We start from the raw sequence: 57671 nt of genomic DNA on the forward strand, positions 1-57671 counted from the left end.
GTTAATCGCTTATGAATTGGCCTATACAGATATTTCTCCAGAAGATATGCCCGCTGTACTTGTGATGTTTGATCACTCTCAAGCTGAGGATCAATATAATGCTATTTTGATTTCTTCCGGAATAAGCAATTTAATAAATGAAATTGCAGCGATTAAAAAAATAGATTCTGATCAAAATCCGATAGATGTTCTTAAGGAGAAACATGAACAATTTCTAAAATCAGAAAATCCTGTCGAAGAATTGATTGAAAAAGGTCTTACTTTTAAAGATATAGAAGACCTTGGTGATCACTCTCATCCTGATAAAGTCAAACATTTTTCAAGACTAAATAGAAGTCCAGTTACGACAAACTCGATTTTATTGAATACACCCACTGCTTCACTCGATGAAATGGATACACTCATTAATTTCAAAGACCAAATTTTTGAATACATCGATTATCTTGAAGCTAATCCCCCAGAAAATCCCCAGGATGAGTCCTATAATAATCGTTTAAAGGCAGCCTATGAAATGCTTAAGACCCTGCAAAAAGGGGGAACATTCTATGACAACATCATTCCCAATTTAATAACTCAAAGCAAAATCATTGCCGCAAATAATCCCACGCCTTGGGAGGTGGACTGGTTACGAAAAAGTAGAGAATCGTTTACAACTCAATTAATTCAATTAAACACCTGGGATGCCCACTCGGAACATATTGGCGTTTTAGTAGCGCTTCAAAAACAGTTAATTCGATACATGCATCATTTGGAAACAGAGATTTCAAACGCTCCAAAGCCTCACCTGAGCCAACATCTTGAGTTAGCTTATGACATGCTTGCGGTACTCCAACTAGGGGGATCAATAAAAGAAGTGATGATACCCAAAATTAATTCAATTGTTCGTTCGATTGCTCAAAGTAACCCACAGATTTGGGAGATTGACTGGTTACGAGCAACTCGTGATTCATTAACTGCAAATTTTATGGGATTGAATACCATTCATGCTGATTTTGTAGTAGACCATGAAAAATTATTAGAATTAAAAAATAAAATAATTTCCTATCTTGATTATCTGGAAAATAATCCACCAGAAAATTTTCAGCAAACCTATGTAAATCGAGTAAAAGCAGCATCTGCGATGCTTGAGATTCTCCAGCAAGGAGGAAAAGTAAAAGAGGAGATAATTCCCAAAATTAAAGCTCAAGCAGATATCATATCCAAAAATAAACCAGGTATATTGGAGCTAGGATTTTTAGGATGGTTACAAAGTTTCTTTGATCAATTCAAAAAACCAATGAGTTTGGAAACTTCAAAGGCTCTTGAAGAAATTAATAAAATTGTACAATCTAATGAAGTTAAAGAACCAGCGAATCATGTCCTTGAGCAAGAAAATATATCAATGGAAGGAGGAGAAGGGACTAAATCTCAAAAGGGTCCTTTCAGTATCTAAAAGACAGAAACCTTTCTCAACATGTTGAGAAAGGGTTTCTAATTTAATGTACCGGTCCATTCCCACCGCCATTATCTGTCCCAATGGCTCCAGTATTTCCCCCATTTCCCAAACTGGTATCCGGAGTCGGTGCATTGTTGGGTTTGTTGTTTGGATTAGTACTCATATTAGGATTTGTGGTGTTGTTAAAATTCGTATCCCCTATATGATTGTCCGGATTGGCATTATTATAGGGAGCATTTCCGACTGTATTTTCATCCGCTGCAAAAACAGAAGAAAAAATACCAAGGCTCATTAATATTAAAAAAATTTTTTTCATGGTTTTCTCCTAAATCCTAACTTTTTGTCTCGCTATATTTAAAAAATAGGCAATATAAAAAGTAAATGCAACCTGTGTGAAGTAGGTAATAAAAAGAGGGAATTCTTTGGAAGATTTTCGTCTATTATATAATTAATACCCATTTATTTTTTATAAATGAAAGTTGAAGAAGAGATTCAACATGAAATTATCTAAAAAAATATGTTTTCTACTTGCCTATATTTTGGTATTACTCCCTTTTATCGGCTTTTATTTAGGAAACATTTATACTTTTCTACCCTTTTTTGTTTTATTCACTCTTATTCCCTTAATGGATTTTTGGTTAGTTGATTCAAGTAATCCCGACTCAGTCCAAGATAAGCTACTCATGAAAGATTCATATTTTAAGGTGATTTCCTGGATGTATGTTCCGCTACAATGTTTCATTTTAATTTTTGCAATATATTTGATAATTCATTATCCATTAACCATCATCGAATTAATTGGGTTTAGTCTTTCCATAGGGCTTTTGACAGGTGGAATCGGTATTACCCTTGCTCATGAGCTGATGCACAAAAACTTCTTTATTGATCAAATTTTGGGTAAAATTTTATTGGTTAGTGTTTGTTATGGACATTTCTTTATTGAACATGTACGCGGACATCATGTTTATGTCGGGACACCTCATGATCCTGCGACATCTCGATTAGGAGAAAGCGTCTATCATTTTTTGCCAAGGACAATTAGTGGCTCTTTTACTTCCGCTTTAAAAATCGAGCGAAAACGATTAGAACGTAAAGGACACCCCTGGTTTCATTATAAAAATGAATTTTGGTGGATTATTAATATACCTATCCTTATTTCATTTTTTCTTTGTTTTTATGGGGGGTGGAAAGCGCTTGTTTTCTTCTTACTTCAATCCCTGACTGCCATTTTATTGTTGGAAATCATTAATTATATTGAACACTATGGCTTAGAACGCAAGAAACTTGCAAATGGGACTTATGAAAAAGTTTCTGATCAACATTCCTGGAATGCCAATCATTGGTTGAGTAATATGCTGCTCTTTCAACTGCAGCGACATTCCGATCATCATCTCCATGGTGCACGCCCTTATCAAGTATTGCGCCATATTGATACCAGTCCTCAGCTTCCCTCAGGGTATTTGGGTATGATAATTCTGGCGCTTTTTCCACCTTTATGGCGTAAAACAATGGATAAACGCGTTTTTGAAATTCAGCCAAAAACTACTGATTTATGAAGACACCCAAGAGATAATAAAATCTTTATTTCATTCCAAAATTTCTAATGTTTTCCTTAGATTGCAAATCATTTTCAACAGTCTATGCTTAATTTAATTACGACTTCAGGATGAAAAATGATGAATTCACTAGATGGAGTTAAGATAGCTATTTTATTGGCTGATGGTTTTGAACAGGTGGAAATGGTCAAACCAAGAGAAGCACTGCAAAAACAGGGCGCTCAAACGTACCTTATTTCAAACAAAACAACTGTTCAAGGATGGAATCATGCAGATAAAGCGGATTCCTTTCATGTTGATGTTCTTCTCGAAAATGCCATTCCAGATGATTATGATGCTTTAATTTTACCCGGCGGTGTCATGAATCCAGACACACTACGTACTTTGCCAGAAGCAGTAGAATTTACTCAGAAAATGGACGAGCAAAAAAAAATAATCGCTGCTATTTGTCATGGACCCTGGTTGCTTATCAATGCACAATTGGTAAAAGAAAAGCATTTAACCTCTTGGCCTTCAGTAAAAACGGACTTAATGAATGCTGGAGCAGTATGGGTTGATAAACCAGTAGTTCAGGATGGGAATTTAATTACCAGTAGAAAACCTGACGATATTCCAGAGTTCAACAAGGTAATAGTAGAGCAATTAAAGCAATATAAACAAAGAAGCTAACGTCTATGAGTACAATGGCCAACAGGAATTATTTTATCCTGTGGAGAACCTACTATTGACAATGCGAGGTATGTGGTAATCATTATAAAAACATTTTTGAAGTTCGATTGGCAGGTAAATCCTATTTTTTTTGATTCCTTTGAATGTGCTATTACGAAACTTGCACCAACTTGCAAACATTGCTCCTGTAAAATTGTTGGGTACGGAGTTGAGAGCAATGGCGAGTATTATTGCTGTGATCACTGTGCTAGAAAAAGCGTCTAAGAAAAGAAAGAAGATTTTTATGGGTAGATATGCTTTTTCAAGACAAGCGGTTTTTGAGCAATCCAGGCATTTGCGTCGCTGAATACGATTTGCCTGGATTCTATTTTAATTTTAAGTTAAATTCACGCGTTGACTCAGTAAATTTAATAAATCTACTACCTGATTGTGATTTTTTAAATGATATTTGGCATGGGAAGCTCCTATACCAACTTTGATTGAATAGGCAGTTTCAGGCAATACTTTGAACATGTCTTCATCGGTAACGTCATCACCAATAGCCATAATGAAATCATAATGAGATTTTAAAATAAAATACAAGGTAGCATTTCCTTTATTTAAATTAGCATGGCGAAGTTCGATTACTTTATTGCCCCATAAGACTTGTAAATCACCATGAGCAACAAAATGGACCAGGTCATCTGTTAACTCCTTTACTATATAGAGACTTTGTTCTGGTAAGGTATTCCTATAGTGCCATGCAAGGGAAAATTCTTTTTCTTCAATAAAAGCGCCAGGCAACCGATCGGCATACTTATTCAACAAGGATAATATAGATTCTTTCCAATCACATTTTTTCTGGGTTAAGATGTCCCATTGCTTGCCGATTTCTTTAATACAGGCCCCATGTTCTCCTATCATATGAATAGGAAGGGAATAGAACCATTGATTTAAAGTGTCTTTATCTCGCCCACTGATGATCACTACATTGTTTCTGGGATCAGCTGTCAGTGAAAAAAGTGTATCCAATAACCCGGTATCAGGTTTTGCTTCTTGAGGATGTATTGTATAGGGGACAAGAGTACCATCATAGTCTAATAAAATAAGTCTTTTACTGGCGCGATGGTAATGTTCGATAAATTTTTGTTTGTCATGTAGTTGCAGGGTTTTGGCAGAAAATATTTCATTCTGTTCCTTTGTTTGAACCAACTCATCAATAAATTCATTTCCCCAGCAAATCACGTCGTAATTTTTAAGACGTCTTTGCATTAAATGATTTCTTAATATTTGTTCTTGTTCATTTAAACTAAGAGACATCTTAATTGCGCTTGCTATTTCTTCGATACTGTTGGGATTTACAATAAAACTTTCGGAAAGCTCTTTTGCTGCCCCTGCCGTTTCACTGAGGATAAGGACCCCTTTTTTATCAATTCTTGAAGCGATATATTCTTTAGCAATTAAGTTCATTCCGTCTCTTATCGGGGTCACCAAAATAGCATCGCTGATTCCATAAAGTGCAATGAGATCTTCAAATTCTATATTTTTGTATTGATATAAAATGGGCATCCAATCGATATCTCCATATTTTCCATTAATATGGCTGACACATTCCTCTATTTTCTTTTTCATGGACTGATAGTGCGACACGCTATCCCGAGAAGGCGCAACGATTAGAACTAAAGTGGCTTTCTTGTGCCAATTTTCATTTTTTTCAAGAAATAATTCGTAAGCTTGCAAGCGATTGATAATTCCTTTTGTATAATCGAGCCGATCTACAGATAAAATAATTTTTGTTTTTTGTAATGATTTTTGTAATTCTTCTTTTTTATTTTGTGTTTTGCTTGAACCTGCAATGTGTTGAATTTTATTGAAGGCAATTCCCATCGGAAATACTTTAGTCTTGATTAATTTGTCTTTTGTGGTAATCACGCCCATATTATGTTCATACCCCAGATTAAGTGACACACTGTGTAAAAAATTCTGAGCATATTCAGAAGTATGGAAGCCAATTAAATCGGCACCCAAAAGGCCTTTTAGTAATTCAGATCGCCAATTTTTAGGAATTAATTGAAATACTTCATAAGCCGGAAATGGAGTATGAAAAAAAAATCCTATAGGTATATTCGGAAAACCAGCATTCAATAAAGAAGGAAGTAATAATAAATGGTAATCATTGATCCACAGTATATCATCGGGTCTTATAAGCGTCGTTAATTTATTTGCAAATGCCTCATTCACTGCCTTATAGGTGTGCCAGTTTTCTTCATCATAGGTTGCAAACTCCGTAAAATAATGGAAGAGCGGCCATAAAGTTTTGTTACAAAAACCTTGGTAAAACTTATCCATTGTTTTTTCAGGAAAAATTATGGGAAAAAGATTTTGCTTTTGAAGTTCATGAATATGAATATCTTTAATGATATTATCAGAATGACTTCCTGGCCACCCAACCCATAACCATTCGACTGTTTCGACAGCACTAAATTCTTCTAAAAAAGTATTAAGACCTGTTGCGAGCCCACCTATACTTTGCTGAAAGTAAATTTGAGATTTATCTTTTATAATGGTAATCGGCAATCTATTGGAAATTATTATTAGTCTCATAATTACTCTCCATATGTCTTTTTTTCCTTTGAAACATTAACTCTATAAAGACAAGAGCTCATGGAGAATAAATCTGCTTCGAGAAAATGACTGAAAAGTAGATAGTGAATATAAATAGGTTTAGTCATAAGTCTTAAATCCTGAATACTCTCATCTTTAAGTCTAAAATAACTTTTTAAATTTATCCTGTTTCTGTCATCCCTATTTCCCACAGTTTTTATAAGCATAATCCATTATATTAGATGCATGTCTCAAAATAAGGACCTTTTCTACTTGTTTATACCAATTCAATTAATTTCCGAACGGAGTCATTTCCAAATAAATATTTTTTAGCGGACACGCTGGCCTCAAATTGCATTTAAACTTTAAAAAATAAAGAATTGACGAAAAATATTTTTTTGTAATAACGCCAAGGAGGCATTATGAAGAATTTGTATTTCATGAGCCAGGTATATTAACTCCTATGGATCCCTAGTGAAAATTACCACCTCTGCCATTTGTATTATTGACTTACATTTTATACGGGGGGGCAATGGGTCCTAGCAAAAAGGAACAGTTCTAGGACATAAAGCTGTTGGCGTGGTTGCTGAAACTGGATTATTGCAGGTGGAGTCATAGATAAAAGGTTTAGGACTCATTTTGAAAAAATAAATCTGCCAATGCTTCATTAGTCCAGTTTTTTAGCATCAATTTTTTTTAAGGTTTGGCTAAAAACCAATATGCGAAAGAACCCAATATCATACCCAAAACAAAATAAAGCGGATCTAAATTAAAAGTGGCAAGGGCGGTTATGGATGGACCTGGGCAATAACCGGCCAATCCCCAGCCAATGCCAAAAATAGCACTGCCCATAAGGAGAGGCTTGGTTATTTTTGTTGATTCTGGAAGAAAAAAGCACTCTGTAATTAATGGCTTGGCTTTTTTTAGAACAAATCGATAACCAATAAAAGTAGTTAAAACGGCAGACACCATCACCACGAGTAGGGTAGGATCCCAATAACCAAAGAAATCAAGAAAATTGAGTATCTTATATGGATTAATCATATTGGATACAGTTAGTCCCAGACCAAACAATAACCCGATAAAAAAAGCCGACAAACGTTCCATCATGAATATATTCCCAGGATATGTCGCATGATAAATGTAGTGATAGCCGCTGACAAAAGAAATGAAGCAGTTGCGACTAAAGAACGCAAGGATAAACGGGCGATACCACATACGCCATGTCCTGAAGTACAGCCTTGTCCCATCCGCGTTCCAAATCCTACGCAAAAACCGGCAAAAATCAGAATCAATACAGAATAATGTGTACGTAAAGGAAATTGTATGTCAGGAAATAAATAAAAAAATAGTCCACCAACGAACAGCCCTAAAAGAAAAAAAATTCTCCAAAATTCTATTTTATCTTTGGGTGGGCATAGCTGGTGAATCATGCCACTTATTCCCGCCATGCGGCCGTTAAACCAAAGCAGCAAAACAGCACTTAGACCAATCAAAAAACCGCCTAATAAACCCTTATATGGCGTAAAAACCGTATATTCCATGTTATCCCCGAATTTCCATTGGCTCCTTTATCTTTTTTATAAAACTACCATTAAAATTAGATTTATTTCAATGTTTTTACGTGATTGCATAGAAAGAAATGAAATTTATTCGTTATTCTTTTAATAGCTTCACATTGGTTCACTGACTGTCTGGTGCAAAATAGCGGTACAGGAGTGATTATTTTAACCAAAATATTCGTACTATTATGTAAAGAATCGTCATCCCTAAAGCTGGAATAATAAATAAAGCAAGAAATGTGTAGAATCCTATTCTATTTTCTGCAGAAGCATTATAGAACTCTTTAAATTTTTTCCAGAGAGACATGTGGATTGATATCATCTTAAAAAGTACTGATTGATTCTAAGTAACTACCCCATAAAGAGCAAGGGCAAAATTCTCCTTATTCGAATAACTGTCTCAAGTTGCTCGAGCAATTCCTATATTCAGATAAGTATGAATATTTAGTCTATATTTTAAAAGACACTTTTATATAAGTTCTTTTTATCAAAATGGATTTCGTCATGAAAACATCTGAAAAGGAATGGTTGGCTTATTTAAAAGATAAAGAGTTGATGAAAATACCTCGGATGCACACAATCATTTTGTCACCTCATCCGGATGATGAATCATTAGGCGCAGGCGGCCTTATTTTTGATTTAAGAAAAAACAACGTCGATGTGTTAATCATTTCTATAACTGATGGTGAAAATGCTTATCCGGATGCTAAAAATCTTGGCCAAATCAGGAGAAAAGAGCAAGAGAGCGCCCTGCGTATTCTTGGAGTTACCAAAGAAAAAATTATTCGTTTGCATTTAAAAGATAGTGCTGTGAAAGAAGCTGAAAAACAATTAGAACAATTAATACTGCCCTTTATTGATCAAAATGTTCATTTAATTGCTCCCTGGACGGGAGACTATCATGCGGATCATGAAGCAGTCGGGCGGGTTGCTTTAAAGCTTGCGCGGCAAAAAAAAATACATTTAAGTTTTTATTTTTTCTGGACCTGGCAACATTCAAGCATACTGGATATGAAAAATTTAACTTTATTTATTTACCCTTTGAGTAGGAATGCATTTCATACCAAACAAAAAGCCATTGATTGTTATACTTCCCAAAAGAGTAATAAAAAAAATCATCCTATTTTGCCAGAAAGTGTATTAATTCCAACAATGCGTTCTTTTGAGGTCTATGGACAATATGATTATTAAGTGAGATTTAAGATTCATCGTAGCTTTGTATGAATAAGATTAAATCATTATGGAAAAGATAAATGAATATAAATACTATTTACATTTTGATTCCTGCCAGGAATGAAGAAGATCTTCTTCCGAGATGTTTGTCTTCACTTTTAAAAGCGAGTTCCGTGATGCCTTCGAATATCCAAATTGAAACCATTCTATGCGTGGATGCTTCTACTGACAAAACCTTTGAAATTGGTACAAAAATTTTAAATAAAAAAGGTACTGTACTAAATATTGACAAGGAAAATGTTGGCGCTGCACGCAGGTATGCCGCTCAATATGCCTTAAGCCATTATAGTGGACCTTTGGAATACTGCTGGATAGCGAATACTGATGCAGACTGCAAAATTCCTTTGAATTGGCTTCAAAAGCAAATTGTCTGGGCTAATCAAAGGGTGCATGCAATAAAAGGGATAATTAAAGTAGATTCTTATGCGCAGCATTGTGACGAGGTTTCGAATCTTTTTGAAAAAGATTATAACATAAATGAAGATGGTACTCACCCACATATCCATGGATCTAATTTAGGCATAAGGGCTGATGTATATCAGGATGTAGGCGGATGGAGCGAGTTACCCACAGCAGAGGATCATGATTTGTGGAATCGGTTATCACGTTTGAATCTAAATCTGGTTTCTGATGCGAGTCTGTTTGTCATGACCAGCGGACGTAAAATGGGTCGTGCTCCTTTAGGTTTTGCAGATAAGTTAGATTCATATAATAAACAATTAGATACCTTTTCTAAAAAAATTGATTGAGTTATAGTGTCATTTTTGTAAAAAAATGTTTATAGAATTATTTATATCATTGAGAAACAATAAAAATAATCCTGAAACATTGCAAATTGATTCATTTAATCATGCAAAGAAAGAATGAGGTGTACACTAATCATATCTCTATGGAGTAGTGATGGATCGTGAAAAAGAAATATTGGACGATAATCTTGTAGAAAACTTTAGTAATCCTCCTCTTCCGACAACGACTTCAGAATACATCACAGTGGTTTCACATTATTATCGGGGAGAAATCGCACGTATGTCCGGATGGCGAGATCGTATCGATCGTACCAGTAATTGGGCAATAACTGCTGTGGCCGCAATGCTTTCATTATCACTTTCTTCTTCAACGGCACATCATGGCGTGTTACTCTTTGCCATGCTCCTTATCTTGCTCCTTCTCTTCATTGAATCAAGACGATACCGTTTTTTTGATGTGTATCGATCTCGTGTACGCAGGCTCGAGCGGTTTTATTTTGCACCCATGTTCATGCCTTCAGCTCCAACTGAGGAGCATTGGTCAGAAATTCTAGGGCAAGACTTGAGTAGACCACGCTTTTTGATGAGTCTAGGTGCAGCCATGTCGCGACGATTACGTCGAAATTATGTTTGGATGTTTCTCATACTGCTGTTGGCGTGGATACTAAAAATTTCTTCTCCAAAGCTACAAGTTTCTGGCGTACGACAAGAGATGGGTATTTCATTCAATGGAATTGTGGAGAATGCTGCATTAGGCGCCGTTCCCGGGTGGGCGGTCATTACAATCCTTATCTTATTTTATGCATGGATTGCTTATGCTTGTATCCATTCTACAAAACATTCAGATGAGCTGTTACATGGGGATGTACATGTTTAATGTTCCTTATCTTCTGCTCTGTACTTATTTTTAAATTATTTATCCTAAATTACTTGAAAAAAATCGTTTAAATCACAATATTTTAAATGTTTTCAGTTTGGAAAAAATTTATTCCCATTTATTTTGTAAGGAGATTATTTATGAAAAAGAAAATACTTCCTATTCTAATCTCTGTTCCTTTGTTCACAATAATTTCTGTTGGAGCACAAGCACTCGAGATAAAACCTAATAAATCAATGCCAAATAATACCGATCAGATCATCGTCGATCCTTTTGCTGATGATCCTTTTTTTCAATCCCACAATGATGCGCTTCAGCAAATGTATAAAATGCAGCAAGCCATGGATCAATTTATGAAAAGTCAATTTTCACAAATGCAAAACAGTCTTGTAAATCAAAACAATCAAAAACTATTTGGAAGTACCAATAATATTGAAATTAAAGAAGATAAAAATGAATTAATTTATAAAATAAGGCTACCTCAAGGGGCTGACAGCAAAGTTAATGTCTCGGTTAAGGACAGGCAATTAATTGTTAATTCCAATATAACTCAAAAAATTACGAAGGAACAAGACAATACGAAAAGCGTCAGTTATTCTCAAAGCAACTACAGCCAATCATTTCAATTGCCGGAAGGTTATGATCCCAATTCCATGGTGACAAAGAATAAAGATTCAAATTTGATAGTAATTTTTAAAAAATCTCTTGCGACATCCAATATTCTTTAAAATAATGGATTTTTGGAGATGTATTATTCCATTATATTATTTATAACAATGTCGCTTCGCTGGGCCTATCAGGCCCAGGCCTACATTTTCTGATGTTTGTCCCACCACCGGTTAGCGGATAGGCAGGGTTTTAAAAGCAGCATTTTCCATTCTTAAGTGCTAATTCTGATGACCTGTCTTCACAAGCCGGGGGAGAGTCTCTCGAAAAATAAAATAGAAAGCTTCATTTTGAATTGGTGAGCATGACATTTAAGGATATATAGCTTAGGAGAGTTAAACTGTTTGGCAAGGCGAGTTCACATTAAGTTGAATCACACATTGGATAACATTTTAATTAAGTAATATTTATTTCTTTTTATTTTATCGAGCTCTTCGTTTAAATCTTCCTCCTTTAAATCCAATTTGAGATTTTTCAAAAGGAGCTCTTCTTTTTCTTCTAAGCATCTCAATGCTTTCCATAAAAAATCTTCATATTCTGTTTTTAATAATCTGAATAAACTCTCCTTGCCATAGGCATGACCTACGCGACATCGCCAACGTAATATTGATTTGTCTTTTATTTGCCATAAGATACCGCTGCATTCAGGGCAGGTAAATGTTGAAGGAGTGCTAATTTTTCTAAGTACATCTTCATTGAATAAATTTTCTGTATCATTCAACTGAGATTCAATCCTTAAGGTTTCCCACAGTTCGCTTTTTGAGTTTTCCTCTGAAGGCGTTGAGTTGATAATTTTTTTAATCAGTGGATAGATTTGCTCTAATTTTAATTGATAGTCCACTACTCCTGCTTTAATTGCATTTTTTGGCATATCTGGAAAATCAGCCTCTTCCGGGCTTTGGGCTATCGTTGTGCCTTTGCATTTTTTAATGGCTGAAAAACCTGCACTGCCATCATCTAACAATCCTGATAACAGAATACCAATGACCAAAGGACCATAATATAATGCGGCTGAATAAAAAAGGACATCAATTGCAGGCCTGGTATTATTAATTTTAGGTCCCTGCCTCAGTGTGACTTTGCCATCCATTAATGTCATGTGCAGGTTTGGTGGCGCAATGTATACATGGCCGGAAGTAAGCTCTTCAATTTCTCTGGGATGACGTACTTTAAGTGAAGTATGCCGCTGAATGATATTCGGCAATTTTGACTCTGAATTAGGGGAAAGATGCAAAACAATTAGAATAATACCTCTAAAATTATCGGGAAAAGATGAAATTAATTGAATTAGTGGTTTTATCCCTCCTGCAGATGCCCCTATAACAACTAAATGATTATTTTCCATGATTGCCTTAGAGATAATTTTATAAATTAATATAAATTTTAGGGATGTTTAAGGTTCGCTATGATACTGCATTGCTTATACTGTGATATTTTATGAAAAAAATAAACCAAGAGCAGAAAAATAGCTATTTATCAGAACCCCTACTAATCTTAGTTTAGCCTGAGAAAATAAAATATAAAGTGAAAAGGAATAAATACCATTATTTTCATAATGAATTAAGCCCTAAAATTTGTATCAAGGAGGGGCAATGCAAAGAGACAAAATACACATTGGCACATCTGGATGGCAGTATAGCCATTGGTATGGCTCATTTTATCCCAAAAATATTAATTTTCATAAACAACTTATTACTTTTTATGCGCAAAAATTTCAAACTGTTGAATTAAACACAAGTTTTTATCATGTACCGAGTGAAAAAACCATAGAAGAATGGATAAAAGCGACTCCTCAGGATTTTATTTTTTCTTATAAGGTAAACCGTTATATAACCCATATGAAAAAATTGAATGACCTGAGGAAGCGTTGAAGAAACTTTTTACCAATCTTTCCTATTTTGGAGAAAAAATAGGACCCATATTATTTCAATTACCGCCGAGGTGGCATAAAAATATAGAAAGATTTGGTGAATTTATAAAACAATTAACTAAAGATTACCGATACGCTTTCGAATTTAGAGATAGAACATGGCTTGATGAGGATGTTTACGAACTCCTTCGTGAATATAATATTGCATCATGTTTCTATGATTTTAAAGCGTACCAAGCCCCGGAAATAGTAACAAGCGATCTGATCTACATTCGCTTGCACGGCCCTCATGCAGCGCCATATACCGGCTCTTATAGTAGAGATAAATTAGCTCACTATGCTACAAAAATTCATAATTGGGAAAAAGAGGGCAAGCTGGTTTATTGTTATTTTGATAATGATCAAAATGCGTATGCTCCCCGTGATAGCCAGCGTCTTATTGAGTTTTTGGAAAAATATTCATCCGAAGAGCAAACATAAGCTGGATATTTTTCCAGCCTATGTTTCTTTTGGAGTGTGATAATGATCACCTCTTTTACTCAGAAATGTTTTCAGTTTGTAATTTCTGAGCTTTTGAGCGAACGCAAGTCCTTTCATCCAATATTAATTCAATCATTTGATTATAAACAACTATCCTGTTGTGTAAATTATAAAATTCAACTAATTTAACGTAGCATTCTTGAGGTGTAATCTCTATTTCGTAGCGGTTTTGCTGGAAAACGATTGAAAATTTTAATCGGGATATCCAATCGGGCAGTTTTGGGTCAAGAGTTAATATTCCTTTGGTAATTTTAAGGCCAGTATAGTCTTTAAATAAAACTGAAATAGTTGCTGTCATAACGCCTAAATGAATACCCTCTTGAGTGGTTCCACCTTGTGTATCTTCAATATCACTAACTAAAGCTTCTTGATAAAGCTCTTTTGCTTTTTGGGGCGAATACTTTAAAAGGAGGGATGCAAAAGTAATTTTACTTAAAGTGGAGCCATGGGAGGTTCTTTTTAAATAGTAGTCTATAGTATTTTTCTTTATTTCTTCATTATAGGGATATCCAAGCTGCAATAAAATTTGTTTCACTTCTTGTTCTTCGAGAAGAAAATACAGCATCAAGGTATCTGGTTGTTTTGCAATTTGATATTGATTGGGATCAATGCCTTCGGCTTTTAAAATGCGATCTAGACGTTCTAAATTGGAGTATTTTGCTTTGTAGCGGTTCCAATCAAATTCTTTTAGATTCTCATAACCTTCAAATTGGCTGATAAGACCTTGATGAAATGGTACAAACATATTTGAAGTGATATGTTTCCATTTGCTGATTTCCAAATCGGTAATATTTAAATTTTCAAATAAATTTTTGATAAATTTTTTACTTAGAATTTTGGTTAATTCAAGCGCTTTTTCTAAAGCCCATACGGTCATTATATTTGTGTAACTGTTATTTTTTAGACCTTGAGAAGTAGAGTAGGGATGACTCTCATGATATTCATCAGGCCCCATTACGCCAATGATTTCATATTGGTTTTTTATCGGGTTGAATGTGGTGATGCTACACAGAAATTTGGCGATTTCAAAAATTATCTCGGCACCATATTCAATCATAAAACTGATGTCTTTGGTTATTTGATAATAATTCCATATATTATAAATAATTGCTAAATTGACGTGGCGTTGATTGTGGCTATTATCTGGTCCCCAAGTCGAAGATTGAGGGTTTAAATGGAACTTTTGTGTTTCTTCCTCACCATTACTCGAGCTTTGCCAAGGAAACATTGCACCTTTAAATCCATTCTCTTGTGCCAACATTCTCGCAGCATCTAAGCGATAATACCGATACATGAGCAGTGAACGTGCTATATCTGGAAATTGATAGAAGAAAAAGGGTAAAATATAGAGCTCGTCCCAAAATACATGTCCCCGATAAGCTTCTCCGTGCAAGCCTCGAGCAGGAGCCCCATAGTCAATGGATTTGCTGTGTTTGGATATTGATTGAAGCGTATGGAAGATATGTAGGCGAATTAATCGTTGTTCACCATTTTTTGAATCCATTTCAATGTCGGATTGCTCCCATAAGTGTCTCCATGAGCGCTTATGCTCCCTCAATAGCTCCTTAAAAGAGGGTGCTTTGGTAATGAGTTTCTTAGCTTCATACAAATTTTCATGAATCGCACGATCTTTAGAGTAAAAAAGGCTTAACAACTTGTGAATACTTACTTTTTCAAAAGGTTTAATTTCTAATTCAAAACATTGATGAATATTTTGCTCTTCTTCGATTATTGTAGAATGACAGGTTAATTTTTTATTATTCTGGAAAATTTCTGTTTTTATCACTTCTGAAATTTCAATATGCGATGTTTTTGTTCTTGTTTGGAGAAATAGATATTCTTCTGAGAAGTGGCCTAAATTTAATATCTCAAGGTGGTGATTGTTTAATTCACGATAGCGTTGCACCCCATTATTATGAACAGAACCCATAATAGAAGAACGGATCAGAATTTTTCCTTGCCAATTATGTGCGGTAATAGAGTAGCGTAGTGCTGCTATATGTTTATTATGTTGGCTAACAAAGCGGAGGCTGTTTACCGTGAAGATCCTCTCCTCTTTATCTTTAAATGTGATCGTTCTTTTAGTCATTCCATTCTTGAGATGCAGAATTTCCCGATAAGATAAAATGTCCATATCGCTTACATCTACCCAATCTTCATCATTAATTTTGAATGTAACAGGCAGCCAATTCGGCAGATTTACTAAATCTTCATTAATGAGTTCTTTCTCAACAATTTTACTGGTTGAGCGGTTATAGACTCCTGCTAAATATGTTCCAGGATAATGGATGTCAGAAACCGAATCTTCATGTGCTCCCCTTGTTGCAAAATAACCATTCCCTAAAGTTGAAATTGTCTCTCTTAAACGCACCAAATTGGCGTCAAAACTCCGATGACTGATAATCCAATGACTCATAACAAACTTCCTTAAAATTATTTAAATAATTTAAAAATTGCAAAACTTTCTTAGGGGATTTTAAAAAATAACTCGCATGTGTTTTATGAAATTCTGAGGTTACTTTGATATTGATGCCTTTAAAACTAAGCTGTTTGAAGGCATCTTCATCGGTAACATCATCGCCAATATAAATGGGAATTAAATTGTTTTTCATTGTTTTCAATTGATTTAAAATGTTTTCTGCAGCGATACCTTTATTCCATTGAATATTAGGACGTATTTCAAACACTTTTTTTCCATAGTGCCGAGATAAGTTTGGAAAATTAGTTAAATATTCATCTATTTTATTAGAAATGAACTCATGAGATGCTTCCTCGACCATTCGGTAATGAATGGATAAGGAAAATTTTTTGTTTTCAATAACACAACCTTCTATGCTTGCTAGCTCTTGTGAGAGGATAGTAAAAATACTTTGAAGATCGTCTACGAACTCATGCCCCATTTGATAAAACATTTTAGAGTGTTCTGGTCCTTCAAATTCAAGACCATGGTTGCCCGAATAAAATATATTTGGAACATTGATGAGGCGTTTCAAATTGTCCAGTTTTCTACCACTTATGATCACCGTCCTATATTTTCGAGATAACTCAGAAAGGCATTGAAACATCAGTGGTGGAAGTAATGCATATTCCGGATGATCCACTATAGGCGTTAAAGTTCCATCGTAATCAAGGAAAATAATCAATTCATTGTCATTTTTAATTAAATTCGAAATCAAAGGAAGCGCATTGAATGCTGATTCCAGAATGTTAATTTTGTTATTTAAAATCTTTTGATAAAATAAAATTTGTTTTTTTGATAGATCAGGAAGGATATAATCTGCGCCTAATTCATTAAATTTAGACCTTAATTTATTTTGTCTGTCTAAAGCAATGACTAGACCAAACTTTCCTTCTTTAGCAGCTTTTACTCCAGCTAGTGCATCTTCAATGACCATGCATTCTTCAGGGAGTAAATTTAATCTATTTGCAGCTTCTAAAAAAATTGCGGGATTTGGTTTGCCAGGAATACCTAATTCTTGTGCTATTTTTCCATCAACCCGGACTGGAAATAAATTTTCGATGGTAGCGCTTTTCAATACTTCGAAACAATTTTTACTTGACGAAATAATCGCAATAGCATAATTGTTAATGAGTAAATATTCTATGAATTCTAATGTATCAGGAAAGCATTTTACTTTTTGCGATGCAAGGTTTGAAAGCAAACATAAGTTTTTTTTATGACAGATATCCTCAATACATTCATCCATAGAAGAATACAAATTCTGAATGTCTTTAAAAGTGATTTGGCGAGAATTGATAAAATTAGAGATCCCATCAATACGCGGCATTCCATCTAAATAATTAAAATATTCTTCCTCTGTAAAAGGAAGGTAAGATGAGTCAATTTGGAAAAGCAGTTGATCGAGAATTACTTTCCATGCGTTATAATGGGTAACGGCAGTTTGCGTCACTACACCATCCATATCAAAAATAATGCCTTTTATGGCCATAAATAGTTTTCCTGAACTTTATTCCAGTTTTTTAGATTAGTTGGGAACGGAAATTATAACTATTAAAAAAAGTCTTAAAATGAATAAGATAATCCTTCATATCCATACTCATAATTAGTTAATTACACTAAGGAAATACATTATAGAGGTCTCGAATTCCTCCAAATTTACTCAATCTGGAATCTGAACTGTCAGGGGTTTACTTAAGGAATTTACAGGTCTGTGAAGCTACTTTTTGTATAAGATGCCGTTACACCTTTCAATTTGAGTGGATAATCAATCTTATTTATATTCTGCTGAAAATTGAAATTAACCTCGAAATTCAACCTGTAAATGAATCTTGCTTTAAAATAATGGCGGTATTTATTTTATATTTGAAATAAAGTATAGGAGGAGGAACAAAGCAAGAAACCAAACTTTGGTGATGGGCAAATAACATATTTAAAGCCTGTAACAGAGGAGCAGGGAAATTTTTTTGTGTTTTCTTGCTGCTCTATATATTAAACAGTTAGATCAAAAAATATTTCTAAATCTTATTCAAATCGATGAAAACAATAAAAATATAATAAGAAGTAATAAATCCTATTAAGGTAACTCCTTAAGGCTATTACTTTTTTTCTATTGTATTCTTTTTTATTTAATAAGTGCTTGTCGAACTTATTCTTTTTGACCTCTCTTAAGAACAACAATGATAAAAGAACAAATTAATGGATTGAAAAAGGTTTGGATTAATCATATTTATCCAGAAATCGATGAAGGGGCATTTCCTGTCAAACGTATCATAGGAGATGAAATTACTGTTTCAGCTGATATTTTCTGTGACGGTATTGATGAAATAGTTGCAGTGTTACATTTTAAGCATCAGTCGGAAAAGAATATTAAAAAAATCTATTTTCTTCCTTTAGGTAATGATCGATGGGAAACTCAATTTCAAGCCACCAAATTAGGTGTTTATACGTATTCATTACATGCATGGACCAGCGATTTTTTAACCTGGAGAAACAGATTTTTAAAAAAATTAGAGTTTAAAGAAGACATCGATATCGAAAAAAGGATAGGGGAAAATTTACTCAGAAAATCCTGTGAAAAAAATCCAAATCCTATCGTAGAAGAAATTATTAAAAAACTTTATGACTTAAAGAGTAAAGCCCAACTAAGAAAATTACTTACAAATCAAAAATTGGAATTATGGATGAATGAAAATCTTCAACCAGATTTCGTGAGCGATTCTAAAAATCTAACTCTTGTCATCGATCCAATTAAGGCAAGATTTAGTACATGGTACGAGGCATTTCCTCGTTCTTTGTCACCTGATCCGATGCAACATGGAACTTTTCAGGATGTGATTAATTATTTGCCTAAATTGCAGAAAATGGGCTTCGATGTACTTTATTTGCCTCCAATCCACCCTATTGGAATCAGCAATAGAAAAGGTGCAAACAATAGCCCTAAAGCCGGCGTTAAAGATCCAGGTAGCCCGTGGGCAATTGGTTCAAAAGAAGGAGGGCATAAAAGCATTCTACCCGAATTAGGCTCAATTAAAGATTTTCGTTTATTAATAAAGAAAGCTCGGGAACATCATATCGATATCGCCCTTGATTTTGCGATCCAGTGCAGTCCAGATCACCCTTATTTAAATGAGCACCCGGATTGGTTTAAACATCGTCCGGATGGAACTTTGCAATACGCTGAAAACCCTCCCAAAAAATATCAGGATATTTATCCTTTAAATTTTGCCTCTAAAGAATGGCCGTTAATGTGGGAAGAGTTAAAATCAATTGTCGCGTTTTGGGTAAAAGAAGGGGTAACCCTGTTCAGAGTAGATAACCCACATACAAAACCCTTTATTTTCTGGCAGTGGTTAATCAATGAAATTAAATCAAAAAATCCTGAGGTATTGTTTTTAGCTGAAGCATTTACACGCCCCAAAGTGATGCAACATTTAGCTAAATGCGGTTTTTCACAATCCTATACCTATTTTACATGGCGTAATACAAAAGAAGAACTCACCTCGTACTTAACAGAATTAATCTCGACTCCTTTAATTGACTATTTCCGTCCCAACTTTTGGGTAAATACTCCGGATATATTAACAGAGGTATTACAAAAAGGCGGCCGTCCTGCCTTTATTATTCGTTTGATATTGGCAGCAACTTTAAGCGCCAATTATGGAATGTTTGGTCCTGCCTATGAAAATTGTATCCGAGAGCCCTTACATGAAGGTTCTGAAGAATATATGGATTCTGAGAAATACCGAATTGCTTTTTGGAAAGATTCTAAAGAAAATATAAGTGAACTGATTTCCTTAGTGAATGCCATTCGCTATCTGCATCCCTGTTTACAAAATAATAGCTCACTCATTTTTTATCCTACGGATAATCCTCAGATTATTTGTTACAGCAAGCATGATTCTTCCAGTAAAGATACACTCCTTATGGTCGTGAATCTTGATTATCAGTACAAACAATCAGGTTTCATTTCAATTGATTTAAATCTTCTTGGAATCAAAACAAACCCATTTAAAGTGCGTGATTTATTTACTAACGAAATTTATACATGGCAACACGGATCCTGTTATGTAGAACTTGATCCACAAAAAGAGCGGTATGCTCATATTTTACATGTAAAGGATGTACTCTAATGAATTTAATAAACAATCTCTCAGATTGGTACAAAGATGCAATCATTTATCAGGTGCACGTACGAAGTTTCTATGACAGCAATGGAGATGGGATAGGTGATTTTAAAGGATTAATGGACAAACTTCCTTATATTGAATTTTTAGGGGTTAATACTATCTGGTTACTGCCTTTTTATCCTTCCCCTTTGAAAGACGAGGGCTATGACATCGCAGATTATATGACTGTGAATCCTATATATGGAACACTAAATGATTTCAAAAAATTTTTAAAAGAGGCTCATAAAAGAAACATCAGAGTCATCACCGAATTAGTCATCAATCATACATCAAGCCAACATGAATGGTTTAAAAAATCACGTAATGCAAAACCGGGCTCGCCCTGGAGAAATTTCTATGTATGGAGTGATACCCCCGATAAATACAGTGAAGCAAGAATTATATTTCGTGATTTTGAAACGTCTAATTGGACTTGGGATTCAACTGCAGATGCTTATTATTGGCATCGTTTTTATTCCCATCAGCCTGATTTAAATTACGATAATCCCAATGTGCAAAAAGAAATATTCAAAATCGTTGATTTTTGGTTGGGAATGGGAGTTGATGGATTAAGGCTGGATGCAATTCCTTATTTATTTCAAAGGGAGGGCACCAATTGCGAGAATCTTCCAGAAACACATCAATTTTTAAAAAAACTCAATGCACATATACAAAATAAATTCAAAAATAAATTTCTTTTGGCGGAAGCAAATCAATGGCCAGAAGATGCAGTAAAGTATTTTGGTGATGGGGATGAGTGCCAAATGGCATTTCATTTCCCATTAATGCCAAGGATGTATATGTCTGTGCAAATGGAAGATCGCTTCCCTATTATAGACATTATGGAACAAACCCCGACCCTTCCTGAACCATGCCAATGGGCAATATTTTTAAGAAATCATGATGAATTAACTTTGGAAATGGTCACTGATGAAGAACGGGATTTTATGTATCGCATGTATACTAACGATCCCAAAATGCGAATTAATTTAGGAATTAGGCGTCGGCTTGCTCCTTTAATGTCCGGAGATAGAAGAAAAATAGAATTGTTAAATGCTTTTTTATTTTCTATGCCAGGTACCCCCGTTATTTATTATGGCGATGAAATCGGCATGGGCGATAATTTTTATCTTGGGGATAGAAATGGTGTAAGAACACCGATGCAATGGTCTAATGACAGTAATGCGGGCTTCTCTGAGGCTAACCCTCAAAAACTATACTTACCTGTTATTATTGATCCCGAATACAACTATCAAGCTGTCAATGTCAAATTACAAGAAGGTAATTCTCAATCATTATTGTGCTGGATGAAAAAACTCATCGAGCTTAGAAGCGCATATACTGCATTTAGCCGAGGGAGTATTGAATTTTTATATCCTAATAATTCAAAGGTTATTGCCTTTTATCGAATTCATAACGAACAAAAAATATTGGTGCTCATCAATTTATCTCGTCATACGCAAAATTTTAATCTGGATCTCTCACAGTTCGTTAATCATCCACTTATAGAAGCTTTTGGAAAAACAGAATTCCCTACGATTACAGAAAATCCTTATTTTTTTATATTGTCCCCTTATGGATTTTTATGGTTGGAAATAGGAGAAAAATCCAAGGTTCCTGAAAGTTTGAATTTAAAAGACAGAATACTCAATATAAAAGACAAATGGAGTGAAATCCTATCAGGCTCTAACCGTAAAAAATTAGAAGGCTTGTTACTGGATTACATTCCCACATGCAGGTGGTACCGATCCAAGAGTAATTTAATTTCCAAAGTAAAAATTATGGATGAGATTTTATTTAAAAATCATAAAAATCCTATATATTTTCTTCTATTAGAAATTGATTATATCAACAAACATTCAGAAGATTATTTTTTATTTTTAACTTCTGAAGTTGGAGAGGACTTTACTGAAAAAGCAATTTGTCAATTAATTGACAGAAAGGGACAACAAACTTTTTTAATTGATGCCTTGTATAGTACAAATGCTAGCATGCACTTATTTCATTTTTTCCGATCCAATAAAACAATTCAGGGAACTGTAGGTTCCATTGCAGTCAATACCACGCGTTATAAAGAAATTTTAAATAAAAAAGAAGATGTAATTATAAAACCTCTAGATAAAGAACAGTCTAATACATCGCTTTTGTATGGGGATACCGCTCTTTTGAAAATGTATCGTCTTTCTGAAAAAGGGATTAATCCAGAAGTAGAAATAAATGAATTTCTTCTGAGTAACAATAAATATATCTCGCCTAAATTAGCAGTGACCATTAATTATATTAACAAGCAAAATATATCAACCGCGGGAATCATTCAAGAGTATATTCCTAACGAAGGAGATGGCTGGAATTATAGTTTAAATATTATTTCTAATATTTGTGAAAATTTTAAAAGTTTCGATTTATTTCAAAATAAAAAAGAAGTGGTATTTCCCTGGATAAAAATTAGCGATCCTCTTCCGAAAAAGATTTTAGACTCATTAGATATTTACGCACACGCTGTAAAAATCATTGCACAAAAAACAGCCCAGATGCACTTGGCATTGATGGGTAATGCTTCCAATAAAGCATTCGAAGCAGAAAATTACACACTCTTTGATCAGCGAAGTTTATATCAATCCCTGAGAAGTGTGATTGTCAAAACATCTAAACTGGTCTCTGCCAAATCACTGAGTATAAATGGGGAAATGCAAAAAAAACTGGACTTTTTCTTCAGTAACAAAAATAAGTTATTCAATAATTTGGAATATCTTCTTTCTAAAAAATTAGGGGGGAAAAAAATACGGTGTCATGGAGATTTTCATCTTGGGCAGACTTTGTATACCGGTGACGACTTTATCATTATTGATTATGAGGGTGAACCATGCAGGCCATTATCGGAACGTAAAATAAAATATCCCCCATTAAAAGATTTGGCGAGCATGTTACGTTCCTTTCATTATGCGATTTATACTGTGCTTAATGAGAATATGCTTATCTCATCTTCTTTTGATCCGGAAATATGGTATAGCTGGATTTGCAATATATTTATTCAGACCTATCTTGATTACCCTGAAGTTCGCTCATTATTACCTTCTGAAAATGAATTTTTTTCGCTGCTCCTCAAAGCTTATATGCTAGAGAAAGTATTCTACGAAATAAATTATGAAATAAACAATCGACCTGATTGGGTCCACGTACCTTGTATGGGTTTATTGAACCTTATGGGAGATAACCCATTATGAATGAAAATAAAAATATTTTATTTGAGCTGGCTCAATATTTAGGAATTCAAACGCACTATGAGAATTCATTTGGTGAAATAATAGAGTGCCGTGCTGAGGTTTTAATTAAAATTCTTAATTCATTAGGTATTAAAATCAGAACGATTGAAGAATCAGGAAAAATTTTAAAAAATTTAATCCTTGAAAAGGTGAATCAAAAAATTGATGAGATCTATGTTTTGTGGGATGGAAAAGGAAAGATCACTTTAAATCTTACCCAAAAGGAATTAGAGGCGCCAATTTATTATGAAATCCATTTAGAATATGGATCAACAATCAAGAAAAAAATAAATATTGCGCCATCGAAAGTAAAAAAAATTCTTGAACAAGGGATCACTTATTTTGAATCCCTTATTCCATTGCCCCAGTTACCTTTTGGGTATCATCATCTGACTCTTACAATATCTGATAAAAAATATTATTGTTTTATTATTAGTGCTCCACGCCATATGTATACTGAGCGGGTGATGAGCCAAGACAAACTTTATGGAATTTTTTCACCCATTTATGCCTTGCATGATGCTCAATCTCTGGATTGTGGAGATTTGGGAACCTTAACTCGATTTTCTAAATATATCGCAGACCAAGGAGGGAAAGTAGTAGGGACAATGCCTTTTTTTTCATCCTTTCTCAAAGAGGGTTTTGAGCCAAGCCCTTATTCACCTGTTAGCCGTATGTTTTGGAATGAATTGTATTTAGATCTGAAAGCCCTAGGTATTGATTTAAAAAAATATCCTAAACCAAGAGATGGAAAAAAAGGAAGAGTAATCGATTTAAAGAAAATTGCCTCATTTAAAAGAGAAATAATCCATAAAGAAATGGAAAAATATGTTTCGCTGCCAGAAAACAAAAAAGAATTTGAGACTTATGTGGCAGAGAATCCCGAAATTAAAAACTACGCCTGGTTTCAAACACAATTTGAAATGTCAGAAAGTGTAAAAGATTTCTGGAGAAAAGGAGAAAAACCACACAAGCTAACCTTTGACGAATCTTCAAATCCAACATATCGCTATCATCTGTTCGTTCAGTGGCAGATGGCAAAACAATTAAAAGATTTAAAAAAGCAAATCAATGAGCAAAATCAATTGCTTTATTTGGATTTGCCGGTGGGGGTACATCAAGAAGGATTTGATTCCTGGTATTTCCAAGAAGATTTTGTTCAAAATATGACTATCGGGGCCCCACCTGATCCTGTTTATAAACAAGGGCAAAACTGGGGAAGCCCGCCATTAAACCCAATAACGATCCGAAAAAATCATTATGCTTATTTGATTAATATGTTGCGAAATATTCTTCCTTATGTCGACATATTGCGCATTGATCATGTGATGGGATTTAACCGCTTGTTTTGGATTCCAGAACTTTGTAACCCTGAAGAAGGGGCTTATGTTCAATATAATACAGAAGAGATATATGCCATTTTGTGTATTGAATCAAATCGATATAAGACAACCTTCATAGGTGAAAATTTAGGATTAGTCCCTAAGTCAACGAATCAAATGATGAGAAAACACGCTATGTTGCAAATGCATATAGTACAGTATCTTCTTGAATCTAAAATAAAACTTACCCCTCAATCTGAACTGATGCTCACCAGTTTAAATACTCATGACATGCCAACGTTTTATTCTTATTGTAATTCGATAGATATTCAAAATAACTATGAAAATAAAATTATTTCTGCAGATGACTATGAGAAAGAACTCATTTTACGGCATAAAAATATTAATAAATTAAAAAAATTTTTACTAAAGGATGGAGACGCTGAATCCACTTTAATCCAATCCGTATTAAAATTTTTAGCTCAGAGTCAAGCACAAATATTAATGATCAATATAGAAGATCTATGGAGTGAGGTATACGGTCAAAATATTCCGGGTCAGAAGAATGAGTCAAATTGGAGAAGAAGTCTTGCTTATTCTTTAGAAGATATCGCACTGCTTCCTGACGTCAAAAATACTCTAGATTGTGTGACCCTTTGGCGCAAAAGTGAGATGGATTCGGATATTCAAGCAAATCAAGAGATGTGCATCAGTTCCCATGATATTTACTTATTCAATGAAGGACGCCATTTTAAATTGTATGAGCATTTAGGGGCTCATCCTCTTATTAGAAATGGAGTAAAAGGGATTAATTTTGCAGTTTGGGCGCCTAATGCAGAGAAAGTATCGGTAATCGGAAGTTTTAATTCCTGGGATACAAACAAACATAATATGCACATGCTAGAGCATTCAGGGATTTGGGAAGTATTTATTCCTGAAGCCCGGGAAGGAGATTTATACAAATATTATATTCAATCCAAACATCATATGCATCGAAGTGAGCGCAGCGACCCCTTTGCCTTTTATCAGGAAATCGCACCTAAAACTGCCTCGATTATCTGGCATTCACATTTTGAATGGAATGATGAACAATGGATGAAAAAAAGACATCAATATCAGAATATTCATGCTCCAATTTCTATTTATGAAGTCCATGTAGGTTCTTGGAGAAGGGTAGTTGAAGATGAGGATCGGCCTTTAACTTATAGAGAACTTGCTCCATTACTGACTGAATATGTTTTATCAATGAATTTTACCCATGTAGAGTTTCTACCCTTAATGGAACATCCTTTTTATGGATCTTGGGGTTATCAAACACTGGGATATTTTGCACCAAGCTCACGATATGGATCTCCAGATGATTTCAAATTCTTAATTGATTACTTACACCAAAACAATATTGGTGTCATTCTTGACTGGGTACCTTCTCATTTTCCAAACGACCTTCATGGTCTTGCTTACTTTGATGGGACGCATTTATATGAACATGCCGACCCTAAAAAGGGATTTCATCCGGATTGGAAAAGTGCGATTTTCAACTATGGGCGGCATGAAATTAAATCATTTTTAATTAGCAGCGCTCTTTTCTGGTTGGACCAATACCATGTAGATGGTATCCGGGTTGATGCGGTTGCTTCGATGTTGTATTTAAATTATTCCCGTAATGAAGGCGAATGGATACCGAATATCTATGGTGGTCATGAAAATCTGGAGGCCATTCAATTTCTAAAAGAATTAAATGAGGTACTTTATTCAAATTATCCAGACATACAAACTTTTGCTGAAGAATCAACCGCATGGCCCGGAGTTTCTCGCCCGACTTATTTAGGAGGTTTGGGGTTTGGTTTTAAATGGGATATGGGGTGGATGCATGATACGCTGTCCTATTTAAGTAAAGATCCCATACATCGAAGTTATCATCAGCATCAACTGACTTTTCGAATGATCTATGCTTTTACAGAAAATTTTGTTTTGTCTTTATCTCACGATGAAGTAGTTCATGGTAAAGGATCCCTTATCAATAAAATGCCTGGGAATGAGTGGGAGCAATTCGCCAATTTAAGACTTCTATTTGGTTATATGTTTGGTATGCCGGGGAAAAAACTGATGTTTATGGGGAATGAATTTGGCCAAAGAAGTGAGTGGCGGCATGAATACAGCCTTGATTGGCATCTATTGCAGTATGAGTATCATGCAGGAATACAAAAATGGATTTCTCGATTGAATCAATTATATAAATCCGAAAATGCGCTTCATGATTACGATCATAATCCAACGGGGTTTGAATGGATAGATGCTAATGACTCTCAAAACAGTGTCTATAGCTTTCTTCGTAAATCTCATAATAACGAAATGATTTTGGTTTTAATAAACTGTACTCCCATTTCCAGACTCATGTATCGAGTTGGTGTGCCTTCATCACAAACATGGCATTTAGTGGTTTCTAGCGATGATAAAGAGTTTGGCGGCGCAGAACGTTTCCCTCACGAACTAATGGCAGAATCCGTACCTTTTCATGGGAGAGAACTTTCTCTCACTTTAGACATACCAGGCCTTAGCATGGGATTTTATAAATGTACGTAAAAAGACGAACATTAGGTGCTCACTTAAAAACAAATGGTCAATGTGAATTTAAAATCTGGGCTCCATTTTTAAAAGAATTGATGGTGGAAATAATACCCAAGGACAACAAACCTTATCGCCTGCCTATGAATAAAGATGAAGAGGGGTATTTTTTGCTTGTTGCGGAGGGAATTCATCCTAAAGATCGATATTATTATTGCTCTGGTTCGGAGAGGCTTCCTGACTTGGCAGCAGATTATCTTCCCGAAGGCATTAACGGCCCTGCAGAAATATTGTTAAAACAAAATGGATGTGTATGGAAAGGACGAACTTTAGAAAGTTATATTATTTATGAATTACATGTTGGAACTTATACTCCTGAAGGAACTTTTTCCGCCATTATTCCGCATCTATCTGAGCTTAAGGAATTAGGTATTACCGCCTTGGAAATTATGCCTGTAGCCCAATTTTCAGGAAATCGAAATTGGGGGTACGATGGGGTTTTTCCCTTTGCTGTCCAAAATACCTATGGAGGACCAGAGGAATTAAAAAAGTTGGTTCATGCATGCCATCAATTAAATATTGCTGTCATTTTAGATGTGGTTTATAACCATATCGGTCCTGAAGGAAATTACTTTGAAAAATTTGGGCCATATTTTACAGATAAATACAAAACACCCTGGGGAAAAAGCCTTAACTTCGATGATGCGTACAGTCATCAGGTTCGCAATTATTTTATAGAAAATGCCTTGCACTGGTTCATAGAATATGGAATCGATGCATTAAGGCTTGATGCATTACACGCCATTGTAGATAACTCTGCATATCCTTTCCTGGAAGAATTAGCAGACGAGGTCGCTGCATTATCAAAAGAACAAAATTATCTATATTATCTTATTGCTGAAAGTAGTGCTAACGATACACGGTTAGTTCGAGATAAAGAGCAGTACGGTTTTGGTATTCATGCCCAGTGGAATGATGAATTCCATCACGCATTACACAGTCTTATCACTAAAGAGCGTCATGGGTATTATGAAGATTTTGGAGAGATTCAATTATTTGTTAAAGCCTATCAGGAAGGATTTGCTTATTCAGGTGAATACTCTCGTTTTCGGAAAAGACCTCATGGAATGAGTTCCGCCAATATTCCTGCAGATCGCTTTATTGTTTTCATGCAAAATCATGATCATATAGGAAATAGGCCCATGGGAGATCGATTGACTCAAACACTTTCACCCATGCAGATTAAGTTCTATGCCTCTCTTTTATTTTTCTCGCCATATATCCCGCTTATATTTATGGGAGAGGAATATGGGGATACAGCTCCTTTTCAATATTTTATCAGTCATTCTGATCCTGATCTCATTAGAGCAGTTCGGGAAGGAAGAAAAAAAGAATTTTCTTTTATGCATCATGAAGCAATACCAGACCCGCAATCGGAACAAACGTTTATCAATAGTAAATTAAACCATGCCTTAAAAAATCAACAAAAATATAAGGGGATATGGCAATTTTATAAGAGATTAATTGAATTACGAACAACCAAACCTGCCTTATATACATTATCGAAAGAAAATATGGAATTGAAATTAATCGATAGCAAACTATTGTTCATCACCCGGGAAATGAATCATCATAGCTTATGCCTTGTTGCCAATTTTTCTCTCCACGAGGAGGATTACTCTTCCCATTTAAATACTCATACCTGGAAGTTAATCATCAATTCCTCAGAGTCCGAACCTTCTAATAACAAAATACCTTCATTTGGTATTTTAATTTTTGAAAAAGGAAATCCAAGTGAATAAATATCTTTGTATCCATGGACATTTTTATCAACCACCTCGAGAAAATCCCTGGTTGGAAGCAATTGAAAACCAAGGTTCGGCGAAACCTTATCACGATTGGAATGAGCGGATTTCCGAAGAATGTTACGCTCCCAATGCAGAAGCCAGAATACTCAACGCAGAAAGAAAAATTACTGAAATAACAAATAATTACTCTAAAATAAGTTTTAATTTTGGCCCTACACTTCTTTCTTGGATTAAATTTAAAAATCCAAAACTATTGCAAGCAATTATAGATGCTGACCAGACCAGTCAAGAGCGTTTTGGCGGCCATGGTAATGCTATTGCTCAAGCCTATAATCATATGATTTTGCCTTTGGCAAACAGTCGGGATAAATACACCCAGTTGTATTGGGGCATCAAAGATTTTGAATATTATTTTAATCGAAAACCTGAAGGTCTATGGCTGCCTGAGACTGCAGTCGATCTTGAAACACTCGATATGATGAGTGAATTGGGTATTCAATATACGATCTTGGCCCCAAACCAATTAAAGCAGATCAAATCTTTTAATGGTCCTGATTGGCAAAATGAATTTTCGATAGGGACCCCATATTTACAAAAACTACCTTCTGGAAGAGAAATTACTCTATTTTTCTATGATGGAGGTGTTGCTAAAGCAGTAGCTTTTGAAAAGCTGCTCACGCAAGGCGAACACTTTGCCCAACGCCTGTTGGATAGTTTTCCTCCCGAATATACGGAAAATACTCTAATGCACATAGCGACTGACGGTGAAACTTATGGCCATCATCATCCTTATGGTGATATGGGCTTGGCATATGCGTTAAATTACATAGAAGAAAACTCAGATGTACAATTGACGAACTATGCTCAATTTATGGAAATTCAACCCCCCGAATTTGAAGTAGAAATACATGAGAATTCTTCATGGAGTTGTGCCCATGGCGTGGAGCGTTGGCGAAGCAATTGCGGATGTAATAATGGAAAAGGATGGCACCAAGAATGGCGCGGTCCATTGAGGGACGCTTTGGATTGGTTACGAGACGAGTTAATTCCTGTTTTCGAAAAAAGTGTCAGAAGGTTGGTTAAAGATCCATGGGGTGCACGGAATGATTACATTAATGTACTCCATGATCGAACTCTTTTAGATGATTTCATTAAAAGAAACGAAAAAAAATCTCTAAATACAGAAGAAAAAAAAACATTAATCAAATGGATGGAGCTACAAAGACATGCCATGTTAATGTATACCAGTTGTGGCTGGTTTTTTGATGAACTCTCAGGTATAGAAACCATTCAGGTAATCAAATATGCGGCGCGAGTCATTCAATTGGCATTTGAGTTGACCCATAAGAATTATGAAAAAGACTTTGTTGATAAATTGGCTTTAGCACCATCCAATATTGCAGAATATGAAAATGGAGCCAAATTGTATTATAAGTGGGTCAAACCCCAGTGCATTGATCTCTATAAAGTATCCGCTCACTTGGCTGCGAGTTTACCATTTACAAAATATGAAGAAAAAAATCAAATTTATTGTTATGAAGCTTTATTAAAAAATACCAATACGGCTGTTGCTGGAAAAGAGCAGCTCATCACAGGAAAATTTTTGATAACTTCTCAGATTACAATGGATTCACTCGAGTTGTGGTATGCAGTTTTTTATCAGGGGGATCAGAATCTCATATCAGCTATTCGAACGCCTAATGAAGATCTCAAAGAAGTTGAAGAAAAATTGCAAGAAGCTTTTAATCAGGGCGATACCTTTGAAGTAGTAAAAATATTTGAGAGTAATTTCGGTTCAGATACTTTCTCAATTCGTGATTTATTCTATGACATGAAACTGAGGATCATGAAAGAGATTATTTCCTCCTTTCTAGTGGATCTTGAAAACAGTTACACTCAATTTTTTGATAATAATGCGACCTTAATTAACTTTATTTCAGAACTCCAAATAGAGTTCCCCCAATCCATATTTAGCGCAATTAATTCATTAATTAATCGTGATATTATTTTTTATTTATCTCCAGAAACATTCAATATTGAAAATTTAACCTTACTATTTGACAAAGCTAAAAAGTTAAATGTCATTTTGGATGCCCAGACGATTGCTTTTGCAGCCAATTCTTTGATTAAAAACAATGCCGAGGTCATTAAAGATAAAATAAGCGATTCAAAATATATTGAAGAACTTATTACTTTTGTCAGTTTTATAAAACAAATGCCCGTTGAAATAAATCTTTGGCATTTACAAAATGAAGTTTATTTATTAATGAAAAACAAGCAGTATGCCGAAGACCATTTATTCAAAGAGCTTGCTTCACAGCTGGATTTGGAGGTCTATTGATGCATGTTCCTCTATCCACTTATCGAATTCAGCTGAACAAAAATTTTACATTGACTCAAGCCGCGACTTTAGTTCCTTATTTTAAAAATTTAGGGATTAGTGATCTTTATCTTTCACCAATATTGCAGGCTCAGCCTGGAAGCCTGCATGGTTATGACGTTACCAATCCGAAACAAATTAATTCTGAGATCGGAGGAATAGAGGCTTTAAGACAGCTAGGGCATGAAGTGAAAAAAGCCGGCATGGGATTATGTCTTGATATAGTGCCTAATCACATGGCCGCGACAAGCCATAATGCTTACTGGCAAGATACTTTAAACCAGGGTGTCAAATCGGCCTATAGTGATTTATTTGATATAAAATGGGATATCTCATCTAAAACCAAACTTGTCTACCGGCGTTTTTTTGATATCAATGAGCTGGTTTGCTTACGAACAGAAAATGAAAAAGTTTTTGATTGGGCACATCAATTTATTTTTCAATTAATTCAAGAAGAACTCATTTCAGGTTTAAGGATCGATCACATTGATGGATTGAGAGAACCGCTTCATTATTTAAAGAAATTAAATAATGAAATAGGTAAGCCCTTTTATATCATTGCAGAAAAAATTCTTGGATATGATGAGAAATTGCCTGATATGTGGCCTTTATCTGGAACTACAGGTTATGATTTTTTAAATGAGGTAAACCAGATTTATATTTATCCCTTTGGTTTGTCTTCGATAAACCATTTCTACGATCACGCCATCTCAAATAAAGAAACCATTAAAGAAATTAAGATCAAATGTCTTAAGCTCGTGATTCAGGTTTTGTTTAAAAATGAATTTGATCGACTATGCCAGCAACTCCAGAATTTACTGAATGCACGAGTAGATGATTTACTGTTACAGTTCTCATCTTTAATGCCCGTCTATCGAATGTATCAGGAAAAGGACTCTATTCCTTTCAATAAAGAAATAGTTGAGCATATTACTGGACAAATGAACTTTGCTGACAAAAATTTATTGAATTTATTTAAATCATTGCTTTTAGAAGAATATCCAGAATCTTTTGATGAAGAAAAAAAACAACAATGGGACCATTGGCGGAATGATTGGGAAGTATTTACAGGACCTGTTATGGCTAAGGGTTTTGAGGATACTACATGTTATAATTATTTCGCTCTTTTATCTGTTAATGAGGTAGGGAGTGCGCCTCAATATTTTGTTTCGGGCGGTAATACAGAGAAATTTCATCAATACAATCAATACAAACAACAAAATTTTCCTTACAGTTTAAATACCACTTCAACACATGATACAAAACGAAGTGAGGATGTGCGTGCCAGAATTAATGTTTTGAGCGAGTTATACCAGGAGTGGAATGGCTTATTGACAGATTGGATGCAGTTAAATAAAGCAAAGAAAACCTCTTTAAACAATAAGGCATGCCCTGATGTAGTGGATGAGCTGCTTATCTATCAATCGATGTTAGGGATTTGGCCATTATCCGGGACCATCAATATCGAAGAGCGGATGAAGACCTTTTTAGTGAAAGCCTTTCGAGAAAGAAAGCAAAACTCTTCTTGGATAAATCCTAATGAGGATTATGAAAATAATGCAATCCGTTTTATGAAAAATATAATTGACGATCCTCAATTTATGTCATCCTTTCTAAAATTTCAAAATAAAGTAGCCTTTTTTGGCATGTTTAATTCTTTATCCCAACTCATTTTAAAAATGACCTGTCCAGGGATACCTGATATTTATCAAGGAAATGAAACTTGGTGTTATCATTTAGTGGATCCTGACAACCGAGAGATGGTTCATTATCAAACTTTAAGCAAACTTCATAGTGAGGAGCCGCTTATTAATTTGATAAATACCTGGAAGGATGGACGAATTAAATTTAATTTGACGAAACAAATCTTATTTTTGCGGCAACAATTCAAGGACATTTTTTTATCTGGAGCATATTTTCCCTTAGAAGCGAAAGGGCAAAAAAGTAAACATATCCTTTCTTTTATAAAAAAATACAACAATGAGTGGATCGCAGTGATCACCTGTCGCTGGTTTTCTGAATTAATTTCTGTAGATGATAACTGGAACAGCGGCATTTTTACTGATGATGCGATTGCTTTACCTGGATCTTTTGTTTCATTGCTTTCAGCAGAGCCAGCTAAAATAAGGAAAAATTTTTTAATTCGAGAGATGTTAAAAGAATTGCCTTTTTGTATTTTAAAAAACAAAGATTAAAGAAACTTCATTCAGGCCATCTAATCCTATATGTTTTTAAGATGGTCCTGAATACGGGTATATTTATCAGGGATGCTGATTGAAATGAATTTTTTAATATTCGTGCATCTTTTGAGTTGTATTGATGTGTCTTAAGTGGATTCAACCTGTTGATACAAAATCTAGGATTATGATAATTTGTGCCTTATGGAATGTTTTATTCCAATATAACTATTTGACAATAAACGATATTTTTCTTTAACATAAGGTTTGTCAAAACTATTTACGGAGAGAAAGATATGTCATGTAGATGGATATCGCGTCTTTTGTTTTTCTGTTTTTTTTTCACCTCTTTAACCTACGCTGCTTCAACTCAAAAAGAAGATCCCATAAAAATAAAATATGAGCGAAATACAATAGTAGTGCAAAATACTTCAAACAAAGTAGTTAATTTACGCGACGCTAAAATACAATTTAATTACTATGGCAGAATTTTAAAAATTACTAATGCCCAAGAAAATATTCAGGGCATTCATTTTCAATCACAGGATTTAAGACAAAGCGGTGGAAACAAAGTTTATACTGTGACAATCAGTACGGATAAAAAAAATCTCCTCAATCCGAATGCTTCACTAAAATTGAAATTGGTGAGTGATAAAAAAGATGTACCCCATGATTTTAAATTTTTCACTGCACCGCAACCAGTCAATGTAACCGTATCGGTACAGAATAAAGATTGGGTTGAAACCATTTCCGTATGCAATACTTCAGGCGCTAGCATACCACTAAAGAATATTGAATTTGATTTCAATTACAGCAAACCCATGTCAAATAAAATTTGGGGTTCCCCATGGGCTGAATGGAAATTAGCAAGCCAGACTGGAAATCAAGTTGTATTGATAGGTGGTACACCCGATACACCTGCACTTCCGTCTGATCCTGGATGTATGAATCCACTTACGATCAAATTTAATGCGTCTCCTTCTGCGCCTGCTCCTACTGGACCTTTTGTTTTTAAAGCGGAAATGGGTAATACTCCCTCAGTAGGTAATTTACATGTAAGTTTGGCTTCCTCTCCGGATGGTTCTTTACCAAATCCCTCCATTACTATTGCAGGGCCTAATACCAATGTGCAAAAAGCAATGACTTGGGGCACAAGTTGGGATTTAACTAATTTGCCTGTTGGTTCATACACTATCTCCGGTTCTACAGTAAGTAATGGCAGTCAATCCTACGTTGCAACACCGGTTAATGCTCAAGTAAACAGCCAACAGACTACTAATGCCAACATCACTTATCAGCCAGCTCCAACTGCAGCGGTAACCGTTACGCTTAATAATCCACCTACTGCGCAAGTCCCTTTAACTTTGACAGGCAAGAATGGAACAATCAATCAAACAGTATCTAATGGAACAGTATTGCATTTGGCCAATGATACTTATCAAGTCACCTCAAACATAGCTGGTTATAATTCAGTTGCTACACCCAATCCGCTGGTAATACCCAATGCTACAAGCCTCAGTATTTCTTACACAGCAATTAATACAGGGGATGCAGGTAGCAGGAAAATTAATTTTGTAAATCAATGCTCCTTCCCCGTATGGTTTGGATTTATAAGTGGTGCTACCCCAAATAAATCGGGTGGTGAAACTTGCGCCACCGATGCAGATTGTTACCCCAATAACACTTGCGTTGATAGAGGTGCTGGTGGGAAGCATTGCTTCTGGACAAATCCAGTTCCTGCAAATAATAACTTCAAACTTGCCCCTAATGGAGGAGTCAACAGTGTCGTGATTCCCTATACTAAATTACCGAACGGAGCCACTTGGAGCGGTGCTGCTGCAGGACGAACCAATTGTACTTCCGCAGGTTGTGAGACAGCGGATTGCGGTAATGGAGAAGGGGGTTGTCCCGCTGGAAGGGGATTCAAACAGCCCGCTACCCAAGCGGAATTTACCTTCCAAACATCTGCCACGGATTTCTATGATGTTTCAGCAGTTAATGGTTTGAATATTCCAGTGGCAATGACACCTGTGAATACGCCTGTCAATTCAAATGACCCATATAATTGCGGCGCACCAGGCTCTACAACACCGAATACAAATATAGGTGCTTGTACTTGGGATTTGAATCCTATTTACACCGAATTTAATTGGGTCCGTGCTGGAGGATCTGCTTGCACCAGCAGCTCTGATTGCCAATCAGGATCAGTATGTGGTTTGAGTGTCAATCCAGGCAAGACTCCCTTATTGCAAAAAACTTGTGGCAAATTAATTGGGTATTGGAACGCTAATGAGATTTGTGGGGTACAAAATAATTATGGCGCTCCTTTTAATTGCCAACAGCAATTACCTTCCCCCAATAATGCTTACAAAATGTTTCAATTATTAGGCTGTGCGCCAATTCCATCCTGTTACCAAAATGGTGCCCAAAATAACTGCTGTGGATGTGTGAATTGGGATCAAGAAGGTGTGGGAGTTCCTCCTGCTCCTTTTACGGAACAGTGTGTCAATAGCAACAATTATTGGGTTTCCAATGTAATGCCCGGATTAAAATGGATAAAACAAGCTTGTCCCTCTGTTTACACCTATCCTTATGACGACATGAGCAGCACATTCGTATGCAGGGTGATGAAAGACAGAAATGGTACGCAAGTAAACAGCGTCGACTATACAATTACATTCTGTCCTGGCGGTAAAACAGGCGGCGTTTCACCTTCCTGAAGAAAGCAATTTTAACGCACAAAATTAGGGTTAATCGGAGGCAGAAGCCTCCGATTTTATTCAAATCGCATCAATATTAACAAATTTAATAGGATGTGGATTACAGGGAAAGAGGTTTCAATTAGGAGAAACATTTATGAAAAAAAAATGGATTAATTACAGTCTCACAGGACTATTATTATTTCATAATGGTATTTTATGCGCTCAATCTATACCGGATATTGGTGTCACTTTTAAAAATAATATTTTAACGCTTACAAATAATTCGAATAAGCCTCTGAATCTTGAAAACTACAGCGTGCAATTTGACTACAGTGGTCAGGTTTTTGAGATAAAAAGCATCGAGGATAACCGTCTGATAAGCTTTTCCCACCGACCAAGAGGTGTCAATACCGACAGTATGATATATGCCGCTACATTATCAAGAGAAAAGCAAGATTTGATGCCTAAGAAATCAATAAAATTGGCATTGCAAACTGACAATATGTCTTCTCCTCTAGGCTTTACCATCCATACTGCTCCAGTTCCTATCAATGTGAGTGTGAACGTATCTAATTCGAACTGGACCAATACTATTGCCATTTGCAATACTTCTGGAAAAAGCATATCGTTGCATAATATTGAATTGGATTTCAATTATTCAGCACCTATGCCCAGTACAATTTGGGGCAAACCTTGGGCTAATTGGCAAATAGCCAGCCAAAGAAATGGTGCGGTAGTTTTAATCGGGGGCACAGAATTGACACCAGATTTACCCCCGGATCCAAGCTGCATGAGACCTTTGAAAATCAAATTTAAAGCAGCGCCCTCCACGCCACTCCCGACAGGACCTTTCGTCTTCAAATCCGATGATGGAGTGAACCCTAATGTGGCTTGTACCTTTGATAATAAAAAAACCTGTACCCTCAATAAAGATATATTAAATGATATCTCTCCGAGCGGTTTACATTATTATGGTCCAACTAATTATGACCATCGCATATCAGGCGAGATTAATGTTTTTGATGCCAGTTTAGTGACACCTTATACAGATAATGTGAATCTTCCAGGGCAACTAAAACTGACTGCAAATCGTGTTAATAATACTCTGTTTAAGTCGGGCGAAATTATGACTCGTGTCAACCTGGATCAGCCGCCCTACAATTCACCTACCAAAATTACGCCCTTTACAACCAATGACATCAAACATGGCTATATAGAGGCTCGGATAAAATTACCTAAATGTGATGTAAGTGATGATGGCTTATGTCAAACCAACAAAGCACCCGAGTCTTATCATCGAGGCATGTGGCCAGCATTTTGGTTTTTGCCAACCCATGATACGGATTGGCCCCTTAACGGTGAAATAGATGTGTTTGAAGCGTATCAACAGAGTAATACGTTAAACGAAGCGACCGCTGCACTCCATTTTAATGGCAATGATCCGCGTTGTGGAAATGGGGATTGTAAGTTTATAGGCTATCACTTACCGTCATCTTTTAGTAATGGACCGCTATTCAATGATTTCCATACTTGGGGATTTGAATGGGAACCGGATCCAAAAAGTACAACGGGAGGGATGCTTCTCAATGGATATTTTGATAATGTGAAAGCATGGGGACCGATCGCAACGGATAGTTTGCCTGCAGATGGTCCTAATGCTTTTGCGCGAGGGTTCCATGATCCCAATGGCGGTTTTTATTTAATTACTGCCCTGGCACTAGGCGGTGGTTATGCTGGAAATCCAAGTTCTCATTTACTAAGTGCGAGTATGTATATTCAAAGCATCAAAGCATATGAAGTAACTGGTTCTAGCACGCCTCCTTCAGACTTAACGTGTTTGCCTCCAGCAAATATTAAGTCATCTTATACAGCAGACAAAAAACAGATAACCCTAACCTGGACGAAGCCAACCAATTCAGACACCATATTAAGCTATCAAGTAAATGATTGGCAAAACAAATTAATTTGGAAGGGAACCGATCTGACGTTTATTGATAAAACACTTCCGGGAACTAATGGGAAGTTCACGTATTTTCTCAATTCTAATTGTAGTTCGAGTAGTTCCAAAGGCGTCCAATATGATGTCATAATTCAATAAACAAATAGAGAGTCGTCTATTTCTGCAGTCTCAAATGTCGTTGAACAATGGTTACTTTGTGTAACCATTGTTCTTTTTTTAAATCTTACTTGAGAAATAGCATTCTTGTATCTCATCAAGCGGCTGGACTGGCCATTGGGGTTTGTGAATCATCTTCACTGGAAAATTTACTTTTTACATGTTCCTCTATAATACTCTGTGCTGTTTCTTTTTGATGTTCAAATGCTTTTTTGTCCTTAGCCAGTTCCTCTTTGAATTGTTGTGATTTATGAGACTCTTTTTCCTCCTCATGCGGGGCTTCCTTAATCACCGATTCAACGAAAGTTTGCATTTTCAACTGCTTGTAAGTATCTTTGAAACGCATATAGGTATTCTTATATTCTTTATTTATAGATAGTTTTTCTTCATCCTTAGGATTATTGTTTATCGTCTTTTTAAAGGCCTCTACTAATAATTCTAATTTTTTAAAAAAACCCAATCCCTCCTTAACACCATATACATTCTTTTTAAATTCTGCGTCGCTTGTAAGTCTTTGGACACGATCAACTCGTTTATCTATGGAGTATTCATCACCAGTCTTTTTCTCTCCATTAAGATAATGGATTTGTTTTTCAATATATTCTTTAGTCTGTTTATGATCTTCCGAGAGACTAAGATGAAATTTACTAAATAAATTGGAAGAGCGGCTAACTAACTGATACTTGGCAATATTTTCTTTGCTGAATTGATTCACTACATTGTTTAATTCAGGAATGACCGCTTTATCTGGCAGGGCTGTGATTCTTCCTTTTTCTTTTGCGAACACTTTCCTAAGATCATCTTCAAAGTGTTTCCGGATAAATGGGTTTTCAATTCCTGAATTAGAAGCTGCCTGTCGTATCAGTACTTCAAATTGATGTTCGACTAATCCTGCCTTTGTCTGAACCTCATTGGGTAAATTCGACTGTATACGTAGCCAATGCTCTAGTTTGTCTTCTTTGATTTGCCTTTGTAACGCCATCTCACGGTTACTCGGGTTTTCCATTGTTTTTCTTTCAAGCCTTGCTAATTCGTCTTGACTTTTTTGAATTAAAATTTGGATATAATGATACTCGTCAGTTAATTTTAATTTTTGTTCAAATTGCATTGTGTCCAATTCTAAAGAAGCTGCTTGGAAAAGTTCATTGATGTTCTTTAAAGCACCACTTGTTAATGTTCCTGGATTTAAATATAAATCATCTTCCATTTGAGATAATAAAAATAATTCTTCATAAGCCCGTTCTTTTAAAGAAATCAAATTCTGGGTTAAGACTTGATTACTTTCTTGACCTGTTTGCTTTATTTTTACCAATAATTCGGAAAATTGTTTAATAACATATTTTAAACCCATAGGGTTTTGGGTGGGTTTTTCTGAGAGAGATTGTTCTGTTGCTACAGAAGGATTTGGAGCCTCCGGGGGTAATTGAGGGTATTGGCTCTGTATTTTGGAAAGTATGTTATCGAGTACTGTTGCGACCTTAGATATTTTGTCGGAAATATTTTGGTAATAAATTGTTGTTTCATCTGCTGTTGATTTATCAGCAGTTATTTCAGTGGTACTTGTACTTAGTATGGATTTTGTATTGTTTTGTAATGATGCGATATATTGCTTCACATTGCTTACTTGTGCCATTACAGATTGGCATTGTTGTTGTATGTCGGGGCTGAGCTTTGTAATTTCTTCTGTCAACTGTTGGGCATCTTCAGCTATAGCTAGTAGGGCAATACCCTGAGTTAATATACTTTCATCATGACGCATGCCCTCTAATATTTTCACAGAGAGCTCCAATTTTACAAAAGCATTATTAACTATTTTTAATTGATTCACGACAAGAGGGTCATTTTCATCGATAGTATACAAACCTTCTTTACTTTGATCCCCTAATCGCTGGATTAGCTTATCCGATAACGTACTTTGCGACATTCGGGTAAATTCTTCAGCTAAGCTGTGTAGCCGTGTTGATAATTTTACTTCTTGAATGGATTGTAAATAATTTTTAACTGTGACCTCAAGGGTAGCCTGTGTTTGCTTTAAATGTCCTGGTTCTGGGATTAATACTTGCTGTTTTTTTATATTATTTGTTTCTTTCTCAATTTGTTGTGGACTCAATGCATGCTCTGCAACAGAACCTAAACTTTTCATGGCTTGATGTATCACATCAAGTTGAAGTTGCGTGGAGGCAGTTTGTCTCCTTAAGTGAATATCCAATTTATTTTTTGTCTCTAATAATTGGCTAACAGTAAGATAGGATGTATTGGATTGGGGGCCGATCGTTTCTAATTGGTTTAATTGCTCTACTAACAGATTACTGGTCTCAAAATCGACAACAGAGAGTGAATCTTGTAGAATGGCAAATTGCTGTCTTAGCACTTTCAAATCTTCCAGAGACAATTCATTCAGCTTTTTATCTTTAATCTGTTCCAGATGCTGAAATAAAACAGATGAAGCGTTTTTGGCACTGGTCAGATGATTGATTTTCTCCCACTGACTTGTTCTAACTTCTTTCAATATTTCAAGTTGGTGCGTCTCCAAATCTGTAGGCATTTTAAAGAGCGTTTCCTCATTGATACTCTTTATCTGGTATTCTAATTTTTGTGTGTATGCTTCCATCTGTTGAGCAAACGGGGTAGTTAACGTTCCAGGTTTTAAAAAATTTTTTGCTTCTACCTCGGTCAGAAAAGTAATAATGCTGGGATAATGTTCATCTAAAAACATCTGATGTTTCTCTGCTACTTTGCTATAGAGTTCATCTTTTTCAGCATACATTTGTTTGTATAATTGGATTAATCCAAAAACACCCTTTCCTGCCTTAATATAATTAGTAAATGAAGACTGATCTTGAAGATATACATCAATAAATTGAGCCATGCTTTGTTGTTGTTTTTGTGACACTAAAAGCTCTGCCTCACTAAGCTCACCATCTAATTTTTTGGTTACGCCATTCATAAATTGAGGTACTTTTATTAAAAAATCGATCAATTCTTTGGAAGATGATTGAGATTCGATACTTGGTCTCATCGCATTAATGCTTTGTCCGAGTAAACTACCTAATGTAGCAAATTTACCGGTTTCTTCACCCGTAAGTTGTTGTATCCACTCATTGGAACCAATCCATTCCTGGATACCACCTATCATAGGTTGGATGATTTCATAATTATTTTTTAATAAATCTTGAACTTCGGGTCCCATATCCCGCAAAGAAGATAAGGCATTGTTCACATCAGAAAGGATCAGTAATCCTTGAGTGATCATTCTTGCCTGATCAATAAGGGAATTAGGATTGTATTGCATTTTGTTCCATTTTCGAGCGGCTTGCTCAGCGTGGTACATGGAATTAATGACTCGTTTTAAAGCCAAAATCTGAGGGGGCTCTGTATCTACATTGATGGTAAAGGGAACTTCTCTCGGATCAGTGTTTGGCCTTAATTGTTCCGCTAAAACAGGTGACAGTTTTTCTTGGAATAGCTTTAATAAATTGGAGCGCGCATCAGAAATATCCTGTGCTAAATTGGGGAGAGGAACTAGTCCACCAGCAGGAATGGAGGGAATGACAGCCCGATTTTTTTCAAAATCTGATTTTATCTCACTTTGTTCTTGCACCACAAAAGCGTTACTTAAAAAAGCGAGTGCACTCATTCCTTGCTCTTCTAATTGATGGTTGGCTGATTCTATTTGAATGTCACATGCCCTATGCTGTTTGTTCAAATGACTGTTCAAATTAGAATTTATTTTGAGCAGCTGAGTGGGTGTAATATTAATCGAAATAGGTTTTTTTTCCCCTTCGGATTCTAAAAAATTGATGGCTTGAACAAATTGATTGGCTAAATCTAAATTGATGAAACTTATTTCTTCTTGAATCTGAGCAAAATTATTCCGTAACGTAATTAAATCAGCTTTAGAGAACTGATCGAAAGATTTGTAAGAATTTAATTCAAGTATTTTAAAAAACTCTGCTGATGCGGCCTGTTTTTGTTCGACTTGAAGCATTTGTTCATAAGCGGATTTTCGATCATTGACCAATTGAACGATTCTTTCTCCAATTTTTTCTCTGGAGTCTATTTCCTTGGACACTTCAGGAATCTGTTCTTGTTTTACTGAACTAAGTTTTATTCGAGCGTCATCTACTTTAGTATTTAAATCACTCAAAGAGGAACTCACTTGATTAATGTTTTCCAACACAGGTGCCAGAGTACGTTGTATGGCAGGCGGTAGTGCCGTGATATTGCTTTTGACTTGAAATGCCGCTTGGCCCAGTTTAATAATTGAGCGAGTCAACTGCCAATAAGATTGATTGCGTTCTAGATGTTCAAAAGTGTCTAAAACCAACTCTAAATTATATAAGGCATTTTCCAACGATTTGATTTGGCCAATATAATCTGGCTCATTCAGTTTAATTGGGTAGGGGGGTGAACCTTTAAAAAAAGCTTTGTCGGTCTCATGTAAACTGTTTTGAGAAAGGGTGGTGACACTTTTTCTAAGATCATGAACTTTTTTAGATAATCCAAGTTCTTGTAGGTATGCAAAATTTCCGCGAAAATTTTTTAAGTGAGAGGCTTTATAGGGCTGTAAGGGTTCTTGAGTTAATTCTTGAGGGAGAGAGGTCAATTCCTGATTGAATCCCTTCAAACGATTCTTGACACGATCTTCTATCGTAAGTTCTTCTGTATTTCCATCAAATTTTGCTCTGGCTTTCTCATGAACTGAAAACTTATATTCTTCTGAACGGATTTGATCTTGATAAAAATCATCAACGTATTTCTCTTGTTTGATGAGGGTATCAATCTCTGAGTTTTTTACAAAATTAACACCCCAACTGTAGTATCCTTGAGCCGGTATTGTTTCCGGGCCTTCTTGGTTTAGTACCCCAACTATTTTGGCATCTAGTTCCAAATTAGCATGGGCCATTCCTTCTTGCATTTGAGCATATAAAACTCTTAAAACCTGTCTATCGCTTTCTTGGATATCTTCCAAATTTCTGCCCTTGTATTTTTCATTCAGAATTGAAAAAAACTGAGAAGATGCTGTTTTGCTGCTCTCTGCTTGATTCTTCAGGGTAAAAATCGCCTGCTGGGCTTGATGAATTTGTTCTATTCTCAAATCAGTAAAATCCCTGGAATTTTTAACTTTTTCTAAATTATCCAAATGGGACAGTTCAATATGAAGGTTAATTTGATTGGCGAGTTTATCGAGTTTTGGAATGATTAAATCGGATAATGTACCATTTTTTAAGTAATTGGATTGTTCCATACGATCAATAAAGAGAAGCATTCCTGATAATGACTGGTTTGCCCAATCAACATAGGTTTTGATCGTTTCTTCATTAAGATCATAATTAGATTCTTTAAGTGTCTTCAGCCATGACAGAAAAGTGTTCATGGCTTTAGATTCTTCTATGGACTGGAAGGATAGATTTTTAGTGAGTGGATTGAGCTCAAATTGTTCTGCTATTTTCTTCAAAGCTTCTCTTTGGGCAACTTTGTCTTTAGTAGGATTGTCATAATCTGCTACATGTTCAATGAGTGATCCCAAATCCTTAAAAAAGGAATTTAAAGGATCGAAACTTTCTTTATCACTTAAATAAGGCATACCTTTTTGAATTATAGTTTGAGCCCCTTCCATGATTTCCACATTACTGAATTGGGATTCCCATCCTTTTTCTTGAATCATCCCATAAGCTCTGCTGATAATAGGCTCAAGTAAAGAGTAATTATTTGCTACCAGGGTTTGAATTTCTGGTGTGACATCATTTAATAAAGCCAGGCAATTATAAACATGGGATACCCCATCATAAGCCTGTTTAACCGCATAGACTTGGCCACTGTAGGAAGAGGTGTCTAAATTTTCCCACTTTTTTATTGCCTGTTCCGCATGGTATAAGGCATTAATAAATTTTTTAATGGCAGCAATCTGAGGTGGATTTGATCCAAAATGGACAAATGGTTCTTTACCAGACGAGTCCGTGGGCCGGAGCTGATCCTCATCAATTGACTCTATTTGCTGCTGAAATTGTTTCAGTATTTTTTCTCTAGTAGCGGCTATTTGTTCTGAAAATTTTGGGGCTACTTCATTACGATCGAACATACTAACGCTCCATTCTCTATATAAAGTATAGAAAATGGATTGATAAAAAATAGGCTATAAAATGTTTTTAAGATTTATTATATATTTCAAAACCTTGATTAAAACTCAGTTAGTTTCTCTCTAGGGTTGTATCAGTTATTCAAAAATAGTTATGAGATTTTAAATGAGAAAATATAGTTTATTCTAATATATTGGAAGCTAACGGGGATCAGGTTTTAGTTTCTTAACAAGGGGTAATAAAAAATCTAAAAACTATGGGAAGATAGAGGCACAATGCATGTAATCAAAGAGATGTTATACTGAATGACTGACTCGCAGTCATTCAGTATTTTTATCTATTTTGAAATAGTACTGGATTGGCAGTTTGCTGGTGTTAAGTTACCAAATGGATCATAGCTTCCATAGTTAGGCCCATGAAATCCCATGTAACCTGGAACAGTTTTTGAAACCCAATCAGGTTTTGTACCCACCCATAATCTGTCCTTATCTAATACTTTAATATTACTAAAGACACCAGAAGCGATAATAATTTTAGTAAGATCAATACCAGTAGCACTAAAATTCAATACAAAAGGCGTTTTATCTGTATAAATATCATATCCCAGCCAATAAATGCTCGAACCATCTTTTCGTTTTGCGTTACACGTTTGGATTGGTCCATCACTTGGAATAATATGGATATAACCATTGATAATGCTGCTGTCCACTGGAACATAGATCTGATTATCCACTGGGGATCTAACAGGTTCTATTGTTTTACTATCTGCGGCGAGTACACCAATTTTGGCTGAGAAATTATTATTTGTATTGGTAGATTGTGCCAATGTATAAGCCCAATTTTCAGGCTTTGCTGAATTCTCATCCAATACTACTGGAGTGGATGGGATGAAATAGTCTTTTCCAGACTTATCAATTAATCGTAATTGGATGCCATCACCAGATTTTAAAGTAGATGCTACTGTGGCTTTTCCTACCAATTGCCAAGTTGCATTGTTAGTTGTCAAATGAGTAAAGGTGATGCTCGCGTGATCTACTGCTTCCCCTTGGTTAATTGTCAAATTTACAGTTACGGGTTGTTGGGCATTAATCTCACCAATCGATAAATGTGCCTTGGAAGTGGTGCTGTTAGTTAATTGGTACGGAGCCAGATTATCAGCGTCAATAGACCAGTTGTAACTCAAATTAGTACCCGTTGATTGAGAACCATCCAGATCGATTTCAGCAGGCCCTGTTATTTGAGCAGGTATTGGCTTAATCACTGCGTTTATAGTTGGTGTATTGTCAGTAGAAAAAACCACATCAATACAAGAATGGAACCGCTCATAAGTGGATTTATTTCTACCCCATTCTCCATAAATTACAGCTCGATTTTGACGGGCAGGTACATTACAAATAGTCGTAAATCGGTTGTTCACTTTATCGGGAATAATATTGGGATTGGCATTTGGAGTTTGATCATTGTAGTTTAGCTTACAAAAAGGTGTGGTTTCAAAATCATTCCAGGTAAGTTCTTTAGTGGGATCAAATTGAAAATCAGGTTTAGTAATCCAGTACACAAATTCTTCTGTATCACCAAAGTGATTACCCCAAGAAATATTCCATATGAATTTTTGTTCACCGCTACCTATTTGGGCAGTAGGCCAGTCAATAGCCGAATCCCATGGCGTTTTTCCACCACCCCACATTTCTGAATTGAAACCGCAAACATGAACAGGTAACTGGTCTATCGGTAAATTAGAGCGACCAATATTATGAGTTAGTACCGCCATAAAGTTATAGACACTGTTGTTTAGAGAACCATCTGGATTTGTCATTATCGGACGGCATTTCTCATGAGTCATTTTATCTTTATAGATCTCATCGGGTTTGCTCTCTACACCACAAAATTGTTCTCGTGAAGGAGGGCTTTCAATAACCCCATGGGCGTATACTGAAAAACTAAATACAAAGACACAAAAATATTTAATAAAGGATTTCCATTGATTCATTTTTTTCCCTAAAAAATTTATAAGATATTAATTTATAAATAAAATTTTCCATAAATGCAAATTAATGAAGAAATTTAAAAGAGTGTTTTCCATTATTTATTCAGAATAGATATCCATTAAACTTTTTATACAAAAAGGATCAGCGAAAGCCTCATACTTAAGACTATTTGATGAAAATTACATGAGGCTCTCACATATTTCTGAAATGGAATTGTTACATTTAAGTAAATCAACTCATTATCGGGGAAAACCATAATGATAATTAAAAAGAAATTTTATTTTAAATCTATACTTAAAGGAGCATTAGGAGGAGTGCAAATGAAAAAATTAATCATTGGATTTTGTTTTATAGGCACTGCATATGGATATGGGTATGCGCCAAATACTATTAATGTGTCAGTAAGCACGAATGATCCTACTGCTGCTGGCATCGGGTATGCTGTCAATGGCAAAAAAATTGGAGGAGCAGGTAAAAGCTATCTCGGTAAAGGGCCTAGCAATAGCACCTATAGATTCGGTTATAGAAAAAATTCAGCAAGTGGAAGAGATATTTTTTGCGGTACTCACAAATTAACGAAAGACAGTACCGTCTTTTTAATTTCAAAAGGAAACAAATGCCGAAGTGTGGTCAGGTAATATTTTTTACTGATCCTGTTCTTCCATATCTATTTTTGATTATTGCCTATCCAAAAAGAAGGGTATCCCTGTTGTTTCCAAAACCCTTTTGACAAATCTCGCGATCGCATTTTAAAACATAACATGGAAATTTGGATATTCATTCTTATAATTTATATAAGGATACGCTACTTATTATACTTAAAATGAAACATAAAAAGAAGCCTTATAAAAGTAAGAGTGGAGGCCTGTTCACTAAACAACAGGAGTCTTATGAGATAGAAAAGTCTACCTCTGAAGTATCCATTGTGAGGAGAACAAGGGATGAAAAAGACTCAAAACGTTCATATGTCTATAAAGAGGCACTCAATTCTAATTTTGGTGAAATAGAAGCTTTTAATGGCTTATGCTATCGTATGCTCCTTGGAGAGCATGCTGCAAAAGTGAGGGGGGTTCATGATGATTCAAATAGTACCATTGCGGTGGTTTCAAAACTTATCCCTGAGTATTTGTCTTTTTACAGCTATTATAAGCTGAATAACAAGAAAGGTGTAAGCACAGAAGATTTCATTAAACTCAAATTCCCACAAATTTTAGTTGCGGCTTATTGTGAAGAAGAAAATGATTTAAACGCAGAAAATTTTGGCTTTGGACGCAATAAGGAAGGTGAGATAATTTCGGTTAAAATAGATCATGGTGAGAGTACATATCCGGTTTTATCCCAGCAAAGGGATATTCCTGTTAAAAGGCAATTTACTATTACTACTCATGATATAATTCACTTTCCCATATTAAAAGACGCAGTTCCGTCAATCTTTGTCCACGAGTATCCCAAAAAATTATTAGATGTTGAAGAATTAATCCATAATAAAGATTTTATTTCACAAAAATATTATAGTTTTTTGAAACGCATTCTTATTGATGACCAGAATTACATGGAAATAGCTACAGCTACAGTTAATTCGGAGGCATTAAGACAAGAACTTGTTGCAGATAAAATTGAAAGAACTTCTTTATTAAAAACTACACTAATAGCTATCCCTGAATTTAGGCAATATATTATTCAAAATCCTTCGGTCATACATCAAATTATTCAAGAATTTAGAGAATTTAATCTTGAAATTAAAAAACCGGAAGATCAACCTTTGAAAATTGATACAGAAAAAGTGTATTCCAAGTTTTTAGATATTGCCAAAGATTGTAAAGAAATGGAGCAACATCAATTAGACAGATCTAATGAAGACAAGTCCGGACTTGATAATATCACCGAGGAATTAAGCGAAGAAGCATTAATTACCTTACAAAACCTTCCACAAGATTTAGATGAAATGGAATTTGAAATGAACAATATAGAAAAAATAATTCAAGAGAGTGAAACAACAGGCGGCTTGTCTTTATCTCAAGAGACTGAAAAAACCACGCATCATAGTACTACATCCACTGCATTTAGTATGCCTCATATAGAAGAGACTACAGCAACTTCCACTTTATCTTCAAAGACTACTCCTCCAGATCAATTAAAAGTAAGGAGTAATATTATTAGAATCCCTACCAGTGAAAGGGAGGAGAATATATTCGCTGTGAATGCGGTATTAAATAGTGATGATTTAATGAAAGGACAAGATGGTCAAATCCCTCCTATTATCCAAGAAATACGTAATATAATGGGGGATATTGATTCTTCAGATGATAAAAAAATTGCGGAGGCTATTATTCAAATCAAGGATAGGATTAATAAATCTGAAGAAAGAAATCATAGTAAAAATACTCGGGAAATCATTGATGTATTTAGTCAACCAGGCCATATAAATTTCAGGGTGATTCGAGACTCATTGTCTAAAAATGAATTGATGCAAAAAATAATGGCTCCCATCAAAGTGGGAATGCGTATGGATTAGCCATTTAATAAATGATTTGTCTGCGTATCTCACCTACATCGACAAAAGATGTTCCAAGCATGCAGCTGCAATCATCTAAAACCTACCGGGGTTAATAGCCCAACTTGCGTTTGTTGTGATATGAGTCCCGCGGTTAAACCCCAGAAAAATAACTTGCTAGAATTTAAGTCAATTCCCGATACCTGATATATAATCCTGGTTGCACTAATGTGCCAGTCCAATTTCTCTAGAGATAATTCTGTAACGAGATTATTTCCAGGAGATTTATTAAGCCTCATACTAAGCCTGGATTAATTCACTTAATGATCCCTTAATGAACCATGAGTATAATTCCAATCCAATTAGATAATTATTGGAGCTCTTAATGGCAGAATATCTCATTCAGTGTGCAGTCACTAAAAACAATCAACTCGTGATAAGTTGTTATCATAATACGATAGCGACTAAGATGGCTTTTAGAACGTTAATGGCTGCTCAAGAAAAAAAATTTACCTTTCCAGATAAAGCGGGCGCTATTCCCTCGGATTTAGGTAATATAAACAGACTGATACTGGAACAATTAGTCAGTATACGCGATATCCTAAAAGAAAAAGATATAGCCATTTCTTCTGTAGTGTACAGTGGAGATGTCAATTTTGGCGCTCCTGGACATAAACAACTTCCTTCCATTTTGTTGGACAGCACTCTGCACAAGATATTTAAAGATATTCCAGTTATCGCAATACTTGAATCTGAAAATATAGATATTATTGAATATGCAGCAGGAGTACATCTTCGAGATTATGCTGCGAGACATGAATCAGATTTTCCTCACACACCAGTTCTAATTCAAACTAAAAGAAGCAAAGAACCGTTCTACAACTCCTCGAAACGATTAAAAGAGTTAACTGCGCCAACGGCTCCAAGTACAGAAGAGGTCCCTACATCAGCCGCCCCAGCAGTTGCTGTTGAAGAGGTTATTACAGCAGCCCCTCCAAGCGCAGATACAAGAGCGCTAGGAGAGGATATTACATCAGCTGCCCCCAGTGCAGATGCGGTGGTGGAAAAGGCCACTACAGCCATTCCTCCAAGAGCAGGAGCTGTAGCAGTTGTCGAGACAATTAAAAAAGGCGCTTTGCCTTTCGACTTTTTCAAAGCAGCTCCTTCACCTGGTACCGGGGATGATGATAAAGTAGCCGTGATGACTGAAGAAGCGGACTTAATCTCGGTTAGCGCAAGTTAAGGAAATATCCCAAAAAAGCTGACAGTTTTATTTCTTAAATAAGACTGTCAGAGCACTTTGAACAGCGAAATTAAAAATCTTCCTGGTTGATCGTCTATCACCTACAATCCTATATATTCTTTAGTCCAGTTTGTATGGTTTCGAGACATCATACGCACCACCTCCTTTTTTAAAAGCAAGCATGCGATATCCACCGTATTTTTATTTAGGTATCTAATATGACTGGTAAGTTGAACCCCTGCATCCTAACAAAATATCGCCATTCATCTACTATACTAAGAAATACGAAACAACCTAATTGGCTATAAAAATAATATTTCTTGAATGTATCATCGGAGTAATCATGAAGAACACATTTTTCAAAAGCGAATCTACGGATTTAAATGAACAAGATAATTCCGATACTCCGAATATTGATTTAACTGATGAGGAATTTTATTTCAATTTAGAAAAAATTGATAAAACAAGATCCTATTCTGTAGAAATGGATGAGATTGCTGTAATTAATCCTGACGGCTGTTTGGTTTTTACAATTGCGAATAATTCAATAGTTGCAACAGAATTTCATAAAAATATAAATTCTTTCTATACCCTTGGCGTAGCGGCATGCTTGGCAGTATATGGTGAGTTAGGGAATTTGAAATTACTAGCTCATATTACCCCTGAAAATTCTATTGCTTCAGTGTTAGACATTATCCATAAAGATATTTTTAAGACTTCTACCGTAAATTCCTCAGCCTTATTAATTTTTGGTGGAACACACAATCTACAAAATGACCTAGAATTAACACCATTGAAAACACGAGTTATCAACAATGACAGCTCTTATTATGATGAAGACGAATTCTTGAATATTTTTCCTGGCAATGACGGGATTAAAGTATATCAATGCAGTACAGAAAGAGACCTAAAGATATATTTTCAGCCATTAGGTTCCCAATCCGATCCAATTTTATTAGGGCAAATAGCTGAAAAGGACATTGAAGGTTTTCCGCAACGATTAACTATTCAGGTACAAATAAGTCATGGTAATACTGGAAATATTGTTGATCAAAAAACAAATTCCGACAATTCAGCTCCTATCGAAGATGAATCGATACCAACGAATGATAAAAAACGTAAACGCACTCAAGAGCAAGAAACAAGAAAAAAATTAAGACCAAATTCATTTTTATTTGATTATGATATTTATAATGAAGAAAGTGATGAAGACAATATGTTAAATCAAGGTCTCAATAAATTTAAAAAATAACAGACCTATTCAGTTAATTTTTAATTGAAAAATTAAAAAATAATTTATTGATTATACTCGGAATCTCATGGTGGCCAGAGGCAGAATCGAACTGCCGACACGAGGATTTTCAGTCCTCTGCTCTACCGACTGAGCTATCTGGCCCCGAGGGTTGCTATTAGACTCCGAGAAGCGTTTTGAGTCAAGTGTTGAATGCATTTTTTTTAAAAAAAAATAATATTAAATTATTTTAATAAATTCTTTTGTTATATTTGGTTTTACATGTTCGATATATCTAAGGTCTAATTGATTTATTTTATATCTAAATATAGTGCGTATATTATCAGGTCGTAATATTTGAATTCATAATGATATATATGTATGCAACGCAAGAAACTATTTTAAAACTGTTCTCAAAAATCTGAAAAAGAGGATTAAAAATTTTAAACATAAATAAAGCAACAAGTTAATGCTGATTAGGCTTTTCGAAAATAATAAGGAGTTAACTAATGATCTTTCTGCTTTATCCCTAAGCTTTGATGTTATGTAATTGCCAAAACTCCTCCCACACAGGGGGGAGTTCCAGATTTGAGCTTTTAAATGATAGTTGAGAAAATTTCTCTTTTCGGAATCTAAATCATTTTTTATTGGGCGTGTAGCCTGCAGGTTTTTCCGAACCTTCTCCAAAAAAATATTTTTGCATCTCTTCTTTTAAAAAATCTCTGGCTTTCGCTTCCATTAGATTAAGGCGGTACTCATTAATAATCATGGTTTGATGACTTAACCACATATTCCATGCTTCTTTGGATACTTCATTATAAATTCGTTCACCTAAAGCACCAGGAAAAGGGGGTTTTAATAAACCTTCGGATTCTTTTTTTAATTTACAGCAGTGTACTATTCTGGTCATGTTTTGTCCTTTTGTTCCAAATCATAAACGCAGTATAGTTTACGTGTTATTTGACAATTTTGTAGTTAATTTTAAATATTTTTAGTCTGAACGATGTTTCGCCTGAGCCAGTAGAATATGTTGAGAAAGAATTTGCTCCTGTTCCGCAGTAAGCCCATTAAACTGTACTGCTGTCCGATAACTGTGTTCACTTTGATATTGACTATAGACAACAGTTCCTTCAACAATGATAGGAATCATTTTGGGTTTTGTGTAGATGACCAGTTTAATTAATGATTTTTCACGTATCAAATCAGGGGTTTTGAATGCCATTCCGCCAAGGCTAATATTGACCTTTCGTAACTGAATGGTATTTGTCATAAGCATTTGGCGAGATAAATAATCTATTTTAGCATTTAACAGATTAAGATAGTGCGCTATTGTGGGTTCTTTAAGAGCAATAGCCTGGGTTAACTCAGCCAATTCATAATCTATCTCTTGAAAATAATGTGCCGCTTCGAGATAGCGTTGGCCATTTTTGCCTAATAATTGATCTACAACTGCGCGATCAGGACACAGTTCACCTGGTTCCATAATTCGATAGTTAAAATAAATGTGATCTTCTACTCGAAAATGTTGACGTCTCTCATGTATAGGCATAATAGCTCCATTAACTGCATTTAATAAACACATCCATTCGATTTAGCATTTACATGACATGCCAGTTTGTTCCTCTTGTACCATATCCAACAACATTAAAGGGGGGGATCCTTTCACTACCCAATCTTCATCTCCCTTTTCAGTTTGTTTTTCATGGATAACTTTTTCATTTTGATCTGATTTTTGTTGTAAGCTCGACCTCAAAAATTCAGAACAGGGAATCGGCAAAGAATGCAATTGCTGTATCACTTGTTTTGCTGAATTGGAGAGCGTACGACTTTCTTCTTGTGCTTCTACGTAATTGGTTGCAGCATTTGCTCTGTGAATGCATTCTTCCAAAAAGTTTATGAATTTTTGATCTGCAACTTTGTTCTGTTTTATAGCTTCTAACACGACAGAATTGAACTCAGAAATTCTGTCTAATTTTAAGGCAGCGCTAAAAGCATCATTTAATTTTATAGGCCTACTTAAAGTAGGAATAATATTTTGTAATTGTTGCTGTGCGTCAAAAAAGAATTTTTTAAGGACGTGCATGCCAAAACCCTGGTCATGAGCCCTAAGGATAAATTCTCTAATTTGCTCTTCAGTATGAATGATGCAATTCAATTTGTCTTCAATAGAACTCTTATCGCAATGCATTTTTTTACGATAATTTTTAATAGTCTCTAAAATAGAAGTCCTATAACCCATACTATAGGCCTCTTTGAGGATTTCCAAATCAGTAGGATCTAAATAGTCAATAGCGTCATTAAGAACTAATTGAAACTCAGGATGCAATAGGTTATCTCTTAATGCAGCAAAATGTTCTTTACTCAAAGTGATTGTCTTGGCTGATGTTGCTGTAATGGAATCGCCTCCGCCGTGACGCTTGATAAAATCGAGCATAACCAAGGAAATTTTATCAGTAAAGGTCAATTGAACCATTCCAGGACTCAATGCTTCAATTGTTTTAATTTTATTATTTTGTCGATGTGTCCAGGGATATTTAAATGGGCGTCCATCATCACTGTACAAAATAGGATTATGTAGAAGCTTTTCAAAAATCAATGCCTGTCTTATATCCTGTGTATCAATATCCCCAATAGCCTGAGGCAATACATCCTCTATGGCTTCAAGCCGTTCGAGTACTTTTGCCTGTAATATTTCGGCATCTTTTTCCAGAACCATTAAATCACTGAGTTCTGAAGTTAACTGGCTTTGCTTCTCTGTGCTCAGAGGCTTTTTAAATTGACGTTTAATTCTTTTTGCTTGTTGATGATGTTGCCATGCAACGTGGGTAATATATTGAAGAATTTTATCACCTCTGGCGCGAAGTTGTATGATGCTTTCAAATTTACGCTCTATGGATGAATCTTCAATGATTGTCCTATTTCGGCCTAACCCATGGCGCGTATGTTTTTTAAAAAACTCACCAGGGATTAGACAAAGCCGGGAGTCCAGGATAAATTTGTTTGTATCCATCAATGATTGGTCAAATACAAAAAGGGACTTTGCATTTCTCAATGCTTTGTTCTGACAATTACCACCCACAGCATCAGTATCACTACATAAGTAAAGTAAACCCAAAATATGACCAAAATCATCAATAAAACAATCTGGCTGTATTCCTTCTCCCACTGCTTTAACTGTTGAATAATGGGTATAAGTTTTTCCTAAGAGCCATGCATAAAAGGTTTTACCTAAAGAAAACTCACTGAGTAATCGTATTTCTTCAAAGGGTACAAATAAAGCAGGGTGGCCATTATGGCTAATTGTTGTTGAAGCAGCTGTATCAAATTTCATCAGCCTAGAAATATTGAGGGCCATCGCCTCATGCTGCACCTCTTTAATATTTCCATGTTTTGGCAATTTTATGATCGCTTCTGTACTGAGTCGATAATCTTTTCTATTTATATGATAATTCTCAATACTCAGCTCTTCTGCTTTGCCACAAAGGTTCCGTAACTGTTTTTTCACTGTCTCTAATTGAATTAAAGATATTTTTTCAGTCACTCCGCCTACATTCTCCTGCAGGATACAGTAGGTTAGATTTGTCCCATTATCTTGGGGAATGCTTATCCGTCTTAATTCATTTATCTTATTCAGATCGAATAAAACATTTAATTTTCTTTCAACTTTTTCCCTTTCTTGAGTATCATGGATGACATTGGCCTTCTCTTCTTCCAAACTTTGGATCACTGCTGCAATCTGCAAAGAACTGGACGCATCAAAAGAGGTGGCATCTGGAAAGGTTTGTGCAAGTTGATAAAGTAATGTTCTGCTTGTTTGAATTAAATCGTCCAACTCATTATCTATATTTTGCGGATAATGCGTTGAACGCTTGTAGTAATCATCTTTAGGTAATTGGATTATTTCGTGGGCATTTAAAGTATAACGTATCCCTTCTTCTACTTTCTGGAAATCTATATCTTTTAAAAAAGGGGGGGTTATAGAGTTTTCAAATGTTGTCGCATAAATGAGAATGCCGCAAAATTCACGCCATTGGTCAGGATCGCTTTCCAAGGTTTTTAGATCAAATAAACCGTCATTTCGAAGAGCAATATAATCTAATAAATTATGAAGATCAGAATAAGAAGCGAGATCCCCATCCTTTAGCTGCCCCTTAAAAATTTTTTCTTCTAAAAAGCGTTTAATAATTCGAATTTTTTGATCAAACTCCATTGGTTACGTCCTTATAAAACCAATTTGACTTTGTATAAATATAGACAATCTTTATACTTTTGGTCAAAAAGTACATTAGGGATTTCCGTATCATAATCAATGTGCTCTGAGAAGAAAACTCCTAAGAATTACAAGAACTTAGATATTAATGCATCCCCTGAAGCAACTCAATTTAAAATCCCCGATATTTCTGTTAAGTTTACATGTTTCGCTGTAATATTGAGTTTTATTGGGCCGAATAGAAAAAAGCATCGATCCATGCATCGTGTTTCAAGCAATAACACATAGAAAACTACTACCCTAAACGATCTATTTTATGATTTAATATAAGTTATTTTTTGCTTAAAAAGGTTTATCATGACTTTTGTTGTAACCGAAAGTTGTATTAAGTGTAAATATACTGATTGCGTCGAGGTCTGCCCTGTAGACTGTTTTTATGAAGGCCCTAATTTTTTGGTAATTCATCCCGATGAATGCATCGATTGCGCTTTGTGCGAGCCTGAATGTCCGGTGAATGCAATTATGTCTGAAGATGATTTAAATCCCGAGCAACAACAATTTAAAGAACTAAACTCGGAATTATCTAGGGCATGGCCTAATATTACTGCGAAAAAAGATGCGCCACCTGATGCTAAAGAATGGGAAGAAGTGAAGGAAAAACTTCAATATTTAGAGAAAGAGTGGAAATAACCACATTAGCTGAATCTTGTCAGCGATTTCTTAGCGAAAAAGGACGACTTTCTACTGCTATTCCTGGTTTTGTTGCACGTAAACCTCAGTCTGATTTGGCAATCGCTATAGCTGCAGCAATCGAAGAAAAATCCATTTTAATTGCTGAAGCAGGTACGGGGACAGGAAAAACTTTTGCCTACCTGCTTCCATGCTTACTCAGCGGAAAAAAAGCATTAATTTCCACAGCAACTAAAACATTACAGGATCAACTCTATCAGAAAGATTTACCCACACTGGTGAAAGCCCTTGGATTATCCGCACGCATTCAGAATCTGAAGGGGAGATCTAACTACATTTGTCAATATCGTGTCGCCCTGCACTCAGATGAGGGATATTTTCAAACGCTTCAATGCGCCCATGAAGTGGCTCATGTGCGGAGTAAATTATCCCAAATGAAAAACGGTGATCGATCAGAACTCCCTGAATTAAATGAAGATTCACCTGTCTGGAATTATGTTACTTCAACAGTAGATAACTGTTTAGGTAGTGAATGTCCGAACCATGAAACTTGCTTTCTCCTCAAAGCTCGCAAACGCGCATTGGAAGCTGATGTAGTCGTCATCAATCATCACCTTTTTTTCGCTGACTCACGTCTGAAAGAAGAAGGATTTGGTGAGCTGTTACCCGGTGTGGATGTAGTAATTTTTGACGAAGCGCATCAGCTGGCCGAAATAGCAACTCATTTTAATGGTGAGCGAATTGGAACACGCCAGTTTCGGGAGTTGTTAGATGATGTGATAAAGGAGTGGCCTGTCATGGATCTGGCGAATCAACCTTTAAAAGCATTAAGCCATAAAGTAGATAAATTAATGGACGAGCTCCTCAATTGTTTGCCTGGAGTCGATGACCGGATTAGTTGGGAGGTTATAAAAAACAACAAATCTTTTATAGAAATTTGGGAAAGATGGTTGTCATTAAATGATGAAATTACGTCCTGTTTCAAGGACATACCTCTTAATGATTTCCCAGGCCTTGTACGATGCAAAGAGAGATTGG

General features: G+C 35.5%; 35 protein-coding genes and 1 tRNA gene (2 of these 36 cut by a window edge). 23 read left to right on the top strand and 13 right to left on the bottom strand.

Annotated features, from left to right (window positions below; all coding sequences use genetic code 11):
• On the top strand, nt 1-1432 hold the 3' portion of the coding sequence (locus tag BU07_RS16990; protein ID WP_051635516.1) for a hypothetical protein. Its footprint begins 587 nt before the window's first position; only the last 1432 of its 2019 coding nucleotides appear in the window; its start codon lies off the left edge, out of view; its stop codon occupies nt 1430-1432.
• 43 nt (nt 1433-1475) lie between these two features.
• Here the strand turns inward: BU07_RS16990 and BU07_RS0108465 are convergent, their stop codons facing one another.
• Complete coding sequence (locus BU07_RS0108465; protein WP_031565160.1) at nt 1476-1751, bottom strand: hypothetical protein; 276 nt, start codon at nt 1749-1751, stop codon at nt 1476-1478.
• 181 nt (nt 1752-1932) lie between these two features.
• Here BU07_RS0108465 and BU07_RS0108470 point away from each other — a divergent pair, with 181 nt between their 5' ends.
• Nucleotides 1933-2991 (top strand): alkane 1-monooxygenase, encoded by a 1059-nt coding sequence (locus tag BU07_RS0108470; protein WP_031565162.1) that lies wholly within the window; start codon nt 1933-1935, stop codon nt 2989-2991.
• A 117-nt stretch (nt 2992-3108) separates the two neighbouring features.
• Nucleotides 3109-3660 (top strand): type 1 glutamine amidotransferase domain-containing protein, encoded by a 552-nt coding sequence (locus BU07_RS0108475; protein WP_031565164.1) that lies wholly within the window; start codon nt 3109-3111, stop codon nt 3658-3660.
• A 375-nt stretch (nt 3661-4035) separates the two neighbouring features.
• Here the strand turns inward: BU07_RS0108475 and BU07_RS0108490 are convergent, their stop codons facing one another.
• The 3 genes from BU07_RS0108490 to BU07_RS0108505 form a co-directional block, all read right to left on the bottom strand.
• Nucleotides 4036-6243, bottom strand: a complete 2208-nt coding sequence (locus tag BU07_RS0108490; RefSeq protein ID WP_031565167.1) for a bifunctional alpha,alpha-trehalose-phosphate synthase (UDP-forming)/trehalose-phosphatase — start codon at nt 6241-6243, stop codon at nt 4036-4038.
• 696 nt (nt 6244-6939) lie between these two features.
• Nucleotides 6940-7353 carry a DUF6691 family protein gene (locus BU07_RS0108500; RefSeq protein ID WP_035899035.1) on the bottom strand — a complete coding sequence of 138 codons (414 nt, stop codon included), beginning with the start codon at nt 7351-7353 and terminating at the stop codon, nt 6940-6942.
• A complete protein-coding gene (locus BU07_RS0108505) occupies nt 7350-7787 on the bottom strand; it encodes a YeeE/YedE family protein (RefSeq protein WP_031565173.1) in 438 nt (145 codons plus the stop codon). The genes BU07_RS0108500 and BU07_RS0108505 overlap by 4 nt, the downstream gene beginning before the upstream one ends.
• Before the next feature lie 522 nt (nt 7788-8309).
• On the opposite strand from BU07_RS0108505, the gene BU07_RS0108510 reads away from it, so the two are divergent.
• From BU07_RS0108510 to BU07_RS0108525, 4 genes are all read left to right on the top strand, one after another.
• Nucleotides 8310-8996 (top strand): PIG-L deacetylase family protein, encoded by a 687-nt coding sequence (locus BU07_RS0108510; RefSeq protein WP_031565176.1) that lies wholly within the window; start codon nt 8310-8312, stop codon nt 8994-8996.
• A gap of 62 nt (nt 8997-9058) precedes the next feature.
• Nucleotides 9059-9787, top strand: a complete 729-nt coding sequence (locus tag BU07_RS0108515) for a glycosyltransferase family 2 protein (RefSeq protein WP_031565178.1) — start codon at nt 9059-9061, stop codon at nt 9785-9787.
• 151 nt (nt 9788-9938) lie between these two features.
• Nucleotides 9939-10661, top strand: coding sequence for a DUF2270 domain-containing protein (locus tag BU07_RS0108520; RefSeq protein WP_035899036.1), 723 nt, complete (start codon nt 9939-9941; stop codon nt 10659-10661).
• A 140-nt stretch (nt 10662-10801) separates the two neighbouring features.
• Entirely contained in the window at nt 10802-11389 is a 588-nt protein-coding gene (locus BU07_RS0108525; RefSeq protein ID WP_031565181.1) for an Hsp20 family protein, read from the top strand.
• 311 nt (nt 11390-11700) lie between these two features.
• On the opposite strand, the gene BU07_RS0108530 is transcribed toward BU07_RS0108525, so the two are convergent.
• Nucleotides 11701-12672: a chemotaxis protein CheB gene (locus BU07_RS0108530; RefSeq protein WP_031565183.1), complete on the bottom strand. Its 972-nt coding sequence runs from the start codon at nt 12670-12672 to the stop codon at nt 11701-11703.
• 247 nt (nt 12673-12919) lie between these two features.
• Between BU07_RS0108530 and BU07_RS17805 the strand changes: the two genes are divergently transcribed.
• Nucleotides 12920-13198 (top strand): DUF72 domain-containing protein, encoded by a 279-nt coding sequence (locus tag BU07_RS17805; protein ID WP_278030592.1) that lies wholly within the window; start codon nt 12920-12922, stop codon nt 13196-13198.
• The gene (locus tag BU07_RS17810) at nt 13195-13677 is read left to right on the top strand and encodes a DUF72 domain-containing protein (RefSeq protein ID WP_278030593.1); all 483 of its coding nucleotides are present in this window, start codon (nt 13195-13197) and stop codon (nt 13675-13677) included. Before BU07_RS17805 ends, BU07_RS17810 begins: the two co-directional genes overlap by 4 nt.
• Nucleotides 13678-13732: 55 nt before the next feature.
• On the opposite strand, the gene BU07_RS0108540 is transcribed toward BU07_RS17810, so the two are convergent.
• Entirely contained in the window at nt 13733-16153 is a 2421-nt protein-coding gene (locus tag BU07_RS0108540) for a glycoside hydrolase family 65 protein (RefSeq protein WP_051635517.1), read from the bottom strand.
• Nucleotides 16119-17687: a trehalose-phosphatase gene (otsB, locus tag BU07_RS0108545; protein WP_031565187.1), complete on the bottom strand. Its 1569-nt coding sequence runs from the start codon at nt 17685-17687 to the stop codon at nt 16119-16121. The genes BU07_RS0108540 and otsB overlap by 35 nt, the downstream gene beginning before the upstream one ends.
• Before the next feature lie 688 nt (nt 17688-18375).
• On the opposite strand from otsB, the gene BU07_RS0108555 reads away from it, so the two are divergent.
• From BU07_RS0108555 to BU07_RS16995, 8 genes are all read left to right on the top strand, one after another.
• Complete coding sequence (locus BU07_RS0108555; protein ID WP_031565189.1) at nt 18376-20328, top strand: alpha-1,4-glucan--maltose-1-phosphate maltosyltransferase; 1953 nt, start codon at nt 18376-18378, stop codon at nt 20326-20328.
• A complete protein-coding gene (treS, locus tag BU07_RS0108560) occupies nt 20328-23588 on the top strand; it encodes a maltose alpha-D-glucosyltransferase (protein WP_031565191.1) in 3261 nt (1086 codons plus the stop codon). The genes BU07_RS0108555 and treS overlap by 1 nt, the downstream gene beginning before the upstream one ends.
• Entirely contained in the window at nt 23585-27532 is a 3948-nt protein-coding gene (gene glgB, locus BU07_RS17245; RefSeq protein ID WP_084157818.1) for a 1,4-alpha-glucan branching protein GlgB, read from the top strand. Before treS ends, glgB begins: the two co-directional genes overlap by 4 nt.
• The gene (treZ, locus tag BU07_RS0108570) at nt 27523-29316 is read left to right on the top strand and encodes a malto-oligosyltrehalose trehalohydrolase (RefSeq protein ID WP_035899037.1); all 1794 of its coding nucleotides are present in this window, start codon (nt 27523-27525) and stop codon (nt 29314-29316) included. Before glgB ends, treZ begins: the two co-directional genes overlap by 10 nt.
• Nucleotides 29309-31663 carry a DUF3536 domain-containing protein gene (locus BU07_RS0108575; protein WP_051635518.1) on the top strand — a complete coding sequence of 785 codons (2355 nt, stop codon included), beginning with the start codon at nt 29309-29311 and terminating at the stop codon, nt 31661-31663. Before treZ ends, BU07_RS0108575 begins: the two co-directional genes overlap by 8 nt.
• Nucleotides 31663-33897, top strand: coding sequence for a malto-oligosyltrehalose synthase (gene treY / locus BU07_RS0108580; RefSeq protein ID WP_031565198.1), 2235 nt, complete (start codon nt 31663-31665; stop codon nt 33895-33897). Before BU07_RS0108575 ends, treY begins: the two co-directional genes overlap by 1 nt.
• Before the next feature lie 278 nt (nt 33898-34175).
• Complete coding sequence (locus BU07_RS0108585) at nt 34176-36599, top strand: thaumatin family protein (protein ID WP_031565200.1); 2424 nt, start codon at nt 34176-34178, stop codon at nt 36597-36599.
• Nucleotides 36600-36735: 136 nt separating this feature from the next.
• Nucleotides 36736-38679 (top strand): glycoside hydrolase family 16 protein, encoded by a 1944-nt coding sequence (locus BU07_RS16995; protein WP_051635519.1) that lies wholly within the window; start codon nt 36736-36738, stop codon nt 38677-38679.
• A 115-nt stretch (nt 38680-38794) separates the two neighbouring features.
• On the opposite strand, the gene BU07_RS0108595 is transcribed toward BU07_RS16995, so the two are convergent.
• Both BU07_RS0108595 and BU07_RS17250 read right to left on the bottom strand, forming a co-directional pair.
• The gene (locus BU07_RS0108595; protein ID WP_031565203.1) at nt 38795-44779 is read right to left on the bottom strand and encodes a hypothetical protein; all 5985 of its coding nucleotides are present in this window, start codon (nt 44777-44779) and stop codon (nt 38795-38797) included.
• 335 nt (nt 44780-45114) lie between these two features.
• On the bottom strand, nt 45115-46767 hold the full coding sequence (locus BU07_RS17250) for a lytic polysaccharide monooxygenase (protein ID WP_084157822.1): 1653 nt from the start codon (nt 46765-46767) through the stop codon (nt 45115-45117).
• A gap of 255 nt (nt 46768-47022) precedes the next feature.
• Between BU07_RS17250 and BU07_RS0108605 the strand changes: the two genes are divergently transcribed.
• The 4 genes from BU07_RS0108605 (at nt 47023) to BU07_RS0108625 (ending at nt 51754) form a co-directional block, all read left to right on the top strand.
• A complete protein-coding gene (locus tag BU07_RS0108605) occupies nt 47023-47403 on the top strand; it encodes a hypothetical protein (RefSeq protein ID WP_242601851.1) in 381 nt (126 codons plus the stop codon).
• 185 nt (nt 47404-47588) lie between these two features.
• Nucleotides 47589-49280, top strand: coding sequence for a hypothetical protein (locus BU07_RS17000; RefSeq protein WP_051635520.1), 1692 nt, complete (start codon nt 47589-47591; stop codon nt 49278-49280).
• Nucleotides 49281-49644: 364 nt separating this feature from the next.
• Nucleotides 49645-50502, top strand: coding sequence for a hypothetical protein (locus tag BU07_RS0108620; RefSeq protein WP_031565213.1), 858 nt, complete (start codon nt 49645-49647; stop codon nt 50500-50502).
• A gap of 298 nt (nt 50503-50800) precedes the next feature.
• A complete protein-coding gene (locus BU07_RS0108625) occupies nt 50801-51754 on the top strand; it encodes a hypothetical protein (RefSeq protein ID WP_133134435.1) in 954 nt (317 codons plus the stop codon).
• A 68-nt stretch (nt 51755-51822) separates the two neighbouring features.
• Here BU07_RS0108625 and BU07_RS0108630 read toward each other — a convergent pair.
• From BU07_RS0108630 to BU07_RS0108645, 4 genes are all read right to left on the bottom strand, one after another.
• Nucleotides 51823-51898 (bottom strand) — tRNA-Phe (locus BU07_RS0108630).
• Nucleotides 51899-52370: 472 nt separating this feature from the next.
• Nucleotides 52371-52643: an oxidative damage protection protein gene (locus tag BU07_RS0108635; protein WP_031565216.1), complete on the bottom strand. Its 273-nt coding sequence runs from the start codon at nt 52641-52643 to the stop codon at nt 52371-52373.
• Between the two features lie 81 nt (nt 52644-52724).
• Complete coding sequence (locus BU07_RS0108640; protein ID WP_031565218.1) at nt 52725-53282, bottom strand: PilZ domain-containing protein; 558 nt, start codon at nt 53280-53282, stop codon at nt 52725-52727.
• 42 nt (nt 53283-53324) lie between these two features.
• Complete coding sequence (locus BU07_RS0108645; RefSeq protein WP_031565219.1) at nt 53325-55943, bottom strand: hypothetical protein; 2619 nt, start codon at nt 55941-55943, stop codon at nt 53325-53327.
• A 357-nt stretch (nt 55944-56300) separates the two neighbouring features.
• Here BU07_RS0108645 and fdxA point away from each other — a divergent pair, with 357 nt between their 5' ends.
• The gene (fdxA, locus tag BU07_RS0108650) at nt 56301-56633 is read left to right on the top strand and encodes a ferredoxin FdxA (protein WP_031565221.1); all 333 of its coding nucleotides are present in this window, start codon (nt 56301-56303) and stop codon (nt 56631-56633) included.
• Nucleotides 56582-57671, top strand: partial view of a DNA repair helicase YoaA gene (yoaA, locus tag BU07_RS0108655; protein ID WP_051635521.1) — the 5' portion only. 908 nt of this gene lie beyond the right edge of the window; the window shows 1090 of its 1998 coding nt (coding positions 1-1090); it begins with the start codon at nt 56582-56584; its stop codon lies beyond the right edge, outside the window. The genes fdxA and yoaA overlap by 52 nt, the downstream gene beginning before the upstream one ends.

This window comes from Legionella wadsworthii DSM 21896 = ATCC 33877 (assembly GCF_000701265.1).
Classification (GTDB): domain Bacteria; phylum Pseudomonadota; class Gammaproteobacteria; order Legionellales; family Legionellaceae; genus Legionella; species Legionella wadsworthii.

Coding starts and splice junctions, on each gene's coding strand:
- BU07_RS0108465 (WP_031565160.1), bottom strand. CDS start 1,751: ATGAAAAAAATTTTTTTAATATTAATGAGCCTTGGTATTTTTTCTTCT.
- BU07_RS0108470 (WP_031565162.1), top strand. CDS start 1,933: ATGAAATTATCTAAAAAAATATGTTTTCTACTTGCCTATATTTTGGTA.
- BU07_RS0108475 (WP_031565164.1), top strand. CDS start 3,109: ATGATGAATTCACTAGATGGAGTTAAGATAGCTATTTTATTGGCTGAT.
- BU07_RS0108490 (WP_031565167.1), bottom strand. CDS start 6,243: ATGAGACTAATAATAATTTCCAATAGATTGCCGATTACCATTATAAAA.
- BU07_RS0108500 (WP_035899035.1), bottom strand. CDS start 7,353: ATGATGGAACGTTTGTCGGCTTTTTTTATCGGGTTATTGTTTGGTCTG.
- BU07_RS0108505 (WP_031565173.1), bottom strand. CDS start 7,787: ATGGAATATACGGTTTTTACGCCATATAAGGGTTTATTAGGCGGTTTT.
- BU07_RS0108510 (WP_031565176.1), top strand. CDS start 8,310: ATGAAAACATCTGAAAAGGAATGGTTGGCTTATTTAAAAGATAAAGAG.
- BU07_RS0108515 (WP_031565178.1), top strand. CDS start 9,059: ATGAATATAAATACTATTTACATTTTGATTCCTGCCAGGAATGAAGAA.
- BU07_RS0108520 (WP_035899036.1), top strand. CDS start 9,939: ATGGATCGTGAAAAAGAAATATTGGACGATAATCTTGTAGAAAACTTT.
- BU07_RS0108525 (WP_031565181.1), top strand. CDS start 10,802: ATGAAAAAGAAAATACTTCCTATTCTAATCTCTGTTCCTTTGTTCACA.
- BU07_RS0108530 (WP_031565183.1), bottom strand. CDS start 12,672: ATGGAAAATAATCATTTAGTTGTTATAGGGGCATCTGCAGGAGGGATA.
- BU07_RS17805 (WP_278030592.1), top strand. CDS start 12,920: ATGCAAAGAGACAAAATACACATTGGCACATCTGGATGGCAGTATAGC.
- BU07_RS0108540 (WP_051635517.1), bottom strand. CDS start 16,153: ATGAGTCATTGGATTATCAGTCATCGGAGTTTTGACGCCAATTTGGTG.
- otsB (WP_031565187.1), bottom strand. CDS start 17,687: ATGGCCATAAAAGGCATTATTTTTGATATGGATGGTGTAGTGACGCAA.
- BU07_RS0108555 (WP_031565189.1), top strand. CDS start 18,376: ATGATAAAAGAACAAATTAATGGATTGAAAAAGGTTTGGATTAATCAT.
- treS (WP_031565191.1), top strand. CDS start 20,328: ATGAATTTAATAAACAATCTCTCAGATTGGTACAAAGATGCAATCATT.
- glgB (WP_084157818.1), top strand. CDS start 23,585: ATGAATGAAAATAAAAATATTTTATTTGAGCTGGCTCAATATTTAGGA.
- treZ (WP_035899037.1), top strand. CDS start 27,523: ATGTACGTAAAAAGACGAACATTAGGTGCTCACTTAAAAACAAATGGT.
- treY (WP_031565198.1), top strand. CDS start 31,663: ATGCATGTTCCTCTATCCACTTATCGAATTCAGCTGAACAAAAATTTT.
- BU07_RS0108585 (WP_031565200.1), top strand. CDS start 34,176: ATGTCATGTAGATGGATATCGCGTCTTTTGTTTTTCTGTTTTTTTTTC.
- BU07_RS16995 (WP_051635519.1), top strand. CDS start 36,736: ATGAAAAAAAAATGGATTAATTACAGTCTCACAGGACTATTATTATTT.
- BU07_RS0108595 (WP_031565203.1), bottom strand. CDS start 44,779: ATGTTCGATCGTAATGAAGTAGCCCCAAAATTTTCAGAACAAATAGCC.
- BU07_RS17250 (WP_084157822.1), bottom strand. CDS start 46,767: ATGAATCAATGGAAATCCTTTATTAAATATTTTTGTGTCTTTGTATTT.
- BU07_RS0108605 (WP_242601851.1), top strand. CDS start 47,023: ATGATAATTAAAAAGAAATTTTATTTTAAATCTATACTTAAAGGAGCA.
- BU07_RS17000 (WP_051635520.1), top strand. CDS start 47,589: ATGAAACATAAAAAGAAGCCTTATAAAAGTAAGAGTGGAGGCCTGTTC.
- BU07_RS0108620 (WP_031565213.1), top strand. CDS start 49,645: ATGGCAGAATATCTCATTCAGTGTGCAGTCACTAAAAACAATCAACTC.
- BU07_RS0108635 (WP_031565216.1), bottom strand. CDS start 52,643: ATGACCAGAATAGTACACTGCTGTAAATTAAAAAAAGAATCCGAAGGT.
- BU07_RS0108640 (WP_031565218.1), bottom strand. CDS start 53,282: ATGCCTATACATGAGAGACGTCAACATTTTCGAGTAGAAGATCACATT.
- BU07_RS0108645 (WP_031565219.1), bottom strand. CDS start 55,943: ATGGAGTTTGATCAAAAAATTCGAATTATTAAACGCTTTTTAGAAGAA.
- fdxA (WP_031565221.1), top strand. CDS start 56,301: ATGACTTTTGTTGTAACCGAAAGTTGTATTAAGTGTAAATATACTGAT.